Here is a 56,406-nt window from a genome sequence, read left to right on the forward strand (position 1 = left end):
TCAGGCCAGACGACGTGGAGGTCGACAGGCTGCTGATACCGCTCGAGGTGGACGTCGACAAGCTGCTGATGCTGCTGGTCGCCGTGCTCAGACCAGACGACGTCGAGGTCGACAGGCTGCTGATGCCGCTCGAAGTAGACGTCGACAAGCTGCTGATGCTGCTGGTCGCCGTGCTCAGGCCGGACGACGTCGAGGTCGACAAGCTGCCGATGCTGCTCGTCGCGGTGCTCAAACCAGATGACGTCGAGGTCGACAAGCTGCGAATGCTGCTGGTCGCAGTGCTCAGGCCGGAAGATGTCGAAGTCGACAGGCTGCTGATGCCGCTCGAGGTAGACGTCGACAGGCTGCCAATGCTGCTCGTCGCGGTGCTCAGACCAGAGGAGGTCGAAGTCGACAAGCTGCCGATGCTGCTCGTGGCAGTGCTCAACCCGCTCGACGTGGAAGTCGACAGGCTGCTGATGCTGCTGCTCGTCGTGCTCAGCGTGGAAAATAGCTGGCTGCCATTGATTGCATCGGTCGAAGTTGCCGTCACGCGGCCCGCAGCCACATTGGTGACCTGGCGCTCGGCACCTGCTGCGCCCACGCTCACCACGCCAACAGGTGCGGCGCCCGCAAAACCACCGTAAGTGATGCCGCCCACCGTTGCACTAGGGACGCTGGTCGCCGCTGCGGTAGAAGCCCCATCACCCAACGCCACACTGCGCGCAGTGCTTGAGACCGCACCGCGGCCGATGGCGATGCCGGAGGTTGCCGCCGCAGTAACGCTGGACTGTCCGCCAATGGCGATCGAGTCGGTCGCAAAGGTCGACGCCCCAGCAACGGAATTGGAACCGATCGCGGTAGATCCGTCTGCGAACGAGTTCGCCGTCCGGCCAAGGGCAACGGAAAAGGCACCTACGGCTTGAGCCCCAGAGCCGATGGCGGCGCTGCGGTCTCCAATGGAGAGTGCATTGGTCCCCACCGCCAGGCCATTCACCGCATTGACTCCGGTTGACGCGGCGTAGCCGACCGCGAGAGAGTTCGCACCTGCGGCATTCGAAATGGCCCCGAACGCCGCGGAAGCGCTCCCCACGGCATTTGCACCGCTGCCGAGAGCCATGGAGGGTGCACTCCCACCGCCACCTATGGCCGTCGAATTCGCACCAATGGCCATGTCACCGCCATTGACAGCATTGGCACCCAGGCCGATGGCCACGGTGTTCCCGCCCGTCGCCCGGCTCAATCCGCCCAGCGCGATACTGTTCTGCCCCGAGGCCAACGCCCCGGCATTCGCTACAGACCCGGTCGCGATTGCATTGGCCAAGCCGCCGATGGCGATTGCACCGGCACCACTCGCGGTGGTGCCCGTACCGATGGCCACCGTATTCGCGGCGCTGGCCCCCGAATTGCGCCCCATGGCAATGGAGCGGTCCCCCGACGCAACAGCGGACCTGTTGTTTGCGCTGTTGCCACCGTTGTTACCGCCGCCGATCGCCACGGACGATTCGCCAGTAGCCGTCGAGTCATTGCCAAATGCCGATGCCCCTTGACCAACCGTTGCCGACACCCCTGCTGTAGAGCCCGAACCGAAGGCCGTCGCGCCTGCACTCAGCGCGTTGGTGGCATTTCCCACAGCAACAGAAAAGTTGCCTGAAGCAGTCGTCTGTTGTCCCCCGGTAGACGCGCCAACAGCAATGGAGTTGCTCCCCGACGCCGTCGCATTCACGCCGTTTGTGTATGACGCTCCGGCCGACAAGGGCACCAACGCCATTGCACCCGTCAGGATCGCCGCCGAAATCGGGGTCAGTTTCGACTTGCTTCGCTTGCCCCGTGCCGAGGTGAGTTCGGAAGCAGCCACCCACGCGCCAAGGGCTTCGTTCCAGATACTTCTGTATGACTTGTTCATTGAATTCGAGCTCGGTTCTTAGAAGGGCGAGGCAGATCGACACCTGAGTGACGGCTGTCAGTGGCTCGTCACCTGATGTCAGGCGCAGGCGCGCCAATGTTTACGGGAATGCCGCAATGTACGCAGACATTTACATTCCTGATGCAATGCAGCAAGTGAAAAATCACGACCGATGATTTAGTTCACAAAAATTAGCGAATCGTGCTCTCCGGAGGAAAGCACGCGTTGCAGGCAGGCGACGGGCGTTGGGTGCCGCCTAAAATCGCGGCCCCACTGTCACACTGGCTTTCGCCACCAAAGGACGCTCCGATGAAGCAGTTTTTCTTTCGTCTTCTGACTGTTTTTGCACTGACTGCGGCAGCTTCCTGCGCCGTTGCACAGGAAGGCACATCGGCAGACGAACTGATCCAAGCGGGCCTCGCCGGCTTGCAGCAGATCGATGAAGATCGCTCGGGAGATTTGTGGGATGTCGCCTCTGCCTTTGTGAAGACCAAGCTCTCGAAAGCAGAATTCGTGGGCAATGTGCAACGCGCGCGTCAAACGGTCAGCGCAGCCGGCACTGTTGCGCGCCGCGATTGGGCGAGCGTTGTGCGTATCCGCTATCTGGACGAAAGCGCCGGGGTTCCACCTGGGCAGTATGCGAACGTCGATTTCGCCACTCATCTGACCAACAACAAGACCGTCTTCGAAATGGTCAGCTTCCGCCTCGAACCCAGCGGCTGGAAACTCACCGGCTACGTCCCCCGAGAAAAGCAATGACCCCCGGCGCCGGCCTGCGCATCGGCATCACCATCGGCCTGCACCACGAAGCCGAAACCCTCTGGAACAACGGCATCAAGCAGAACGCCGTGTTCCTGGCCGAAGCGCTCAAGCATTGCCCGAGCGTCGCCTCGGTCGTGCTGGTCAACACCACAGCCATTCCCATCACCCCCGCCCTGCCCTGGGACCAGTCGCGCTGGCCCACTGTGACCTTCGAGGCGGCCAAGGACAGCGTGGACGTGCTGATCGAGCTCGGTGGCCAGATCGACGGCGCGCAGACCGACTACCTCAAGCAGCGCGGCGCACGCCTCGTGTCGTACTGCTGCGGCTTCGAGTACGTCCACGCCATGGAGTCGATGCTGTTCAACAAGCCGCTCTGGGGCCAGAACCTGTACATCAACCAGCGCTACGACGACATCTGGATGGTTCCGCAGGTCGCCAACATCAGCCAGCCGTTTTTCGAGGTGCTGCGCCGCACCGAGGCACGCCCCGTGCCTTTCGTCTGGAGCCCGGTGTTCCTCGACGAGCGCACCCGCGCCCTGCCCGATGCCGGCGTGTACCAGCCGCGCGGCGGGCCGCGGCGGCTCAGCGTGATGGAGCCGAACATCAACGTGGTGAAGTTCTGCCTCTATCCGATCCTGATTGCCGAACTGTCCTACCGCGCCCGGCCCGACGCCATCGCCCTGCTGCAGGTCGCCAATTCCGAACGGATGGCCAAGGAGAACATGGAATTCATCACGCTGATGAACCAGCTCGACCTGGTCCGCCAGCACAAGGCGGTGTTCCTGGGCCGGCATGAAACGCCCGTGTTCCTCGCGCAGAACACCGACATCGTGGTGTCCCACCAGTGGGAGAACCCGCTCAACTACATCTACCTGGAAACCTGCTGGCAGGGTTACCCGCTGGTGCACAACGCCCACCTGTGCGCGGACCTCGGCTACTACTACCAGGGCAACGACGTGGCCGGCGGCAGCGCCCGCGTGCTCGAAGCCATCGATACCCACGATGCACGGGCCACCGCCTACCGCGAGCGCCAGCGCGGCCTGATCGACCGTTACCTTCCCGGCAACGCAGCGGCCACCGAGGTCTACAACCAGTTGCTGCTCGGCCTGATGCAGCGTCCTGCCCGATGAACGGAACCCTCCTCCATGCTTGACCCTTCCGAACTCCGGCAGTTCTTTCCGGTGGTCGTGTCACCCAGCCACGACGGCAAGTACTTCCAGAACTACGTGACGTCGCTCCTGAACTTCGCCATCGAAGCCGAGCGCACGGGCATGCGGATGCAGGTGCTGTTCCACCAGGGCGAGAGCCTGGTGACGCGCGCGCGAAACAACTGCGTGGCCCAGTTCCTGGCCAATCCGAACTGGACGCACCTGTTCTGGATCGATGCCGACATCGGCTTCTCGGCGCAGGCCGCCTTCCGGCTGCTGCTGTCGGGCTACGACATCGCGGCCGGCGTCTATCCGCTCAAGCGCGAGAACTGGCCCGCCGAGGGCGTGCCGGCGGGCACGACGCAGCAGCAGTTCGAAGCCACCTTCACCCGCTACACGGTCAACGCGAAGGCGTCCGAGATCACCTCGCAGGTCGAGCTCGAAGTGCAGCCCGACGGCTTCATGAAGATGACCGAAGCACCGACCGGCTTCATGGTGATCAAGCGTGCCGTATTCGAGCGCCTCATCGCGAGCTACCCCGAGCTGAACTACGTGCCCGACAGCATCGGCGAGACCGACCAGGGCCTGCACTACCGCTTCTTCGACGTGATGGTCGATCCCGAGACGCGCCGCTACCTGTCGGAAGACTACGGCTTCTGCCGGTTGTGGTCGGGGCTGGGCGAATCGGTCTACATCGACGCGAACTCCAACCTGAGCCACCAGGGCGCCAAGATGTACCGCGGCGATTTCGCCAACTCGCTGGTGACCTCCCTGGCACATGCGGTGGGCGGCCCTGCCGGCGCTCCGATGGTGCTCAAGGGCCGGGAGTATCTGCAGCCGAACCTGCCGGGATAGCCGCGCGAGCGCAACGCCCACGAAAAAGCCCCGTCGAAACGGGGCTTTTTCAATGGCTCGCCCTGGAAGGGGCGAATCGACCGGATCAGGCCGTAGCCGCGTCCGCCACCTTGTAGTCGTCGATCTTGTCGAAGTTCAGGTATTGGTAGATCTGGCTGCTCGATGCATCGAGCACGCCCGTCGCGGCCATGTACTCCTCGCGCGTCGGGATGCGGCCCAGGCGCGAGCAGATCGCGGCCAGTTCGGCCGAGCCGAGGTACACATTCGTGTTCTTGCCCAGGCGGTTGGGGAAGTTTCGGGTGCTGGTCGACATCACCGTGGCGCCTTCGCGCACCTGTGCCTGGTTGCCCATGCACAGCGAGCAGCCCGGCATCTCGGTGCGGGCGCCGGCATTGCCGAAAACGCCGTAGTGGCCTTCTTCGGTGAGCTGCTGCGCGTCCATCTTGGTCGGCGGTGCGATCCACAGCTTGACCGGAATGTCGCGCTTGCCTTCGAGCAGCTTCGATGCGGCGCGGAAGTGGCCGATGTTGGTCATGCACGAGCCGATGAACACTTCGTCGATCACGGCACCGGCCACGTCGCTCAGCGTCTTCACGTCGTCCGGATCGTTCGGGCAGGCCACGATGGGTTCGTGGATCTCGGCCAGGTCGATCTCGATGACAGCGGCGTAGTCCGCGTCGGCATCGCCCTTGAGCAGTTGCGGGTCCGCAAGCCAGGCTTCCTGGGCGGCGATGCGGCGCGTGAGCGTGCGGGCATCGGCATAACCTTCGGCAATCATCCACTTCATCAGCGTGATGTTGCTGTTGATGTACTCCTGGATCGGTTCCTTGTTCAGGTGGACCGTGCAGCCGGCGGCCGAGCGTTCGGCCGAGGCGTCGCTCAGCTCGAAGGCTTGCTCCACCTTCAGGTCGGGCAGGCCTTCGATTTCCAGGATGCGGCCCGAGAAGATGTTCTTCTTGCCCTGCTTGGCGACGGTCAGCAGGCCCGACTTGATCGCGTACAGCGGAATCGCGTTGACCAGGTCACGCAGCGTGACGCCCGGCTGCATCTTGCCCTTGAAGCGCACGAGCACCGATTCGGGCATGTCCAGCGGCATCACGCCGGTGGCGGCCGCGAAGGCCACGAGGCCGGAGCCCGCGGGGAAGCTGATGCCGATCGGGAAACGGGTGTGGCTGTCGCCGCCAGTGCCGACGGTGTCGGGCGTCAGCAAACGGTTGAGCCAGGAATGGATCACGCCGTCGCCCGGACGCAGCGAAACGCCGCCGCGGTTGGCCATGAAGTCGGGCAGTTCGTGGTGCATCTTGACGTCGACCTTCTTCGGGTACGCCGCCGTGTGGCAGAACGACTGCATCACGAGGTCGGCCGAGAAGCCGAGACAGGCCAGGTCCTTGAGCTCGTCGCGCGTCATCGGGCCGGTGGTGTCCTGCGAGCCGACCGAGGTCATCTTGGGTTCGCAGTAGGTGCCTGGGCGCACGCCGGTGCCTTCGGGCAAGCCACATGCGCGGCCGACCATCTTCTGGGCGAGCGAGAAGCCCTTCTTGGTGTCGACCGGGCTGGTCGGCAGACGGAACAGCGTGGAGACCGGCAGGCCCAGCGCTTCGCGCGCCTTGGTCGTGAGGCCGCGGCCGATGATCAGCGGAATGCGGCCGCCGGCGCGCACTTCGTCGAACAGCACGTCGCTCTTGACCTGGAATTCGGCGATGACCTTGCCGTCTTTCAGCGCCTTGCCTTCGTAGGGACGCAGCTCGACCACGTCGCCCATGTTCATCTGCGCCACGTCGAGCTCGATGGGCAGTGCGCCCGAGTCTTCCATGGTGTTGTAGAAGATCGGCGCGATCTTGCCGCCGAGGCAGACGCCGCCGAAACGCTTGTTCGGCACGAAGGGAATGTCTTCGCCGGTGAACCACAGCACCGAGTTGGTGGCGCTCTTGCGCGACGAACCCGTGCCGACCACGTCGCCGGCGTAGGCCACGAGGTGGCCGCGCGCGCGCAGGTCTTCGATGAACTTCACCGGGCCGCGCTTGCCGTCCTCTTCGGGAACGATGCCGGGGCGCGCGTTCTTGTGCATCGCCAGGGCGTGCATCGGAATGTCGGGACGCGTCGTCGCATCGGGTGCGGGCGACAGGTCGTCGGTGTTGATTTCGCCAGCCACCTTGAAGATGCTGACGGTGATGCTCTCGGGCACTTCGGGGCGGCTGGTGAACCACTCGGCATCGGCCCAGCTTTGCAGCACGCCCTTGGCGTTGGCGTTGCCCTTGTCGGCCTTTTCCTTGACGTCGTGGAACTGGTCGAACATCAACAGGGTTTTCTTCAGGCCCTCGGCCGCCACGGCGCCGACTTCGGCATCGTCCAGCAGGTCGATCATCGGGCTGATGTTGTAGCCGCCGAGCATGGTGCCGAGCAGTTCGGTGGCACGGGCGCGCGAGAGGAACGCGCTCTTCTCGGTGCCATGCGCCACGGCTGCGAGGTAGCTCGCCTTGACCTTGGCCGCGTCGTCCACGCCGGCGGGCACGCGATAGGTGAGCAGGTCCAGCAGGAAGGCGCCGTCCTTTTCGTTCGCGCTCTTGAGGAGCTCGATCGCTTCAGAGGTCTGCTTCGCGCTCAGGGGCAGCGGCGGGATACCGAGCGCGGCGCGTTCGGCAACATGGTCAACGTAGGCTTGCAACATCTTCTTTTCTCCGGAAACTGGGCTGGCGGGTATGCAGCGCGGCAAGCAAGAGCCGCGCCGCATCCCTTGTGGGGGCTCTTACTTCTTGGCCGGGTCGGCGCCTTCGAAAAGGCTCTTCGGCGGGTTCTTCTTCATTTCTTCGGCAAAGGCGACCTGGGCGGTCGTCTGGCATTCGTCGGCGATGCGCAGACCGGCCTTCTGGTTCATCAGCATCGACTTGTTGCCCAGCTGCAGCCACATGGCGCCGGCACGCGGGTCTTCGAGGCGGATGGCGCCGGTGCGGCTTTCGACCGGGTGCATGCGGTACTTCAGGCCCTTGGTGGCCACGTTGAAGAAGCCGGGCTTCTTCTCGTCTTCGGTCACGGTCACGTCGGCGCCGAGCTCGCACTGGGCCTTGCCGGTGGACACGCGCTTGGCGACTTCCAGGTCGGCATCGGTGAGCACGATGTTGGTCTCGTCGCTGATCGGCGTGACTTCCTCGACGGCCTTGGCCGCCTTGCGGGTGACCTGGCGCTTGGGCGGGGCCTTCTTGGCTTCGGTGGACTTCGCGGCCGGCTTGGCGGGCGCTGCACTCTGCGCCATGGCACCGAACGGCAGAGCCAGGGCCACTGCGGCGATCAGGGCAATTTTCTTCATGTGTGGGTTTCCTTGAGGCTGGGTTCGAAGGTTTCGTTTCAGGAGGCCGCGAATGCAAACCAGGCTTTCGCCTCGGAGGGCAACGCGCGCCCTGTTGCGTGGGCGCGCGTCAGAACCTGCCAGAAGTGGCGGTAGCTCGCGCGGTCGTGCAATGTGCCATCAATTTGTGTCGGCGCCCAATCGGCAGCTGCGGCTTTTGCAATGATTTGTGTAGCAATCTGGATTTGCGCCTCGTCAGGCGCAAAGGCCTCGAGGATCGGCCGGATCTGGTTCGGATGAATGCTCCACATGCGCGTGTAGCCGAACTCGGCGGCCGCCTTGCGGGCCGCGACGCGCATCGCGTCGGTGTCGTTGAACTCGGTCACCACGCAGTGCGAGGGCACCTTGCCGTAGGCGTGCGCCGCGGAGGCGATGGCCAGCTTGGCGCGCACCACCAGCGGATGCGTGAACTGCCCGGCCGCGCCCATGCCGTCGGCGGGAATGGCGCCGGCATGCGCCGACACGAAATCCATCAGGCCGAAGCTGAGCGACTGCACGCGCGGATGCGCAGCGATTTCAAAAGCGTTGTGCACCGCCAGGGGCGATTCGATCAGCACGTGCAGCGGCAGCGCGTCGGCATCGGCCGCTTCGAGCGCGGCAACGGCCTGCAACACATCGGCCACCGATTCGACCTTGGGCACCATGAGGTGACTCAGCCGTTGACCGGCGCGTCCGGCGATGGTGATCACGTCGCCCGCGAAGGCCGGGTGGTCGACCGGGTGCACGCGCACGCCGACGCGCATGCCGGGCTTGGCAGCCAGCGCCAGCTCGGTGACGAGCGCGGCATGCTCGGCCTCGCCGCCCACCGGGGCGCCGTCTTCGCAGTCGAGGGTGACGTCGAACACGCAGGCGCCGAACTCCTCAGCCATCTCGGCCTGGAGCGCGAGGCTCTTCTTCATGCGCGCTTCGACGCCGCTGTAGTGGTCGCACACAGGCAGCGTCACGGCGCCGGCTTGTGCGCCGAGCAGCACTTCACCCGGGTGGACAGCCTTGGTCATGCTTTTTTCTGCGCCACGATGAACATGCGCGGAAACGCGAGCAACCGCTTGCCGTCGGTGCGCGCCGGATAGGCCTCGTTCACGCGGCGCTCATATTCGGCGAGATAGCTCGCCTGCAGATCGGGCGGGAGCCGATCGACGAAGGGCTTCAAGCCCGTGCCGCGCACCCATTCGACGATGGAAGCAGCGTCGGCCATGCGGTGCTGGTAGATCGTGTGCCAGACATCGACGTTGGCGGCATGCGGCGCCAGCAGGTCGTAATAACCGCCGAGCGGCAGCAGCTTGGTGCGCAGCTTGTCGGCGTCGCCGATGGGCTCGGCCCAGGGCGCTTCGGCGGCCAGCGCGCGCATCAGGCGGTGCGTGGGCTCCTGGCGGTTGTCGGGCATCTGGACGGCAAGCACGCCGCCCGGGGCCAGCGCGTCGAACAGGCGCGGGATCAGCGTTTCGTGATCCGGCACCCATTGCAGGGACGCGTTGGCATAAATGAGATTGGGCGCTTCTTGCGGCGCCCAGGTCGCGATGTCGCTCAACTCGAATCGCGCACCGGGCAGGCGCTCGCGCGCGCTGACCAGCATGGCTTCGGAGTTGTCGGTCCCGAGGGCTTGCGCCTTCGGGAACCGGTTGACCAGCAGCTCGGTGGAGTTGCCCGGCCCGCAACCGAGGTCGACCACGCGGTCGGCTTCGGCCAATGGCACCCGCGCCAGGAGTTCCTGTGCGGGTCTTGTGCGCTCGTCCTCGTAGCGACGGTAGAGCGCGGGGTTCCAGTCGAGCATGCTGGCTGGCCTTGCTTGCTTACAGCAGGTGGGCCACGCCGGCGCGTTCGCCTTCGAGTTCTTCGAGGGTCTTGTTGATGCGTTCCTGGCTGAATGCATCGATCTCCAAGCCTTCGACCAGCTTGTACTCACCGTTTTCACAGGTGACCGGGAAGCCGAACATCACGTCCTTCGGAATGCCGTACTGGCCGTCCGACGGAATGCCCATCGTGACCCACTTGCCGTTGGTGCCCAGGGCCCAGTCGCGCATGTGGTCGATGGCGGCGTTGGCGGCCGAGGCAGCCGACGACAGGCCGCGTGCTTCGATGATCGCCGCGCCGCGCTTGCCGACGGTCGGAAGGAAGGTGTTGGCGTTCCATTCCTGGTCGTTGATCATCTTGGCGACGCTTTCGCCGTTGATGGTGGCGAAGCGGTAGTCGGCGTACATCGTGGGCGAGTGGTTGCCCCAGACGGTGAGCTTCTCGATGTCGGCCACGGCCTTGCCGGTCTTGGCGGCGATCTGGCTGGCGGCGCGGTTGTGGTCCAGGCGCAGCATGGCGGTGAAGTTCTTGCGCGGCAGGTCGGGCGCGCTCTTCATGGCGATGTAGGCGTTGGTGTTGGCCGGGTTGCCGACCACGAGCACCTTGACGTTGCGGCTGGCGACGGCATTGAGGGCCTTGCCTTGCGCGGTGAAGATGGCGCCGTTGACGGCCAGCAGTTCGGCACGTTCCATGCCGGGGCCGCGGGGACGCGAGCCGACCAGCAGGGCGTAGTCGGCGTCCTTGAAGGCGGTCATCGGATCGCCATGGGCTTCCATGCCGGCCAAGAGCGGGAAGGCGCAGTCGTCCAGTTCCATCATCACGCCCTTGAGCGCCTTCTGGGCCTTCTCGTCGGGGATTTCGAGCAGTTGCAGGATGACCGGCTGGTCTTTGCCGAGCATTTCGCCGGACGCGATACGGAACAACAGGGCGTAACCGATTTGACCGGCGGCACCGGTAACGGCAACGCGGACAGGCTTTTTGCTCATGGGAAGACTCCAGAAGGTAATGAAACGGTGTCGGCGCTCTCGTGGGGCGCCAAGGTCCGACGGGGGAAACAACGTCCCGCGGCGCGAGACCGGCCCGCATTTTAAGCCGATTCAATGAGCCTCGTCTTATGTCTTATATAAGATATCCTCGGGGGCGACGCCACGGCGCACCCCACCGCTGCCATGAACACCCCCACCGCCCTCGACGAGCCCGCGACGCCGTCCTTCAGTCCGCTCTACCAGCAGATCAAGACCTTGATCCTGCAGAGCCTGCAGGCGGGCGAGTGGAAGCCGGGCGAACCGATCCCCAGCGAGATGGACCTGGCCGTACGCTTTCGCGTGAGCCAGGGCACGGTGCGCAAGGCCATCGACGAACTCTCGGCCGAAAACCTGGTGGTGCGCCGACAGGGCAAGGGCACCTTCGTCGCCACGCATGCCGAGCAGCATGTGCAGTACCGCTTCCTCAAGCTGGTGCCCGATGCCGGCGATCCGAACATCGAAGGCCCCGCCGAACGCACCATCGTCGACTGCAAGCGCCAGCGCGCATCGGCCGATGTGGCGCGTGCCCTGGGCCTGCGCACCGGGGATGCGGTGCTGCAGGTGCGGCGCGTGCTCGCCTACGCGGGCGTGCCGACCATCCTCGAAGACCTCTGGCTCCCCGGCACGCCCTTCAAGGGGCTCACGGCCGAGCGCCTGCGCGCATGGCCCGGCCCGATGTATGCGCTCTTCGAAACCGAGTTCGGCGTGCGCATGGTGCGTGCCGAAGAAAAAATCCGTGCGGTGCTGCCCGATGCGGAGCAAGCTGCACTGCTTGCGGTGACGCTGCAGATGCCGTTGCTCAGCGTGGAGCGCGTGGCGCACACGTACCACGACATGCCGATGGAGCTGCGCCGCGGGCTCTATCGCACCGACACGCACCACTATCGCAATCAGCTCGGCTGACAGCGCATCGTCATGGAACATCGATTCAATCGCCCTGCATGGCCCGCACGCCGCGCGCAACATGCTACGAAGTCAATAGCAACCCACTGCCGCAGTGCGCCGACTCGGGCGCCACGGATGCGCGATGGTGCATTGCAATAGAATTTTGCGTTGTTTGCATTTCCGCAGAAGAAACAAAAGCGTTCGCTCTCAGAACAAGCCAACAAGTCACAAAGCCACGAAAGCATCCCCTCAATGACAGAGCTTGCAACTCCCCCCCGGCCACCGCGTCGCGAATTCCGAAACATCAATGCGTTCACCGATCTCACGACCTATCGGCTCCCGCCGGCCGGCATCGTGTCGATCCTGCACCGCGTCAGCGGCGTGCTGATGTTCCTGCTGCTGCCGTTCATCATCTGGATGTTCGACACCTCGCTCTCGTCGGACTATTCGTTCGCCAAATTCAAGGCCGTCTTCAACAGCGGCCTTGGTTTCGTTCCGGGATGGTTTTTCAAGCTCGTCGCACTCGCGCTGATCTGGGCCTACCTGCACCACTTCATCGCGGGCCTGCGTCACCTCTGGATGGACGTGAGCCATGCGGCCGTGACCAAGGAATTCGGCCACACCTCGGCCGTCGTCACGCTGGCACTGAGCGTCTTGCTCACCCTGGTGCTCGGCGCCAAGCTGTTCGGCCTGTACTGAGAAGGAGCCACCCATGTCTGTGAATTACGGCTCCAAGCGCATCGTCGTCGGCGCTCATTACGGTTTGCGCGACTGGCTCAGCCAGCGCATCACGGGCGGCCTGATGGCGCTCTTCACGGTCATCCTGCTCGCGCAGGTGATCTTCTCGCGCGGCCCCATCGGCTACGACCTGTGGGCCGGCATCTTCGCCGCGCAGTGGATGAAGGTGCTGACCTTCTCCGTGATCGTTGCCCTGCTCTATCACGTGTGGGTCGGCATGCGCGACGTGTGGATGGACTACGTCCAGCCCGTCGGCATTCGTCTCGTGCTGCAAATTTTCACCATCGTCTGGCTTGTCGGTTGTGCGGGTTGGGCCATTCAAGTGCTTTGGAAGATCTGACCTGACATCCCCACCATGACCTACACAAAAGAACAAATCACCAAGCGCAAGTTCGACGTCGTGATCGTCGGCGCCGGCGGCTCCGGCATGCGCGCCTCGCTGCAACTGGCACGCGCCGGCCTCAACGTGGCCGTGCTCTCCAAGGTGTTCCCGACCCGTTCGCACACCGTCGCTGCGCAAGGCGGCGTGGGCGCATCGCTCGGCAACATGAGCGAGGACAACTGGCACTACCACTTCTACGACACGATCAAGGGCTCCGACTGGCTCGGCGACCAGGACGCGATCGAGTTCATGTGCCGCGAAGCACCGAAGGTCGTGTACGAGCTCGAACACTTCGGCATGCCCTTCGACCGCAACCCCGACGGCACGATCTACCAGCGCCCGTTCGGCGGCCACACGGCCAACTACGGCGAGAAGCCCGTGCAGCGCGCCTGCGCCGCGGCCGACCGCACCGGCCACGCGATGCTGCACACGCTCTATCAAAAGAACGTCGAAGCCCGCACCCAGTTCTTCGTCGAATGGATGGCGCTCGATCTCATCCGTGACGACGAAGGCGACGTGGTCGGCGTGACCGCGCTCGAAATGGAAACCGGCGACCTGCACATCCTGCAGGCCAAGACCGTGCTGCTGGCCACCGGCGGCGCGGGCCGCATCTTCCAGGCCTCGACCAACGCCTTCATCAACACTGGCGACGGCCTCGGCATGGCCGCGCGCTCGGGCATCCCGCTGCAGGACATGGAGTTCTGGCAGTTCCACCCGACCGGCGTGGCCGGCGCGGGCGTGCTGCTGACCGAAGGCTGCCGCGGCGAAGGTGCGATCCTGCTGAACAGCAACGGCGAACGCTTCATGGAGCGCTATGCGCCCACGCTGAAGGACCTGGCGCCGCGCGACTTCGTTTCGCGCTCGATGGACCAGGAAATCAAGGAAGGCCGAGGCTGCGGTCCCAACAAGGACTACGTGCTGCTCAAGCTCGACCACCTCGGCGCCGAGACCATCCACAAGCGCCTGCCTTCGGTGTACGAAATCGGCGTCAACTTCGCCAACGTCGACATCACGAAGGAGCCGATTCCTGTCGTGCCGACCATCCACTACCAGATGGGCGGCATCCCGACCAACATCAACGGCCAGGTCGTCATCCAGAAGGGTGAAGAGAACAGCGCCGTGGTGAACGGCCTCTACGCCGTGGGCGAATGCTCCTGCGTGAGCGTGCACGGCGCGAACCGCCTGGGCACGAACTCGCTGCTCGACTTGCTGGTGTTCGGCCGCGCGGCCGGCAACCACATCGTCGAATTCAACGACAAGCTGAAGGAACACAAGGACCTGCCCAAGGATGCGGCCGACCGCACACTGGAGCGCCTGAACCGCCTCGAATCGACCACCACCGGCGAATACGCGCAGGACGTGGCCGGCGAGATCCGCGCCGTCATGCAACAGCACGCCGCCGTGTTCCGCAAGCAGGCCTCGATGGACGAAGGCGTGGTCAAGATCGCCGCGGTGCGCGAGCGCGTCAACGCCATCGGCCTGAAGGACAAGTCCAAGGTGTTCAACACCGCCCGCATCGAAGCGCTGGAAGTCGACAACCTGATCGAAGTGGCACAGGCCACGATGGTCTCGGCCGCCGCCCGCCGCGAATGCCGCGGCGCCCACACGGTCGAAGACTACGAACGCCCGGCGGATGATCCGGTTTCGCCGCTCGGCCGCGACGACGTCAACTGGATGAAGCACACGCTCTGGTACAGCCAGGACAACCGCCTCTCGTACAAGCCGGTCAAGCTGCAGCCGCTCACGGTGGCCTCGGTTCCGCCGAAGGTCCGCACGTTCTAAGTCACGGCTAACAGTCAGCCAAGTAAAAGCACTCACAAGGTCACTACGATGAAGCGCACATTCCAGATCTACCGCTACGACCCGGACAAGGACGCCAAGCCCTACATGCAGACGGTCGAGATCGAACTCGACGGCCACGAACGCATGCTGCTGGACGCCCTGATGAAGCTCAAGGCGCAAGACCCGACGCTGTCGTTCCGCCGCTCGTGCCGCGAAGGCGTCTGCGGTTCCGACGCGATGAACATCAATGGCAAGAACGGCCTCGCCTGCCTGACCAACATGCTCACGCTCAAGGGCACGATCGTGTTGAAGCCGCTACCGGGCCTGCCGGTGATCCGCGACCTGATCGTGGACATGACGCAGTTCTTCAAGCAGTACAACTCGATCAAGCCGTACCTGCAGAACGACAACGTGCCGCCCGAGAAGGAACGCCTGCAATCGCCTGAAGAGCGCGAAGAGCTCAACGGCCTGTACGAGTGCATCCTGTGCGCGAGCTGCTCCACGAGCTGCCCGAGCTTCTGGTGGAACCCCGACAAGTTCGTGGGCCCGGCCGGCCTCCTGCAGGCCTACCGCTTCATCGCCGACAGCCGCGACGAAGCCACCGCCGAGCGCCTGGACAACCTGGAAGACCCGTATCGCCTCTTCCGCTGCCACACGATCATGAATTGCGTGGACGTGTGCCCGAAGAGCCTGAACCCCACCAAGGCCATCGGCAAGATCAAGGAATTGATGGTGCGTCGCGCCATCTGATCCTTCTTCAAGAAGCAATCACCATGCAAACCGCCGACGAACTCCAGCAGCCGCTCAGCGAACGCGCGCTGAGCAAGCTGAAATGGCGTTGCCGGCGCGGCCTGCTCGAAAACGACCTGTTCATCGCCCGCTTCTTCGAGCGGCACGAATCCCACATGACCAACGGTCAGGCGGGAGCGATGGAGACATTGATGGACCTGTCGGACAACGACCTCCTCGACCTTTTGCTGCGCAGGAAGGAGCCCGAGCCCGAATGGGCCGGTGCCGAGGTGGTCGCATTGCTGCATTTGATGCGCACCGACGGCGCCCAGCGCCCCGCAATCTCTCCTTCGTCCTGAATCCTCCTTCTGAAAGTAAATCGAAATGAAAGCATCCGATACCAAGGCCACGCTGTCGTTCAGCAACGGCGGCGACAGCGTCGAACTGCCGATCTACAAGGGCACCGTCGGTCCCGACGTGATCGACATCCGCAAGCTGTACGCACAGACCGGCATGTTCACCTATGACCCGGGCTTCATGTCGACCGCCGCCTGCCAGTCGGCCATCACGTACATCGATGGCGACAAGGGCGAGCTGCTGTACCGCGGCTACCCGATCGAGCAGCTCGCGACCAACTGCGACTTCATGGAAACCTGCCACCTGCTGCTGTACGGCGAACTGCCGGACGCACCCAAGAAGGCCAACTTCACCAAGCTCGTGACGAACCACACGATGGTGAACGAGCAGATGCAGTTCTTCCTGCGCGGCTTTCGCCGTGATGCCCATCCGATGGCCATCATGACCGGCCTGGTGGGCGCTCTGTCGGCCTTCTATCACGACAGCACGGACATCAATAATCCCGAGCACCGCGAGATCGCCGCGATCCGCCTGATCGCGAAGATGCCCACGCTCGTGGCCATGGCCTACAAGTACACGATCGGCCAGCCGTACATGTACCCGAAGAACGACCTGAGCTATGCCGGCAACTTCCTGCACATGATGTTCGCCACGCCGTGCGAGGAGTACAAGGTGAACCCGGTGCTCGAGCGCGCGCTCGACCGCATCTTCATCCTGCACGCGGACCACGAGCAGAACGCCTCGACCTCGACCGTGCGCCTGTGCGGCTCGTCGGGCACGAACCCCTTCGCGGCCATTGCGGCCGGCGTGGCCTGCCTCTGGGGCCCCGCCCACGGCGGCGCCAACGAAGCGGCGCTCAACATGCTCTACGACATCCAGAAGGAAGGCGGCGTGGAGAAGATCGGCGAGTTCATCAAGAAGGTCAAGGACAAGAACTCGAACGTCAAGCTCATGGGTTTCGGCCACCGCGTGTACAAGAACTACGACCCGCGCGCCAAGCTGATGCAGGAAACCTGCAACGAAGTGCTGACCGAGCTGGGCCTGGAACAAGACCCGCTGTTCAAGCTGGCCAAGGAACTGGAAAAGATCGCACTCGAAGACGAATACTTCGTCTCGCGCAAGCTCTACCCGAACGTGGACTTCTACTCGGGCATCGTGCAGCGCGCCATCGGCATCCCGGTGCCGCTGTTCACCGCGATCTTCGCGCTGGCCCGCACGGTCGGCTGGATCGCCCAGCTGAACGAAATGATCGGCGACCCCGAGTACAAGATCGGCCGCCCGCGCCAGCTGTTCGAAGGTTCGCCCAAGCGCGACGTGAAGCCGATTTCGGCGCGCTGAGCACCGGTCTTCCTGCAATCCTGAAAACAAAAAGCTGCCTTCGGGCAGCTTTTTTTTGGGCCGCAGAATGAGGCTGCATCCGGCGCTCGCCGGATGTCCCACCCACCTCGATTGAAGGAGAAATGGAATGCCTCGTTTTCGCCCCCCGACCCGATGGCTTGCCAGTGCGTTGACCGGCGCCGCCGCGTCTCTCCTGTTCGGCTGCGCGCAAGCAGACACCCTCTCGGTGTCCTCCGATTCGACGGAGGCGCTGGTATCGACCTCGCACCGCCAGATCGCGCCCAAGGTGCTGATCATCAGCATGTTCGTGCCCGAAGCCCAGGTGTGGTGGGAGCCGCTGAAGCTCACGCGCGAGATCAAGGTGCCGGGCCTGTCGGCCGAGAATCCGCTGGTCCGTTGCAACGCCGATTCGGTGTGCCAGGTGACAACCGGCATGGGCCACACGAACGCCGCAGCCTCGATCACGGCGCTGATCTTCAGCGGCAAGTTCGATCTCTCGCGGACCTACTTCCTGGTCGCCGGCATAGCGGGTGTCGACCCCAACGTCTCGACCATCGGCTCCGCCACCTGGGCGCGGTACCTGGTCGACTTCGGCATCGCGCACGAGATCGATGCGCGCGAAATGCCGTCGGGCTGGCGCTCCGGCTATTTCGGCATCGGTGCCAAGGACCCGGACTCGAAGCCCACGTTCGAATACCGGACCGAAGTCTTCCGACTGAACGAGAAACTGCTGCAGAAAGCCCTGAAGCTGTCCGCCAGTGCGCCACTGATCGACAACGACAAGGCACGCGCCTACCGCGCGCAGTACCACGAGCCGGCCGCCAGGGCTCGCCCGTCGGTGCTGCAATGCGACACCGCCGCCGGGGACACCTACTGGCACGGCAAGTACCTGGGCGAAACCGCCACCCATTGGGTTTCGCTCGTGACCGATGGGCAGGGCAAGTACTGCACCACCCAGCAGGAGGACAACGCGACCTACGAGTCACTGAAGCGCGGCTCCGCGGCCGGACTGCTCGACCTGCAGCGCGTGGCGGTCCTGCGCACCGCCTCCAATTTCGACCGCCCTTTCCGGGGGCAAACCGCGTACGCCTCGCTGCAGGCCGAATCGGGCGGGTTTCCGCTGGCGACCGGCAACCTCCTGATTGCAGGCCGTCCTCTGGTCGACGCGATCGTCGACAACTGGCCGGCCTGGAGGGCGGGGATTCCCACCGACTGACCGCCGAAACCGGCTCGTCGCAAGACGGCAGCAAGGCCATCGCATATCGCGATGGCCTTGCCCCTGAAACAAGGAGAAAATAGCCCACTCATCGCCAGACGCGATGCCCAAGCCCCATGAGCACGTCCGAACGCAACTTTGCCCGCCGCATCGACCTCACGTCGTTGCAACTGTTCGTGGCCGTGTGCGAACTGGGCAGCATCGGGCGCGCGGCGGAGCGCGAATTCATCGCGGCTTCGGCCATCAGCAAACGGCTGTCGGACCTCGAGGCCACGCTCGGCACCACCCTGCTCTACCGCCACGCGCGCGGCGTCGACCTCACGCCGGCCGGCGAGAGCCTCTTGCACCACGCCCGCTCGGTGCTCTACAGCCTCGAGAAGATGCAGGGCGAGCTCAGCGAATACGCCGACGGCGTGCGCGGCCATGTGCGGGTGCACGCCAACATCTCGGCCATCGTGCAGTTCCTGCCTGAGGACCTGGGCGTGTTCACCCGGGCGCACGAGGCCATCAAGATCGACCTGGAGGAGCACCTGAGCAGCGAAGTGATCCGCGCGGTGCAGGAAGGCGCGGCCGACCTGGGCGTGTGCCATGTGGCGGGCGGCGCGGGTGAATTGCAGAGCCTCTCGTACCGGCACGACCGCCTCGCGCTGATCGTGCCCACGGGGCATGCGCTGGCGTCGCAAGGCGCCGTCGACTTCATCGACTCGCTGGACTTCGACCACGTCGGCCTGCACACCAACAGCTCGATCTACGTCGCGATGCACGAGGCGGCACTGGGCGCCGGGCGCAGCGTCAAGCTGCGCATCCACGTCACCGGCCTGGATGCCATGTGCCGGATGATCGAAAACGGCCTGGGCATCGGCGTGATGCCGCATCGCGCCTTCGAACTCATGCAGAACGGCATCGGCCGCGGCCTCGTGAGCGTGATGCTCAACGACGCCTGGGCGGCACGCGAGATCCGCCTGGTGGCGCGCGACTTCTCCACGCTGCCGGTGGCGGCGCGCACGCTGGTGAACCACCTGCACGCGGCGGCTGATTCGGCCGACGCCACCGAACCGCTCGCGGCCCGGGCCGCATAGACAGACAATCCATTTCCCCACGAAAGAAGAGACCGACATGGCACGCACGCTCTACGACAAGATCTGGGACGAACACGTCGTCCACACCGAGGAAGACGGCACCGCGATCCTCTACATCGACCGCCACCTGGTGCACGAAGTCACCAGCCCGCAAGCCTTCGAAGGCCTGCGCGAAGCGGGCCGCAAGCTCTGGCGCATCAGCTCGGTGGTGGCCACGGCCGACCACAACACGCCCACCACCGGCTGGGAGCGCGGCTACGAAGGCATCGCCGACCCGACCAGCAAGGAGCAGGTCACCACGCTGGACAAGAACATCGCCGAATTCGGCGCCGCCGCGTTCTTTCCGTTCCTGAGCAAGCGCCAGGGCATCGTGCACGTGATCGGCCCCGAATCGGGCGCGACGCTGCCGGGCATGACCGTGGTCTGCGGCGACTCGCACACCTCCACGCACGGCGCGTTCGGCGCGCTCGCGCACGGCATCGGCACCAGCGAGGTCGAACACGTGATGGCCACGCAGACGCTGCTGGGCAAGAAGGCGAAGAACATGCTGGTGAAGGTCGAAGGCAAGCTGCCTCTGGGCTGCACCGCCAAGGACATCGTGCTGGCCATCATCGGCAAGATCGGCACCGCCGGCGGCACGGGCTACACCATCGAGTTCGCGGGCTCTGCCATTCGCGATCTGAGCATGGAAGGCCGCATGACGGTCTGCAACATGGCCATCGAGGCTGGCGCACGCGCCGGGCTGGTGGCGGTCGACGAAAAGACCATCGGCTACATCAAGGGCCGTCCGCTCGCGCCCAGCGGCGTGGAATGGGACCAGGCCGTGACCTACTGGCGCACGCTGCAGTCCGACCCCGGTGCGGCCTTCGACGCCGTGGTCGAGCTCGACGCCGCGCAGATCCCGCCGCAGGTCACCTGGGGCACCTCGCCCGAGATGGTGGTCGACATCAACGGTCGTGTGCCCGATCCCGACAAGGAAAAGGACGCCAGCAAGCGCGGCGCCATCGAACGGGCGCTGGTCTACATGGGCCTGGAGCCGAACAAGGCGATGAACGACATCTTCATCGACAAGGTGTTCATCGGCTCGTGCACCAACAGCCGCATCGAGGACATGCGCGAAGCCGCCGCGGTCGTGAAGAAGCTCGGCCAGAAGGTCGCCAAGAACGTGAAGCTCGCGATGGTCGTGCCCGGCTCGGGCGTGGTGAAGGAACAGGCCGAGCGCGAAGGCCTCGACCTGATCTTCAAGGCCGCCGGTTTCGAATGGCGCGAGCCCGGCTGCTCGATGTGCCTTGCGATGAACGCCGACCGGCTGGAGCCCGGCGAGCGCTGCGCATCGACCTCGAACCGCAACTTCGAAGGCCGCCAGGGCGCCGGTGGCCGCACCCACCTCGTGAGCCCGGCCATGGCTGCCGCCGCCGCGGTGCACGGCCACTTCGTCGACGTGCGCACGTTTGCCTGATCTGGCCTGACCTGGAGACATCACATGCAGAAATTCACCGTACACAAGGGCCTCGTGGCCCCCATGGACCGCGAGAACGTCGACACCGACGCGATCATTCCGAAGCAGTTCCTCAAGTCGATCAAGAAGACCGGCTTCGGCGTGAACCTGTTCGACGAATGGCGCTACCTGGACGCCGGCTTTCCGGGCCAAGACCCGGCCAGCCGCAAGCCGAACCCCGACTTCGTGCTGAACCAGCCGCGCTACGCGGGCGCCTCGGTGCTGCTCGCGCGCAAGAACTTCGGCTGCGGCTCGTCGCGCGAACACGCGCCGTGGGCGCTGGACCAGTACGGCTTTCGCGCGATCATCGCGCCGAGCTATGCGGACATCTTCTTCAACAACAGCTTCAAGAACGGCCTGCTGCCGATCGTGCTGAGCGAAGCGCAAGTGGCGCAGCTGTTCGACGAGGCCCTCGCCTTCCCCGGCTACTCGCTGACCATCGACCTGGAGCGCCAGGTGGTCGTGAAGCCGGACGGCAGCGAGCTCGCGTTCGACGTGCAGGCCTTCCGCAAGTACTGCCTGATCAACGGACTGGACGACATCGGCCTCACGCTGCGCCACAAGGACAAGATCAAGGCCTTCGAGACCGAGCGCCTGGCGCAGAAGCCCTGGCTCGCGCACACGATGATCTCGTGATCGTTCACCGTATTTCTTCCGCATTCAAACCTCAGACCAACTTATGAAAATCGCAGTTCTCCCGGGTGACGGCATCGGCACCGAAATCGTGGCGGAAGCCGTCAAGGTGCTCGACGTGCTCGAGCTGAAGTTCGAGATGGAGTCGGCGCTCGTCGGCGGCGCGGCCTACGAGGCGCACGGCCACCCGCTGCCCGAAGCTACGCTCAAGCTCGCGAAGGAATCCGACGCGGTGCTGTTCGGCGCAGTCGGCGACTGGAAGTACGACAAGCTCGACCGGCCGCTGCGCCCCGAGCAGGCGATCCTGGGGCTGCGCAAGAACCTGGGTCTGTTCGCGAATTTCCGCCCGGCCATCTGCTACGAGCAACTGGTGGATGCCTCGAGCCTGAAGCCCGAGCTGATCGCGGGGTTGGACATCCTCATCATTCGCGAGCTGACCGGCGACATCTACTTTGGCCAGCCGCGCGGTCGCCGCACCGCGGTGGACGGGCATTTCCCGGGCGCGGAGGAAGCCTTCGACACGATGCGCTACTCGCGCCCCGAGGTCGAGCGCATCGCCCGCGTCGCCTTCGAAGCGGCCCGCAAGCGCAGCAAGCGCGTGACCAGCGTGGACAAGGCCAACGTGCTGGAGACCTTCCAGTTCTGGAAGGACATCGTGACCGAGGTCGGCAAGGAATACCCGGACGTCGAGCTCGACCACATGTACGTCGACAACGCGGCCATGCAGCTCGTGAAGGCGCCCAAGAAGTTCGACGTGGTCGTCACCGGCAACATGTTCGGCGACATCCTCTCGGACGAGGCCGCGATGCTCACCGGCTCCATCGGCATGCTGCCCTCGGCATCGCTCAATTCGAGCAACCAGGGCCTGTACGAGCCGAGCCACGGCAGCGCGCCTGACATTGCCGGTAAAGGGGTTGCCAATCCTTTGGCTACAATCCTGTCCGCTGCCATGATGCTCCGCTTTTCACTCAACCAACCCGAAGCTGCCGACCGTATCGAGTCGGCGGTCAAGGATGTGCTCGCCTCCGGCCTGCGCACGGGTGACATCTGGTCAGAAGGTACGAAGCGCGTCGGCACCCGCGAAATGGGCGACGCGGTCGTTGCAGCAATCACCAAAAAGACGATTACCGGCTAACCGCAGCCCGCTTCGTCACGCCCCTCCCCGGCTCGACGAGTCGGGGGCAAGAAAAGACAACTTCTTTCTTTTTCATAAGGGCAAACTGAAATGGCGAACGCATCTCAACCTCTGGTCGGCCTCGTAGGCTGGCGCGGCATGGTCGGCTCGGTCCTGATGGACCGCATGCAGGCCGAAGGCGACTTCGGTCTCATCGAGCCGGTCTTCTTCTCGACGTCCAACGCCGGCGGCAAGGCCCCGGCGATGGCCAAGAACGAAACCGCGCTGAAGGATGCGAACGACATCGACGCCCTGAAGAAGTGCGACATCGTCATCACCTGCCAGGGCGGCGACTACACCAGCGAAGTCTTCCCCAAGCTGCGCGCCGCCGGCTGGACCGGCCACTGGATCGACGCCGCCTCGACCCTGCGCATGCAGGACGACGCGGTCATCGTGCTGGACCCGGTCAACCTGCCGGTGATCCAGAACGCGCTCACCAATGGCGGCAAGAACTGGATCGGCGGCAACTGCACCGTGAGCTGCATGCTCATGGGCGTGGGCGCCCTCTACAAGGCCGGCCTGGTCGAGTGGATGACCAGCATGACCTACCAGGCAGCCTCGGGCGGCGGCGCGCAGCACATGCGCGAGCTGCTGACCCAGTTCGGCACCCTCAACACCGAAGTGCGCGCCCTGCTGGACGACCCAAAGTCGGCCATTCTCGAGATCGACCGCAAGGTGCTGCACAAGCAGCAGAACCTGAGCGCGGCCGAGACGGCCAACTTCGGCGCCCCGCTCGGTGGCTCGCTGATCCCCTGGATCGACAAGGACCTGGGCGACGGCATGTCGAAGGAAGAGTGGAAGGCCGGCGCCGAGACCAACAAGATCCTCGGCCAGGGCACGGGCTTCGGCACTGCCGCCGTGCCGGTCGACGGTTTCTGCGTGCGCATCGGCGCCATGCGCTGCCACAGCCAGGCGCTGACCTTCAAGCTCAAGAAGGACGTGCCCGTGGCCGACATCGAAGCGCTGATCGCCGCCGACAACCCCTGGGCCAGCGTGGTGCCCAACACCCGCGAAGCCACCCTGAAGGATCTGACGCCAGTGGCCGTGACCGGCACCATGAACATCCCGGTCGGCCGCATCCGCAAGCTGGCGATGGGACCCGAGTACGTCGGCGCCTTCACCATCGGCGACCAGTTGCTGTGGGGTGCCGCGGAACCGTTGCGCCGCATGCTGCGCATCCTGCTCGAAGCCTGATGCGGGTCGCTCAGGCCCTTGAATCCCGGATTGTTGCAATTTGGCAACGAAAAGTGTGTTCGTAAGTATGCGCGCACTGGGTAGAACAGGCGCATTGCCTTGTCAGCCCGGGGTGATGATGCTAACGTCCTCTTACAAATTCTGGGCCTGAGCCGCCCCTATCAGCATGACAAGACATCTGTTGCCCGCGGCCCGCCCATCGGCCGTTCGCCCCTCCCCGTCGTCCAGCGGTTGGCGCCTTTCCATCCTGGGTGCGGCCGCCGCCGTGGCCCTGGGAATGGCCGGCACCGATGCCAGCGCCTTCACGCTGGGACAACTGAAGGTGCAATCGGCGCTGGGCGAACCGCTGCGTGCCGAGATCGACGTGACCGAAATTGCCGCTGCCGAAGCGGACGGCCTGAAGATCAACATCGCCACCGCCGAAGCCTTCAAGAACGCAGGCATTCCCTACAACTCGGCATTGGGCGACGTCAAGGCGACGCTGCAACGCCGTGCGGGCGGCCAGTACGTGGTGCGCCTGAGCGGCAGCCGCCCGCTCAGCGACCCCTTCATCGACCTGCTGCTCGAAGCCAATGGCTCCTCGGGCCGCATCGTCCGCGACTACACCGTGCTGCTCGATCCGCCAGTCACGCGGCAGGCAGCGGCTCCGGTCGTGCCGATCGCCCCCCAGATCAGCACCCCGGTCGAGCGCCCTGCCGTTGCGGCAGCCCGCGCACGTCGCGAGCGTGCTGCGGCCGCCGCGTCTGCAGCGCCGCCGGTCGCCGCTGCGACTGCACCCGCAGCCCCGGCCCCAGCCCCCGAAGCGACAGCGGCAGCAACCGCCCCCCGCGCAGGCGGCGAACAAGTCACCGTGCAGCGCGGCGATACCGCCGGCAAGATTGCCGGTGCCCACAAGCCGGCCGACGTGTCCCTCGACCAGATGCTGGTCGCCCTGCTGCTCGCCAACCCCGATGCGTTCATCGGCGGCAACGTCAACCGCATCAAGGCAGGCGCCGTGCTCGAACTGCCGGGCGCCACCGAGGCGAGCGCCGTTCCCGCCGCCGAGGCACGCCGCACGGTCACCGCGCAGAGCCGCGACTTCGGCAACTACCGCCAGCGCCTTGCAGAAAATGTGCCGACGTCGAACGTCGCCGCCGCCAGCCGCAAGGCCTCGGGCAAGCTGCAAGCGAACGTCGAGGACCGCAATGCAGCGGCCAGCGCCCCCGACAAGCTCACGATTTCCCAAGGCAGTGCCTCCACCCGCGCAGCCGACGAAAAGGTCGCGCAGGCCCGCCAGGCACAGGAAAGCAGCAACCGCGTGGCGGAGCTGTCCAAGAACATCAACGAGCTGAACAAGCTCAAGGCGGGCACCGGCTCGTCGGCACCCGCCGCAGCGCCAGCGCCTGCCGCACCGGGCATCCCCGTTCCGACGCCTTCCACCAGCGCCACGACGTCGCCGCCGGTCGCCGCCAACCCGGCACCTGCGGTCGTTGTTCCTGCACCTGTGGCGGCACCCGCTCCCGCAGTGGCCGCCGCCGCACCGGCTGCTGCACCAACGCCTGAAGCGACGGCCGCACCCACGCCTGCGCCGGCAGCAGAACCCGCCGTCACGCCTCCGACCACCGAAGCCGCCGCAGTGCCCGCGGCAGCCGCCAGCGCCGCAGTCGCAGCGTCGACTCCCGCTCCGAAGCCGGTGGTCAAGGCCGCTCCGCCCCCGCCGCCGGAACGCGGCTTCTTCGAAGAACTGCTCGACAACCCGCTGATGCTCGGCGGCGCCGCGCTGATCGCGCTCCTGATCGGCTTCCTGCTGTACCGCGTGCTGGGCCGCCGGCGCGAGGAAATGAGCGAGAGCGTGTTCCTCGAGAGCCGCATCCCGAAGGACTCGTTCTTCGGCGCCAGCGGCGGCGAATCGGTCGACACCAAGCACCGCGGCGACTCCAGCGTTTCGTCGCTGTCTTACTCGCCGAGCCAGCTCGATGCGGGCGATGTCGACCCGGTCGCCGAGGCCGACGTCTACCTGGCCTACGGCCGCGACCTGCAGGCCGAGGAAATCCTGCGCGAAGCGCTGCGCCTGAACCCGGACCGCACCGCCATCCACCTCAAGCTGCTCGAGATCCACGCCAAGCGTCGCGACGTGCGTGCCTACGAAGGTCTGGCCACCGAAGTGCACAAGCTGACCGGCGGCTCGGGTTCCGACTGGAGCCGTGTGGTCGACATGGGCAAGGACCTGGATCCGGGCAACCCGCTGTACGAATCGGGCGCGCCGCGCAGCGCAAGCCAGGCCGAAACCGCCGCCTTCGCGGGCGCCCTGGCCTCCGCCGCCAAGCCGCCGGTCGCCGCAGTGCCGACGCCCGTTGCACCGCCGCCGATCGCCTCGGCCCCGCCGCCGGCCTTCGTGCCCTCGGTGGCACCGCTGGACTTCGACCTGGACCTGAGCCAACCGGTGCCGCTGGCACCGGCGCCAAGCCACGCACCGGTCGGCGCGAGCCTGCCGAAGTCGGCCTACGCACCCGCGCCGACGACGGCACGCCCCGCAGCGCCGCTGTCCAATGGCCATGCGACGCCGCCCGTCGATCTCGAAAACGATTTCGACACGGCGCCCGGTGCCCTGACGCCCAATACGCGCCCCTTGAACCTGAACGATGCGGACAACACGCGTCCGGCCATGCTGCGCAATGCGCTGCCTGCCGATTCGGGCTTCATCGAGTTCGACATGAGCGCACTGGCAGGCCTGCCGGCCCGCTCCAACGGTGCGTCCGAACCGGCACGCGCCACGAGCGCGCTCGACGACGAAGGCGAAGACAGCCCCCACGCCGTCAAGCTCTCGCTCGCACGCGAACTGCAAGCCATCGGCGACGTCGAAGGCGCCCGCTCGCTGGTCGAGGAAGTCGAAGCCGAAAGCGCCGGCGACCTCAAGTCGCAAGCCAAGCAACTGCTCGCGGAACTGCGCTGAGCCCTTGCTGTTGTTCCCGTTCCTGAATTCGTGAGGCTGGCGCTCGGCATCCGCTACAACGGCCAGGCGTACGAGGGCTGGCAGAGCCAGCGCTCGGGCCGCACGGTGCAGGACAAGCTCGAAGCGGCCCTCGCGAAATTCACCGCCAACCCGTCTGGTCGCATCGGCACGCTGTGCGCCGGCCGCACCGATGCCGGCGTGCACGCGCTGATGCAGGTGGTGCACCTCGACACCGAGGTAGAGCGCGAACCCTTCTCCTGGATGCGCGGCACCAACCGCTTCCTGCCCGACGACATCGCCGTGCAGTGGGCGCAGCCAGTGCCCGACGAATTCCATTGCCGTGCCAGTGCGCTGGCGCGCCGCTATCTCTACGTGTTGTCGCAATCGCCGGTGCGGCCGAGCCTCGATTCAGGCCGCGTCGGTTGGTCGATGCATCCGCTCGATGGCGATGCGATGCGCAAAGCCGCCGCGGTGCTCATCGGCACGCATGACTTCAGTTCGTTCCGCGCCTCGGCCTGCCAGGCCAAGTCGCCCGTGAAGAACCTGCGCCGCATCGAGATCACGCGGGTCGGTGAAGGCGAGCGCTGCCGCTGGCATTTCGAGTTCGAGGCCGACGCCTTCCTGCACCACATGATCCGCAACCTGATGGGCTGCCTCGTACGCATCGGCCGTGGTGACGAGCGGCCCGAATGGATCGCCGAGGTGCTCGAGGCCCGCAGCCGCAAAGTGGCGGCGCCCACCTTCTCCGCGGACGGCCTGTACTTCCTCGGCCCGTTGTACGACGCCAAGTGGGGTCTGCCGGCCGAAGCCACGCTGCAGGCCGGCGGTGCTCCTTATGATGGCCCGCCATGACGTCATCGCTTCCCCGCACCCGCATCAAGATCTGTGGCCTCACGCGTGAGGCCGACGTGGATGCGGCGGTCGAGGCCGGGGCCGATGCGATCGGCTTCGTGCTCTACGCAAAAAGCCCCCGTGCGATAGCGGTCGAACGCGCCGCCGAACTCGCCTCCCGCCTTCCCCCCTTCGTCACGCCAGTGCTCCTCTTCGTGAACGAGGATGCTCCCAAAGTCATAGCATCGCTCGCCCGTGTGAAGGGCGCCATCGCGCAGTTCCACGGCGAAGAGACGCCCGAACAGTGCGAGGAAGCCAGCGGCCCGGGGCGCTTTCGCTACATGCGCGCCGCCCGGATTCCGCTGGGGGCTGCCGGCGCCAGCTTCGACCTCGTAAAATACGCGTCCGATTACTCCCACGCCCAGGCCATCCTGCTCGACGCGCATGTCGAAGGTTATGGCGGTGGCGGCAAGGCTTTCGATTGGTCACTTCTTCCACCCGCCGTCGACGCTCACCTCGTCTTGAGTGGTGGGCTCACACCTGCAAACGTGAGCGATGGCATTCGCATCCTGCGGACGCGCTGCAAGACGCTGTCCGTTGATGTGAGCTCGGGCGTCGAAATCGACGGCCCGGGGAACAAGGGCCTGAAGGACGCCGGAAAGATCCGGCAATTCGTCGCAGCCGTCAGAGCGGCAGACGCCTCGTCCTTCTCCAGTTAGCCGCCGCACCCGATCGTCATTCGGGCTGCGGCCCAACGATCGAGAACCATGCAAAGCAAATTCCAGGATTACCAGCAACCCGACGCCACCGGCCACTTCGGCAACTACGGTGGCACCTTCGCGAGCGAAACGCTCACCCACGCCATCAACGAGCTGCGCGACGCGTACGCGAAGTACAAGGAAGACCCGGCGTTCCTCGCCGAATTCCACTACGAGCTCAAGCACTTCGTGGGCCGGCCCTCGCCGATCTACCACGCCGCACGCACCAGCCGCGAGATGGGCGGCGCGCAGATCTACCTCAAGCGCGAAGACCTCAACCACACCGGCGCCCACAAGATCAACAACGTGATCGGCCAGGCGATGCTCGCGCGACGCATGGGCAAGCCCCGCGTGATCGCCGAGACCGGCGCCGGCCAGCACGGCGTGGCCACCGCCACCATTTGCGCGCGCTACGGCCTCGAATGCGTGGTCTACATGGGCAGCCAGGACGTGAAGCGCCAGAGCCCCAACGTCTACCGCATGAACCTGCTCGGCGCGACCGTGGTGCCGGTCGAATCGGGCAGCAAGACGCTGAAGGACGCGCTCAACGAGGCGATGCGCGACTGGGTCACGAACGTGGAAAACACCTTCTACATCATCGGCACCGTGGCCGGCCCGCACCCTTATCCGACGATGGTGCGCGACTTCCAGAGCGTGATCGGCACCGAGTGCATCGACCAGATGCCCGCCATGCTCGCGGCCGACGGCATCACGGGCGAAGCGGAGGGCAAGCAGCCCGACGTGGTGGTCGCCTGCGTGGGCGGCGGCAGCAATGCGATCGGCATCTTCCACCCCTACATTCCGTTCGCCAACACCCGGCTCATCGGCGTGGAAGCGGCGGGCGAAGGCCTGGACAGCGGCAAGCACGCGGCCTCGATCCTGCGCGGCAGCCCCGGCGTGCTGCACGGCAACCGCACCTACCTGCTGCAGAACGAGGACGGCCAGATCACCGAGACCCACAGCATCAGCGCCGGCCTCGACTACCCCGGCGTCGGCCCCGAGCATGCGTACCTGGCCGACATCGGCCGTGCCGAGTACGTCGGCATCACCGACATCGAGGCGCTCGAAGCCTTCCACTACCTGTGTCGAACGGAGGGCATCATTCCCGCGCTCGAATCCAGCCATGCCGTGGCCTACGCACTGAAGCTTGTGAAAACCATGCGCCCGGACCAGTCGATCCTGGTGAATCTCTCGGGCCGCGGCGACAAGGACATCGGCACCGTGGCCGATCTGTCGGGTGTCGATTTCTACGACCGGCCCTCGATGCGCGGCCTGAGCGTGAAGGGAGGCAAGTGATGAGCCGCATTGCCGCCACCTTCAAGACGCTTCAATCGCAGGGCCGCAAGGCGCTGATTCCCTACGTCACCGCCGGCTTCCCCTTCGCCGACATCACGCCCGAGCTGATGCACGGCATGGTCGAGGCGGGCGCCGACGTGATCGAGTTGGGCGTGCCCTTCTCCGACCCGATGGCCGACGGTCCCGTGATCCAGAAGGCCGGCGAAGCCGCGCTGGCACTAGGCATCGGCATGAAGCAGGTGCTCGCCATCGTGGCCGCGTTCCGCCAGAAGGACACGACCACGCCGGTGGTGCTGATGGGTTATGCGAACCCGGTCGAGCGCTATGACCTCGTGCACGGCAAGCAGGCCTTCATCCGCGATGCGTCGGCAGCCGGCGTCGATGGCCTGCTGGTGGTCGACTACCCGCCCGAGGAATGCGAGGCCTTCGCCGCCGACCTGAAGGCCGCGAACATCGACCTGATCTTCCTGCTGGCGCCCACGAGCACCGACGAGCGCATGGCGCAGGTCGCGCGCATCGCGAGCGGCTACGTCTACTACGTGTCGCTCAAGGGCGTGACCGGCGCGGGCCACCTGGACACCGAAGCGGTCGGCCAGATGATCCCGCGCATCCGCCAGCATGTGAGCATCCCGGTCGGCGTGGGCTTCGGCATCCGCGACGCACGCACGGCGCAGGCGGTCGGTTCGGCGGCAGACGCCGTGGTCATCGGCACCAAGATCATCCAGCTGATCGACGGGCAACCGCGCGAGAAGGTGGTGCCCGCGGTGCGCGAATTCCTCGCCGGCATCCGCGAGGCGCTGGACGCCCTGCCGGCGGCTACCCCCAAGAATGCGGCTGGCCGATAATCTCGGTTGCCCTCACCCCAGCCCCTCTCCCCAAAGGAGAGGGGAGCTAATTCCGGAGTCCTATGAGCTGGCTTGAAAAACTGCTACCCGCCAAGATCGCACAAACCGACCCTGCCGAGCGCCGCCAGGTGCCCGAGGGCCTGTGGATCAAATGCCCGGCCTGCGAGACGGTGCTCTACAAGACCGACCTGGAGCACAACCAGAACGTCTGCCCGAGCTGCAGCCACCACCACCGCATCGGCGCCCGCGCGCGCCTGGACGCGTTCCTCGACGCCGAAGGCCGCTACGAAGTCGGCCAGGAAGTGCTCCCGGTCGACGCCCTGAAGTTCAAGGACAGCCGCAAGTACCCCGAGCGGCTGAAGGAAGCGTTGGAAAACACCGGCGAGACGGACGCGCTGGTCGTCATCGGCGGTTCGGTCCACAGCATCAACGTGGTCGTGGCCTGCTTCGAATTCGAGTTCATGGGCGGCAGCATGGGCAGCGTGGTCGGCGAGCGCTTCGTACGCGGCGTCGAGACCGCCATCGAGCAGAAGGTGCCCTTCATCTGCTTCACCGCCACCGGCGGCGCGCGCATGCAGGAAGGCCTGCTCTCGCTGATGCAGATGGCCAAGACCAATGCCGCGCTCACGCGCCTGGCGAAGAAGGGCCTGCCCTACATCAGCGTGCTGACCGACCCGACCATGGGTGGGGTGAGCGCCGGCTTCGCCTTCGTGGGCGATGTGGTCATTGCCGAACCCAAGGCGCTGATCGGCTTTGCCGGCCCGCGCGTGATCGAATCGACCGTGCGCGTGACGCTGCCCGAAGGCTTCCAGCGTGCGGAGTTCCTGCAGACCAAGGGCGCGATCGACTTCATCAGCGATCGCCGCGAACTGCGCAAGACGATTGCGAGCACGCTCGCAATGCTGCTGCGCCAGCCGGCCGACGCGGTGAGCTGAACGAGCAGCGAAACGCGACAAGCCAAAGCAAAAGGGCCCGGGTGCAATGTGCACCCGGGCCTTTTTTGTTTGTTTGCTGACTGGCTGCGACTCAGAAAGTCAGTTGGTAGGCAAACACCAGCAGATTGCTCAGCACGATCGCAATCACCTGCAGCACCACGATGGCGGCGAGGGGCGACAGGTCCACGCCGCCGATCAGCGGGATGAAGCGGCGAAACGGTCGGACCAGCGGTTCAGCCAGTCGGGAAATCAGATCGAGCAGCATCGGCGACGCGCCCGGCACCCACGAAAGCACGGCATAGACCACCAGGAGCGCAGTCAGCCCCGAGATCGCAAGCTGCAGCAGCCCCACGAGCGACACCAGCGGCAAGGTGGCGATGCGTCCGAGATTGCCGACCAGCAGCCACAGCAGCAGGAACTTCAGCAGCACCAGCAGCCAGGCGGCGATCAGGCTCGCGAGGTCCCAGCGCTTGACCGAAGGCACGATGCGCCGCAGCGGCAGCACGATCCAGTCGGTGATCGCGAACACGAAGCGCCCCAGCGGATTGCCGAACGGCACCCGGTGGTACTGCATGTAGAGGCGCAGCAGGCAGGCGCCGCCGAGCAGGCCGACGATCACGTCGAGAAGGAACGAAGGAATCTGGTAGAGCATGGGGCGCGGTCGTGAGCGGAATGCGATGATAGCCATGCAAGGTTTTTCGATGACGACACAGCCCCTTCTGCATTCACTGCCATTGTTCCCGCTCGGTACGGTCCTGTTCCCGGGCGGCCTGCTTCCCTTGCGCATCTTCGAGGTGCGTTATCTCGACATGATCGGCAAATGCCGCAAGGCCGATGCGCCGTTCGGCGTGGTCAGCCTCACGAGCGGCAGCGAGGTCCGCAAGGCCGGCGCCGATGCGGAAAGCTTTGCAGCCATCGGCACGCTGGCCGTCATCCGCGAATTCGAATCGCCGCAAAGCGGCCTGCTTCAGATCGAATGCATCGGTACGCAGCGCTTTCGCGTTCGCAGCACCGAGCTGCAGAAGCACGGCCTGTGGGTTGCCGAGGTGGAAGCGGTGATCGACGACGTCGCGCTCGAAATCCCCGATGACCTCCTGCACACGGCTACCGCGCTGCGGCGCCTGGTCGATACGCTCGAAGAACGCCGCCGTGCACAAGATTCGCAAGGTGCGCGGACCGTGCGGCTGCCCATCGGCGAGCCCTACCGGTTCGACGACTGCGGCTGGGTGGCGAACCGCTGGTGCGAGCTGGTGCCGATGCAGCTCGAATTGCGGCAGCGGCTGATGGAGCTCGACAGTCCGTTGATGCGGCTGGAGCTGGTCAGCGATTTGTTGGCACGAACGGGGATTTCCAGCTGACCTCCCGCGCCGGGGAGCGCGCCGCGCAGCGTTAAGCTCAAGAGCCCGGTGCACGATGCGCCGTCCGACGAACCGTGACTATGAATATTCGCCATGCCAGGGCCTGATTATTTCTTTTGCATCGCACATGAACCGCCATGGTTCGAACTGCCGGACCACGTAGAAGTCGTCGCCACGGGCAAGCACCAGGCCGACGGTCGCCTGAACATCCGCGATTCGCTCCGCACCATCGGCACGGGCAGCCTGAGCGGCGACAACTTCTATCCCTATCTCACCGGCACCGCGGGTTCGCTGTACATCAGCGAGTTGCTCCAGAGCCGCCCGACGGAGGGTCGATCGGTCTGTGTCTTTCAATACCGCAAGCTCATCTCGCCGACCCCCATCGGCGAGCCCTCGACCAACTACCCGTTCATGCGCATGCTGGGCATGCCCTTCGGCAAGGATCAGGTGTCCGAGATTTTCGCGAGCTACGCGACGGACCTGCTGATGCCGCACCCCTTCATCATGGGCACCGGCATGCTGGCCCAATACGCCGCCTGCCACCACATCGGGGATTTTCTCCTGCTGACCCGCATCGCCATGGACCGGCAGGTGCTGCACGCGGCCGAAATCACGACCTTCTTCGGCACACGACTCTTCGTTCCGGGCGGGGTCGAATTCGGCATTTTTCCCTGCCATCTCTATATCGGCATCCTGGAGCGCGTGCGTCCGGTTCTCGACGAATTCCTGACCCGGCACGCTCCGGTCGAACCGCATCACGAGTATCAGCGGCGCGCACTTTCTTTTTTCACGGAGCGCCTCACCAGCTACCTGCTGCTCAAGGAGCTCGGATGGCCCGTTTCGGGCGCCCACCCCGACGGCACGGCCTGTGAATTGCCTGCGCAGAACATCGGCTACATGTGCACGCTGAGCGAAAACGGCCAGTACCGCGTGTTCGGCCATCCCGACTAGGCGTGCGAAATCAAAGGTGCGGATGTGCCCGGCGGGGCATGTCGGCACGCGACTTCTCGCTCTGTTTTTCATAGCACATTGCGCAGAACCAGCGGGCGCTGAGCCCCAGTTTCATTTGAATTCGATCAGCTAAAATGCTGGGCCGCGCACGCTCCTGTTGCGCCTCATTTGCTCCCCATGTCCGATCAACTGCCCCCTTCTTCGCCTCCCCCTTCTCCCGTCGACGACAACAAGCTCATCGCCGAACGCCGCGAAAAGCTCAAGCTGCTGCGCACCGCGCAGGTCGAGGGCAAGGGCGTCGCGTTCCCCAATGACTTCAAGCCGGGCCACCGCGCCGCGGCGCTTGTCGCGGCGCACGATGCGGTCGAAGCCGAAGCCCTCGAGGCGCAGGCCATTCCCGTCAGCGTGGCGGGCCGCATGATGCTCAAGCGCGTGATGGGCAAGGCCAGCTTCGCGACCTTGCAGGATGCCACGGGCCGCATCCAGCTCTACGTGACGCGCGATGCCGTCGGCGAAGAAGCGTACGCAGAATTCAAGCGCTGGGACCTCGGCGACATCCTGGGTGCCGAAGGCACGCTGATGAAGACCAAGACCGGTGAGCTCTCGGTCAAGGTGACGAAGCTGCGCCTGCTCACCAAGAGCCTGCGCCCGCTGCCCGGCGACTTCTACGGCATGGCCGACCAGGAGCAGAAGTACCGCCAGCGCTATGTCGACCTGATCACCGACGAAGCGGCCCGCGTGCGCTTCACCGCACGCAGCAAGGCCGTGAGCGCGCTGCGCGAATTCATGGTGGCCAACGACTTCCTCGAAGTCGAGACGCCCATGCTGCACCCCATTCCGGGCGGCGCGAATGCCAAGCCGTTCAAGACGCATCACAACGCGCTCGATCAGGAGATGTTCCTGCGCATCGCGCCCGAGCTGTACTTGAAGCGCCTGATCGTCGGCGGTTTCGAGCGCGTGTTCGAAATCAACCGGAGCTACCGCAACGAGGGCATCTCGGTGCGGCACAACCCCGAGTTCACGATGATGGAGTTCTATGCGGCCTACTGGAACTACCGTGACCTGATGGATTTCACCGAGACGCTCATCCGCACCATCGCCGACAAGGCCGTGGGCTCGCAGCAGCTCACGTACGGCGGCAAGCCCGTCGACCTGACCCAGCCTTTCGAACGCCTGACGATCCGCGAAGCGATCCTGAAGCACACCGACGCAGGCGATGGGGTCGACGACACCGCCTGGCTCATCAACGGCCTGCGCAAGCTCGGGCTGAGCGAAGAGAAGGACAAGCTTTCGCAGCGCAGCCTCGCGAGCCTGCAGGTGATGTACTTCGAGGAGACCGTCGAAGAGAAGCTCTGGCAGCCGACCTTCATCATGGAACACCCGACCGAGATCTCGCCGCTGGCACGCGCCAACGACGAGCGCCCCGAGGTCACCGAGCGCTTCGAGCTCTACATCACGGGCCGCGAATTCGGCAACGGCTTCAGCGAACTGAACGACGCCGAAGACCAGGCCGCCCGCTTCAACGCGCAGGTGGCCGCCAAGGACAGTGGCGACGACGAAGCGATGTACTACGACCACGACTTCGTGCGCGCGCTCGAATACGGCATGCCACCCACTGGTGGCTGCGGCATCGGCATCGACCGGCTGATGATGCTGCTGACCGATTCACCAAGCATCCGCGACGTGATCCTGTTTCCGGCGCTGCGCAGGGAGCTTTGAGTGCACGGGGTCCCGCACCGTCCGCCCTTGTTCGATACCCCCTCTCTGCGGCATGGCATAACCACACATGTCGAGCCGGTCGAAATGGCGGCTGACCACCACCTTCGCCTACCGCTCGCTACCGCGCAACCACGACAACCAGGGGCCGGACGCCGATCAACCCGGAGACGGTCCCATTCGAGCTGCCGTCGCCTCGGCGTCTGATTGTCAAAGGCAACGTCACCGAGTCCATCGTTTATTTGCCGGACAGCGGATCGCAGAAGTTTCCACTAAGTGATAGCAGCCTCGGCCTGTGGCTGATGAACGACGCGCAAGAAATGTTGCTCAGGCAGGCCCCTCAGCAACCGCACCCAGGCGTCGTACCTGCCTCAGCGAATCCGCTGCGACGCAGCATCCACGTCAGCCATGTAGACCGAGCGATACGGCTCGCCGAGGCTCATGAAGTGGACCATCAGGCTGTCGCTGGTGGCCAGGTGCGGTGGCGTATTGAGGCTCAGGTAGTCGAGGATGTTGTTCTCGCTGGCCAATCCTTCTTCGCGGATCACTTCGTTTGTATGAAACTGGTCGCCCTGGCTGCTGTACACACTCGATTTGTCTTCGACCCCTGTGATTCGCGCCCATATGCGCGCGAGCAGTTCTGCATTGTGTGCAGTGTTCCTGAATCCCATGACTCCGGAGTTGAAGGTCCATCCGCCCACGTCCTTGGCGAAGAGGAGATCGCGCCCCTCGAGCAATGGCTCGAAGCGCTTCGCCTGGTTGACGAAAAGAATATCGGCATCGACCCACACCACCCACTGGTGCTGCTCCAGGTGCCGCGCAAGCAGCCAGGCCTTGATCCACGCGCCATTGATCTCGGGATCCAGTTCGCCCGGAATGCCCCGGTACACGTGATAGCCGTATCCATGGCGCTCGCAATAGCGCCGCACATTGTGCTCGGACACGCGCGCATAGGTGCTGATGTGGTGCGTGTAGAGCGTCACAAAGCCGATTTGCGCATCGACATTGACACTCGACACGAGCTCCTCCGAAAGCACCGGGTACGTCGGCTGCTGCAGCATCGGCAACCCCTCCAATAGCGCTGCATTCACTTGTCGCACCAGCAGGCGCTGCAGATTGCGGTCATGGAGCATGTCTTCGTGCACCTGCCCATCCTGTTCCAGCTTCGGCACGGAAGCGAGGTTCACGACGAAGACGGGCGCATTGAACCACTCGGTGATACGCCAGCTCACGTTGACATGGCGATCAGCCAGGAAGGCATTGAATCCGAGCATGCCGGCAGGGCGAAACAGTGCGGCTTCGTCGAGCCGCGAAGTCAAGCCGATTTGCCGATCCGCTTCGCTGAGCCGCGACACCGAACGTGCCACCGCCGCGCCCGCCGCCGCGAGCATCTGGTTCAGCAGGTTGCGGTTAGCCGTGGTGTTGCGCAAGATCATCATGTTCGTGAGCGCCAGGCCACTGGGGCCATCTACCACAAGCACATCCCGCCCCTCCATCAACTGCTCCACTGCGACAGGACGGAAAACCACGGAGTCTCCATCGAGGAACAGCAGCCAGTCGCCTTCTGCCAGTGTGCGCAGATGGCGCAGGATCTCCGAGTACTTGACCCCATTGCGCAGGGATGCGTCCCCGACATGCGAGGACTCGACCCATTGGTGCGGGTAGCCGTAAATGCGGCAATAGTGCGCATGGTTGCGCAGGACCTGCTCGTCGACCCGCTCGAAAAATGTCATGCACAACGGCATCGAAAACTCCCGCTATATCCCCGAACCGGGCCGCAGTCTATCTCGCACCGCGCTGACCTTTACACTCGACGCCCCGCTTCGGATGCAGTCGCCGCGCCGGACAAGCCCCGTCGCCCCCACCAGAACACGAAAGGCCGCGCATTTGAGCGCGCAAAGCATTGATTGCATGAAGCAACGATCCATCTCGACACTCGGCATCGACTTCGGAACCTCGAATTCAGCCATCGCCTGCGCCCCAAGCGGTGAAGCCCCCCGTCTGCTGCCGGTCGAAGGCAGCGCCACCACGCTGCCGACCGCGATCTTCTTCAACGCCGAAGACCGCACGACCCATTTCGGCCGCGAGGCTGTCGCCCTCTACCTCTCGGGCGTCGAGGGTCGGCTGATGCGATCGCTCAAGAGCCTGCTCGGCAGCGCGCTGATGCAGGAGAAGACGGCCGTCTACGACGGGCTCGTGAGCTTCGAGGACATCATCGCGCGCTTCCTGCGCGAACTGGCGGTGCGCGCCGGGCGCGAGCTCGGCCAAATCCCCGAACAGGTCGTGATCGGGCGGCCCGTGCATTTCGTGGACGACGATTCCAAGCGCGACGAACGCGCCGAAGAGAGCCTGCGCCATGCAGCCCGCGCCGCGGGGTTTCGCGACGTGGCGTTTCAGCTCGAACCGATCGCGGCCGCCTTCGACTACGAGCAACGCATCACGAAGGAATCGGTGGTGCTGATCGTCGATATCGGCGGCGGCACCTCGGACTTCACCGTCGTGCGCGTGGGTCCGGACCGGGCTGCGCGCACCGACCGCAGCGACGACGTGCTGGCCACCAGCGGCGTGCACATCGGCGGCACCGACTTCGACCAGCGCCTGAACCTCGAACGCGTGATGCCGGAGTTCGGCTTTCGCCACCACGGACCCCAGGGCCGCGAGGTACCGAGCAAGGTGTTCTTCGAGTTGTCGTCGTGGCACCTGATCAACTGGCTCTATGCCGCCAAGGCGGTTCGCCAGGCGAAGGAACTGCGCACCAACTATGCCGACACGCAGCTGCACGACCGGCTGATGACGGTGCTGGAAGAGCGCCACGGCCACCGCATTGCCAGCGCCGTCGAGCAGGCCAAGATCGATGCCTCCGTGACCGATGCGCAGACCTCGATCGACCTCGCATGCGCGGAAGCGGGGCTGACGGCCACGCTCTCGCCTGTCGACATGGCGCAGCAGCTTTCCGCACAGCTCGAGAACGTGATCGCCTGTGCGCATGCCTGCGTCAAGCGCGCGGGCCTGCGCAGCGGCGACCTCGATGCGATCTACTTGACGGGCGGCTCGTCGGCCCTGCGCCCGTTCCAGCATGCGCTGCGCAAGAGTTTTGCCGGCGTGAACCTCGTCGAGGGCGACCTGTTCGGCGGCGTGGCCACCGGGTTGGCCTGCGCGACGCCACAACGGCGCCGGACATGAAATACCTTGCGGGCTATCCGGCGAGCCTGCAAGAACAGGTCGCGCAGCTGATCGCGCAAGACAAGCTCGGGGCATTGCTGAGCCAGCGCCATCCCGGCGGCACGCACGACATCCAGTCGGACCGGGCGCTCTACGACTACGTGGGCGGACTCAAGAACGAGTTCATGCGCAAGGCAGAGCCGCTGGCCAAGGTGATGTTCGACAACAAGCTGCACGTGATCCGCAATGCGCTGGGCACGCACACCACGGTCTCGCGCGTCCAGGGTGGCAAGCTCAAGGCCAAGCGGGAGATTCGGGTGGCCAGCCTGTTCAAGGAGGTGCCTCTCGATCTGCTGCGCATGATCGTCGTGCACGAGTTGGCGCATACCAAGGAAAAGGCCCACGACAAGGCCTTCTACGCGCTATGCACGTACATGGAGCGGGACTATCATCGATTCGAGTTCGATCTCAGGCTGTACCTGACGCATCTGAACCTCGGCGGAAAACGCCTCTGGTCGCACGAGGCCCCCATCACCCCCCCATGACGCTGCCCAGACTCAACTTCACCTCGCTGTCCCAGGAGGAAGTCTGTGGCGACATCGTCAAAGCCTTCAGGTTGGCGGTCGAGAGGCTCGGCTATCCAACCAGCTATACCCCTTGCTACATCGAACCGGGTGCCATCAACATCCTGTTCTTTTTCTGGGACATACCGTGGAGTGAAATCCAGGCGCACCACCCCGATTGCATCATCGTCAACTTCGAACCGATGGTGCCCGGAACGCACGCGTGGTCCGAGAAGTACCTCGATGTACTGAAACGCGCCTATGTCTGGGAGTACAGCAAGTCGAACTTCCAGAGAAATCTCGAACTGGGCTACCGCAACGCGGACTATGTCGCCCTGGGCTGGGAGCCCGATGCGGCGCAGGTCGTGCCCCTCGCGGACATCCTGCCGGAGGAACAGCAGGACATCGACGTCGTGTTCTTCGGCTCGCTCACGCGCCGCAGGATCGTCCTTCTGGAGACGCTGATCGCGCGTGGCCTGCGCGTCGAACTCACCCGTGGCCGCCACTGGACGCTGGAAGAGCGCAACGACTACGTGCGCCGCGCCAAGTTGGTCCTCAATTTTCACAACTGGGAAGATTCGCGCATCGTCGAAGTCCCGCGGCTGTCCATCCTGATGCGGCACCGCAAGGCGGTGGTCTGCGAGCTCTACCCCGACAGCGAAATCGAGCCATGGATGCGCGAAGCCGTCGTCGGGGCGCCCTACGAGCGGCTGGTCGAAGCCGTGGAAGAACTGCTGGCGGACGCCCCTCGCCGCGCCGTCCTGGAGCGGGAAGGACTCGACAGATTCACCCGCCCGTGGGCGCCGCCGCTCGTCGGCCCCGCGATCGAGCGCTTCCTCGACTGGCGCGCCCAACAGGCCAACCGGTTCGTGGCGACCGAACTGCCGCGCGTGAGCGTCTGCCTTGCCCTGGGCGCATCGCCCGAAGCCTTGTCACGCAGCCTGCAAAGCCTGGCCCAACAGCGCGATATCAAGCTGGAGGTCGTGCTCATCGCCCCCACCGACTCGAAGGAGCTCGATGCCGCCCTCGCAACCCCGCCCTTCCCCAATCTCCACCTAATCCAGCTGCCCGTGGCGTTCGACCGGGCCACCGCCCGCAACATGGCGCTGGCGCAGTCCACGGGCGACTACCTCGTGTTCCTCGACGCCGGTGATGTCGCGGCTTCCGAGCGCCTGCAGCGCCAGGTCGCGCTGCTGGAAACCCGCCCCACGATCGACATCGTGGGCTGCTGGTGCGAGACGGACGACGGTCCGCTGCGCTTTGCGGAAAGGCATCAGGACATCGTCGCGGAATACCTCGGGCCCCAGCCCCTGTTGCTGTCGGCGTGCATGGTTCGCCGGGCTTTTCTGGAGCGCAGCGGTGTCCGGCACGACCCGGAGTTCACCATTCACGACGACCTGCACCTGCTTTGCAAGAGCGCCGCGGCCGGCGCGCGTTTCGCGGTCATTCCAGAGGTGCTTCATACCCCTGCTGCGCCGCCCGCACCCGCGGATCCCGCTCGGGCGGCAACGCTCGCCATGCGCGCCCGTGCATTGGTGCTGGCCTACCTGCTGCCCCAATGCAGCGGCGAGGACGTGAACGAGATCGCCCAGCTCTATGCGCACCTGTGGCCGCCGACGCTCGAATTTGCCGAACACCTTCTCGGCACGCTGGCCAGCGCCTGCTTGAAGCCTTCCAGAGCGCCCGGCCTGCAACCGGTGGAACACGAGACGCTGACGCGCGCGTTACGGCACGAAGCCCTGAGGCTGCTGCAAGTGTTCTTCAATGCGGGCCTGGCGGACAAAGCCTGGCTCGAGCGCCAGTTCGCGCTCGACGCGGTGGCCGCCTTCCTGGCACCCGCCGCCAATCAGCTGCCCGTGCGGGTCTTCAGGAACTGAGAAGGTGTGAACGAATCCGCCATGCCCGCTCATCCCACCCAGACACACCCGGTCGGCGTTGCAAACGCTCGCCATAGCCAGAGCTATGGCTGCGCTTTGCGCCTTGATCGGGCGCGCCTAGGCGGGCTGCTCGGGCACGCCGAATTCATTCACACCTTCTGACCCGGCAGGAGATTGCCGTCGTCAGCGAAGGCGCTGCGAGGCTGCGTCGCGCGCGGCCATGTAGGCGGAGCGGTAGGGCTCGCCGAGATTGATGAAGTGCACGAGCAGCGTCTCTTCGGTCGCCAGGTGCGGCGGCGTGTTGATGCTCAGGTTGTCGAGCACGCTGTCCGAGTCGACCAGCCCCTCGGCCGACAGCACCTCGTTGGTGTAGTACTGGTCGCCCTGGCTGGCGTAGACGGTGGACTTGTCGTCGACGCTGCCGATCCGCGCCCAAATGCGTGCCAGCAGTTCGGCGTTGCGGGCCGTGTTCCGGAACCCCATCACGCCCGAGTTGAACGACCAGGCCCCCACGTCCTTGCCCAGCAGCAGATCGCGGCCGTGCAACAGCTCATCGATGCGCCGGGTCTGGTTGAAGAACAGGGTGTCCGCGTCGATCCAGATGATCCAGTCGTGCTGTGCGAGGTGCTGCTGCAGCAGCCATGTACGGACCCACGAACCGTTGATGCCCGGCCCGATCTCCTCCGGAACGGCTCGGTACACGTGATAGGTATATCCGTGCCTGTCGCAATAGCGCTTCGCGTTGTGCTCGGAAACGCGCGCATAGCTGTTGATGTGATGGGTGTACAGCGTCAGGAACGCAATGCGCGCGCCCGGGTTGTAGGTGGTGAGGGGCTCGCTGGAAAGCTCTGGATAAGCCGCTTGCTGCAGCACGGGGCGCCCGTGCATCAGGGCGTCATTGACCTGGTCGACCAGCAGGCGCTGCAGGTTGAGGTCGTGCAGCATGTCTTCGCGCAGCCCGCCGCCCGGCGCGACGATGGGCAACGGACCCATGTTCACCACGAAGATGCGGGCGTGGAACCACTGGCTGATGCGCCAGGAGACGTTCACGTAGATGTCCCCGACCGTGGCATTGCATCCCAGCATTCCCGCAGGGCGCAGCCGTGCGGCTTCGTCGAGCCGGTCGGTCACCAGCGCGATCACCTGGCCGCAGTCCTCAAGCAGCCGATGCAGCAGGGCCCTGTTGGCGGGCGTGTTACGCAGCGCCATCATGTTGGTCATCGCGAGGCCGGCATGCTCGCCGACGGCCGGGCTCTCGAGCACCAGCAGATCGCGGCCTTCCATCAGGGTCTCGATGGCAACGGGGTGAAAAACCACCGAATTGCCATCGAGGAACAGCAACCAATCGCCCTCGGCCAGCCCGCGCAGACGGCGAAGCATCTCGCTGTACCTGGCACCGGCACGCAACGCGGGATGAATGATGTGATCGCTGTCCACCCACTGGTGGTCATACCCGAACGAGCGGCAATAGTGCGCATGGTTGCGCAGTACCGCGTCATCCTTGCGCTGGAAGAAGCTGAGGCACAAAGGCATGGTCTATCTCCTCAGGACGGAGCGCTTTCCTCGATGCCGACAAGGGAAAGCCGTCGTTTGGCGCCGCGATACGCCGACGACTCTGTCATCGACTGCCAGCTCGGTGCGGGCGCCTGGGGCAGCAGCGACTGCCGGCGCGCTTCGCTGGTGGCGTTGGCTTGCCAGCGCCCTGACGCCGCGGCGGCGCCGAAGCCTTCAAGAAATTCGTCCAGCAGTGCGCCATCGCCCACGCTCTGGTTGCAGACCATGGGCAGGTCGCATCCCGCCTCGAGCGCCGCCAACGCCGCGTCGGTAAAGCTCAACAACTCGCCATCGATGTACCGCCCGGCTTCCATGCTCAGGTCGTCGCTGAAGATCGCGCCATCGAACGCGAGCCGGGTCCGCAGCACATCCTGAAGCCACTTCGATGAAAAGCCCGCAGGCCGCGCATCGACCTTGGGATAGATGACGTGCGCGGGCATCACGGCCGCGAGCGTGCCGGCGAGCCATTCGTAAGGCCTGGCATCGTCGGCCAGGATTGCTTTGAGGCTGCGCTTGTCGACCGGAATCTCCACATGCGAGTCGGCATTCACGAACCCATGCCCCGGGAAATGCTTCCCACAGTTGCGCATCCCCATCTGCAGCATGCCGTGCATCACGCTCTTGGCCAACAGCGCCACCACGCGCGGGTCGCGGTGGAAGCTGCGGTCGCCGATCACGCTGCTGCCGCCGTAGTCGAGATCAAGCACCGGTGCAAAGCTGAAGTCGACGCCGCAGGCACGCAACTCGCCGGCAAGCACCAGCCCCGCCGCCGTCGCGACCTGCGTGGCGCGCATCGCATCGCGCATCCACAGCTCGCCCAGCGAACGCATCGAAGGCAGGCGCGTGAAGCCATCGGTGCGAAAGCGCTGCACACGCCCGCCTTCGTGATCGACGCAGATCAGCAGGTCGGGGCGGATCGCCTTGATCCCGGCATTGAGCGCCGTCATCTGCGCGCGGTCCTGCCAGTTGCGGGTGAAATGGATCACGCCGCCGACCAGCGGGTTGGCGAGACGCCTGCGGTCGGCGTCATTGAGTTCGGTGCCCGCCACATCGATGATGAGCGGCGCGTGGGTGCTTGTCGTTGTCACGGTCATGCTTCGTTTTGGATGTCTTTCTGCTCCACCACGACGAAGCTCGCGGCGTATTCGGTTTCGTCGGTCACCGTGACGTGGGCGGTCAGGCCCCTGGCCTCGAACCAGTCCTTGAGCTCGCCGTGCAGCACGATGACCGGCTTGCCGCTGCGCAGGTTGGCGATCTCGCACAGGCGCCAGGTCATCGGCATGCGCATGCCCAGGCCAATGGCCTTGCTGAAGGCTTCCTTGGCGGAAAAGCGGGTCGCGAGGTAGCTGAGGCCGCGCTTGGGCCATCGCGCGCTGCGGGCCTGCCAGACCGCGAATTCGGCGTCGCTCAACACCTTGCGGGCGAAGCGCTCGCCCTGGCGCTCGAAGGTCGCGGCGATGCGACGCAAATCGCAGATGTCGGTGCCGATGCCGTAGATCATGCAGGCCGAGCCTGTTGCGCCTCGGTGATGCAGCGCAGGTATTCGCGCGTCGTGGCGGCGTATCCGAGTTCGAGCGCATCGGCGACGAAGGCGTGGCCGATCGAGACCTCGTGGACACCACGCACCGCGCCCAGGAACGCGGTCAGGTTGTCGCGGCTCAGGTCGTGGCCGGCATTGACGCCGAGGCCGGCAGCTTGCGCCGCGCGTGCCGATTCGACGTAGCGTGCAAGCACGGCCTCTTCGTCGGCTGTGCCGCGCGATGCGGCATAGCCTTCGGTGTAGAGCTCGACGCGGTCCGCGCCCACGGCCTTGGCCGCGGCCATCATCTCGGGAATCGGGTCCATGAACAGGCTGACACGCACGCCCAGCGCCTTGGCTTCGGCGATCAGCGGGCGCAGACGCTCGGCGTCGTCGGGGAAGCTCCAGCCGTGGTCGCTGGTCGACTGGGATTCGCTGTCGGGCACGAAGGTGGCCTGGTGCGGGCGCAGTTCGCGCACGAAGTCCATCAGGTTGTGGAAGGGATTGCCTTCGATGTTGAACTCGATGCCCGGCCAGTCCTTGGCGAGCAGCGCGGACAGGTCGCTCACGTCATGTGCGCGAATGTGGCGCGCGTCGGGCCGTGGATGCACGGTAATGCCCTGGGCGCCGGCGGTGAGGCAGGCATTGGCGGCCGTCAGAACGCTGGGAATGCCCAGATGGCGCGTGTTGCGGACCAAAGCCACCTTGTTGAGGTTGACTGACAAGGAGGTGGTGGTGCCGGCGTTGCCTGAAGTGCTCATAGTGCTTGCAGATCTCTCATCATTTGCCGCGTGCGCAGCGTGGACACGCCGCAATGGTAGTTGAGCAGGGCGCGCAGCTGGTTTCTGAGGGCGCTGTTGCTGCCGGCATTCATGGTGGCGATCTCGCGCAGGGTCGCGGTGAAGGGGGCGCGGTCGTCCAGCACGGCCTGCAGGGCTTGCCAGTCGGTACCGGCCAGGCCGGCCTCGCCATCCGTCGCCGTCCGGAGCCCCGCCTCGGGCACGAGGCTGTAGCGCACGCTGGCGTCGAGCGGCTCCAGGGTCAGCGTCTGTACGTCGAGCGAGGGCAGCAGGCCGACTTCGCGCAGCAGGATCAGCTCGAAAGCGCGCAGCGCGGCGGCCTGGGTTGCTGCCTGGGCGCCGGCGTGGTCGCCCGCGAGCACCTGCACCACTCCGGCATAGGCGTCGAAAAGCGCCTCGTGCGCATCGTCCCGTGCCAGCAGGCGCAGCAGCAGTTCATTGACGTAGTAACCCGAGAGCAGCGCTTCGCCGGTCGGCATGACATGGCCGCCCATCCATTCGGCGCCCTTGAGCGTGCGGATCTCGGCATCGCCACCGTAGTTGAGCTGCAGCGGCTGCAACGGCAGCAGCACCGGCCGGAAATTGGAACTCGGCCGCTTCGCCCCCTTGGCCACCAACGCGATGCGCCCGTGGTGGCGGGTGAAGACCTCCAGGATCAGGCTCGATTCGCTCCAGTCGTAGCGATGGAGCACGTACGCCGGTTCGTGCGAAACGCGGTGGGCAGTGGCCACTTCATTCGTAGCCGAACGAGCGGACCCGGGCTTCGTCGTCGGCCCAGCCGGAACGCACCTTGACCCACAGTTCGAGGAACACCTTGGCGTCGGCCAGCTTCTCGAGCTCGACGCGCGTTTCCATGCCGATGCGCTTGATGCGCTCGCCCTTGTCGCCGATCACCATGGCCTTGTGACCATCGCGCTCGACCACGATGGTGGCGGCGATGCGCAGCAGGCGCTTCTGGCCCTTTTTCTGCGGCGGCTCTTCCTCGAACTTGTCGATGATGACGGTCGAGGTGTAGGGCAGTTCGTCGCCGGTGAGGCGGAACAGCTTCTCGCGCACCAACTCGCCAGCCAGGAATTTCTCGCTGCGGTCGGTGAGCTCGTCTTCGGCGTAGAACCAGGGCTGCTCGGGCAGGTATTTTTCGCAGATACCGAAGAGCCGCTCAACGTCCTTGGCATTCTTGGCCGACATCGGCACGAACTCGGCGAAGGCGTGCTTCGCCTGCATGGTCTGCAGCCAGGGCGCGATGTCGCCGCGGCGGTGCACGTTGTCCAGCTTGTTGGCGAGCAGTACGGTCGGAATGCCCTTGCCCAGGAGCTTGAGCACGCGCTCGTCGGCGGGTGTGAAACTGCCGGCCTCGACCACGAACAGGATCAGGTCCACGTCACCCACCGCGCCCTGCACGGTCTTGTTGAGCGATTTGTTCAGCGCGTTGGCGTGCAGGGTCTGGAAGCCCGGCGTATCGACGAACACGAACTGCGTCGCACCCAGCGTGCGCATGCCGGTGATGCGATGGCGCGTGGTCTGCGCCTTGCGCGAGGTGATGCTGATCTTCTGGCCGACCAGCGCATTGAGGAGCGTCGACTTGCCCACGTTGGGCTTGCCGACGATGGCGATGAGGCCGCAGTGTTGGGGAGCGCCTGCGCCCGCAGTGTCGCCTGTGGTGTCTTCAGGTCCGGCTTCTGGATTGGTAACGTCGTTCATTGTGATTTCACGCGGCTCCGCGTGCCTTGAGCCGGATCAGCATGGCAGCCGCGGCAGCCTGCTCGCCGGCGCGGCGCGAGCCGCCGATGCCGCGTTCGCGAAGACCCAACTCGGGCACCTCGCACTCGACATCGAAAGTCTGTTTGTGCGCTGCACCCAGGGTTGCCGCCACGCGGTACAGCGGCAGCTTCATTTTGTGGCCCTGCAGCCATTCCTGCAATTCGGTTTTCGGGTCCTTGGCGGCCGCTTCCATGCGCGGGTTGATCTCGACCGATTCGTACAGGCGGCGCACCAGCGCTTCGGCGGCTGCAAAGCCTGCGTCAAGGTAGACAGCGCCGATCAACGCCTCGAGCGCGTCAGCCAGGATCGAAGGCCGGCTGGGGCCGCCCGAGCGGGCTTCGCCCTCGCCGAGCCGCAGCAGCGGCGACAGCTGGAGTTCGAGCGCCAGCCGATGCAGGGTGTCCTGCTTGACCAGGTTGGCCCGCACCCGCGACAGGTCGCCTTCGGGCAGGGCCGAAAGGCGCGTGTACAGCAGATGCGATACCGCCAGGTTGAGCACCGAGTCGCCGAGGAACTCGAGGCGCTCGTTGTGGTCGGCCGAGAAGCTGCGGTGCGTGAGCGCGAGCTGGAGCAGCCGCGTGTCGGAGAACGAATGCTTGAGGCGCGCCTGCAGCGCGACGAGGCTGCCGTCCACCTTTTTCAGCGCCGCGTTCAGCGGGTCTCGCCCTTGTACTTGAGCGTCAGGTAGGCCGGACCGAACAAGGGGATCTCGCGTTCGTAGGCATACGAGACGACGACCTTGTCGCCGACCTTCTTGATGTCGAGATCCTTGCCCATGACCGACTTGAAGTCGTCAATGGCCTGAGCGCGATCGAAGATGGCTCGCACTTCGGGCACGGTCGTGCCCTCCTTGGCCTTGTTGGCGGCCTTGTCGATGGCCTGCCATTCGATCAATGTCGGAATGACCTGCGCGACGACCACGCCCAGACAGCCGAGTACTGCCGCGACGAACAGCAGGCCGATGAACGAGATGCCGCGCTGGTGCGCGGCCCTGCTGCGGATGGACCGGTTTGCTCTCATGCCCTCTTACCCCTCGAACAGTGTTGAATGACTGCTTATTGAAATGGACCGATGCGACCGAAATCGCCGAAGTTCATCCAGACGAAGAACGCCCTGCCCACGATGTTCTTGTCCGGAACGAAGCCCCAGAAGCGCGAATCCGCCGAATTATCGCGGTTGTCGCCCATCATGAAGTACTGGCCGGCAGGCACCTTGCAGACCACGCCTTCGACGGAGTAGCGGCAGTTCTCGCGGAACGGGAAGTCGCTGGCGCCCGGCACGAAGGAAGGCGCACCTTCGTCGTTGAGGATCTTGTGCTGCTTGCCGGCGAGATCCTCGTCGAACTGCTTGAGCAGGCGCATCGATTCGCCGTCGAGATAGTCGGGGGCCGCTGTCTTCGACACCGGCTGCCCGTTGATCGTGAGCTTCTTGTTCAGGTAAGCCACTTCGTCGCCCGGGATGCCGACCACGCGCTTGATGTAGTCCATGCTGGGCTTGGGCGGATAGCGGAACACCACGACGTCGCCGCGCGCAAGCGGCGTGCCATCGGTGATCTTGGTGTTGATGACCGGCAGGCGCAGGCCGTAGGTGAACTTGTTGACCAGGATCAGGTCGCCGGTCAGCAGCGTGGGCATCATCGAACCCGAAGGGATCTTGAACGGCTCGTAGAGGAACGAGCGCAGCAGGAACACCACCAGAATCACCGGGAAGAGGCCCGCCGTCCAGTCGAGCCACCAAGGCTGCATGAGCAGGCGCTCGCTGGCCTTGGTGTCGGCGGTGTCGACCTGGGTAATGCCCTGCCCGGCCAGCCGCGCGTTGCGCTCTGCCATCGAGGCCTCGAGCTTGGCGGCGGCCGCTTCGCGCCTCGGCAGGAAATAGAAGCGCTCGGCCAGCCAGTAGAGGCCGGTAACCACCGTGGCCACGAACAGCAGCAATGCGAAGTTGCCTTCGATCGCGCCGAAATACCAGGCGCCGACATAGCTGGCGAACGCCGCAAGGACCAGGGAAGTGATGAGTGCCATTTTTTTGATCAGTCTTCGACTTGCAGAATCGCCAGGAAGGCCTCTTGCGGGACCTCGACGGAACCGATCTGCTTCATTCTTTTCTTGCCCGCCTTCTGCTTCTCGAGCAGCTTCTTCTTGCGGGTGATGTCGCCGCCGTAGCACTTGGCCAGCACGTTCTTGCGGAGGGCCTTGATTGTCTCACGCGCAATGATGTTGACCCCGATGGCGGCCTGGATCGCCACGTCGAACATCTGGCGCGAAATGATCTCGCGCATCTTCGAGACCACCGCCCGGCCGCGGTACTGCGACTGGGTGCGGTGCACGATGATCGAAAGCGCATCGACTTTCTCGCCGTTCAGGAGGATGTCGACCTTGACCACGTCGGACGCGCGGTACTCCTTGAACTCGTAGTCCATGGAGGCATAGCCCCGGCTGACCGATTTCAGCTTGTCGAAGAAGTCGAGCACGATCTCACCGAGCGGCATCTCGTAGGTCAGCATGACCTGGCGGCCGTGGTAGGCCATGTTCATCTGCACGCCGCGCTTCTGGTTGGCCAGCGTCATGACGGCGCCGACGTATTCCTGCGGCATGTAGAGATGCACGGTCACGATCGGCTCGCGGATCTCGCTCATCTTGCCGACATCGGGCATCTTGGACGGGTTCTCCACCATGATGACTTCGCCGTCGTTGCGCACCACCTGGTAGACCACGCTGGGCGCGGTCGTGATCAGGTCCTGGTCGAACTCGCGCTCCAGCCGCTCCTGCACGATCTCCATGTGCAGCAGGCCGAGGAAGCCGCAGCGGAAACCGAAGCCGAGCGCCTGGCTCACTTCAGGTTCGTAGCGCAGCGACGAATCGTTGAGCTTGAGCTTTTCGAGCGCGTCGCGCAGCGAGTCGTACTCGCTGGCTTCGGTCGGGTAGAGCCCGGCAAACACCTGCGGCTGGATTTCCTTGAAGCCCGGCAGCGCCTCGGTGGCCGTCGCTGCCGCGCCGCCCGTGCCCGCCTTGATCAGCGTGACGGTGTCGCCGACCTTGGCCGCCTGCAGCTCCTTGATGCCCGCGATGATGAAGCCCACCTCGCCCGCCTCGAGTGAAGCGCGCGCTTCGGTGGCCGGCGTGAAGACGCCGATGTTGTCGGCGTTGTACATGGCGCCGGACGCCATCATCTTGATGCGCTCGCCCTTCGCCAGCCGGCCATCGACCACGCGCACCAGCATGACGACGCCGACGTAGGCGTCGAACCAGCTGTCGACGATCATCGCGCGCAGCGGGCCGTCGGGATTGCCGCGCGGTGCCGGCATCTTGTGCACGATCGCTTCGAGGATCTCGTCGATGCCCAGGCCGGTCTTGGCGGAACACGGAATCGCATCGGTCGCGTCGATGCCGATCACATCTTCGATTTCGGTGCGTGCGTTGTCGGGATCGGCGTTCGGCAAATCCATCTTGTTGAGCACCGGCACCACTTCGACGCCGAGGTCGAGCGCGGTGTAGCAGTTGGCCACCGTCTGCGCTTCGACGCCTTGCGATGCATCGACGACGAGCAGCGCGCCTTCGCATGCCGACAGCGAACGGCTCACTTCATAAGAGAAGTCGACGTGGCCCGGCGTGTCGATCAGATTGAGGTTGTAGACCTGTCCATCGAGTGCCTTGTAGTGCAGCGCGGCGGTCTGCGCCTTGATGGTTATCCCACGCTCTTTTTCGATGTCCATCGAGTCGAGCACCTGCGCTTCCATCTCGCGTTCTGCGAGGCCGCCGCAACGCTGGATCAAACGGTCTGCGAGTGTCGACTTGCCGTGATCGATGTGCGCAATGATCGAAAAATTTCTGATGTGATTCATCAACGGGAACGCTTAAGTACTTGAATTGGCTCGTGCCCAGCAGTGAGCGGGCAAGAAAAAAGGGCGCGTCTTCTGGAGACGCGCCCTGAACCAACAAGCAATGGCAACTGCAGTAGTTGGAACTTCATTGTAGGCAAAAAGGGAGGCACGTACATCCGGGAACGGGGTCCAAAGGGCTCGTTGCAGGTCCACAACATCAAAGATATAAACAGGTTATCAACAGGATCGGTGGAGCAGTCTATGAACAACTTGTGGGCGATCTGTGGAGCACCGGTGGACTGCTGTCTGACATCTCGCATCGTGAAGGTCGTTGCACTCCTTATGCGCTGACCGGCCGCCGCGAGTGCTCTATTCTACCGAAAACCGTCCTTAGCCTTCAAATAAGTTAGTGATTACAAACAAATCTCGGTGCTTTTGGCGCTCCAGATTTTTTTAGAGCCCGGCGCCCGAACGTCGTAAACACCTCAAAAAAACGGCCCCAAACCCGACTGCCGGGTGGGGCCACTTGACGGCAGCGCCAGATCAGCGTGAGGGGCGGATCAGGGCGTACTGGGCCCATTCCCCACGGCGGAACAGCACGCTGAGCGCCTTGCTCTTGTCGGCCTTGGCGATCGCGGCCTCGAACTCCTTGACGCTCGAGACTTCGATGTTGCCGATCGACAGGATCACATCTCCTTCCCGCAGGCCGGCCCTCGCAGCGGCATCGCTCGCTGCGTCGATGCGCACTCCGCGCACCTTGAGTTCCTTCTTCTGGGCGTCGGTCAGATCACTGACCGCCAGACCGAGCGATTTGCCTGCAGCCGATGGCTTGGCCTGCGGCTCTTCGCGATCAGGCTGGCGCTTGGACGGCTTGGCCTCCGGATCGCCCTCGGCAACGGTGATCGAGAGTTCACGCGTACTGCCGTTGCGGAACACGGTCAGCGTGCTCTTGACCCCTGGCTTGGTGCTGGCCACCGAGCGCGAGAGATCGCTCGGCGTCTCGATGACCTTGTCGCCGTACTTGGTGATGATGTCGCCCTCGCGCACGCCGGCCTTGTCGGCCGCCGAACCCGGCACCACGCTGCTCACGAGCGCGCCGCGCGCCTTGCCCAGGCCGATGGACTCGGCCACATCCTTCGAGACCGAGCCGATGGCAACGCCGATCAGCCCGCGCGAAACGCGGCCGGTCGCGCGCAGCTGGTCGCTGACGCGAATCGCTTCGTCGATCGGGATCGAGAACGAAATGCCCATGTAGCCGCCCGAGCGCGAGTAGATCTGGCTGTTGATACCGACCACCTCGCCACGCAGGTTGATCAGCGGACCACCCGAGTTGCCCGGGTTGATCGCAACGTCTGTCTGGATCAGGGGCACCAGCTCGCCCGTGTCGCGCTGCTTTGCGCTCACGATGCCGGCGGTCACGGTGTTCTCGAGACCGAAGGGTGAGCCGATGGCCATCACCCATTCGCCGACGCGCAGCTTCGAGATGTCGCCGACCTTCACCACCGGCAGGCCCGTCGCCTCGATCTTGACGACGGCGACGTCACTGCGCTTGTCCGCACCGATCAGCTTGGCCTTGAACTCGCGCTTGTCGGTCAACGTGACGATGATTTCAGACGCATCCTCGATCACGTGGGCATTGGTCATGACGTAGCCGTCGGCAGTCAGGATGAAGCCCGAGCCCACGCCGCGCGGACGCTCTTCTTCCTGGGGCTGTTGCGGGCGGTTCGGGCGCGGACCCGGGCGCGGATTGCCCGGTGCGGGTTGCCCGAAGAAACGCCGGAAGAACTCCTGCATCTCCTCGTCCATTTCCCCGCTGCCGCTGCCACCCCCACGCGTGGAGACTTTCTCGACGGTGCGGATCCCGACGACCGCGGGGCCCACCTGCTCCACGAGATCGGCGAAATCGGGCAATCCACGCGTCTGCGCAATGACCGGCGTGGCCGGCAAGAAACCCACGGCCGCCGTGCAGGCCAGGCCGAATGCGAAGAGATAGGAACGGAGCTTGTGTCCCTCGACTTTGAACATCATCGGTTTTCTTTCAAAAGAACAGAGAGAGCGGCGAAAACAACAAAGGCTATGAGTCGGCGTCAACGGCTTGGTTCAGCGCAATCCGCGCCACCGGCAATCAGCGTGTGCGTGCGAGGCTCTGGGCAAAGGCGTTGAGCGTCTGCTGCGGCACTTCGCCCACCGCGGTCAGCCACCAGTCGCTCGCAGGCTCGGGCAATCGCCGACGGATCGCATTGGTGGCCCCGATGGTCAGCACGCCGTCCCGCGGCGCACGCGCGGCATCGTAGCGCTCGATGAAAAGCGACACCGAGGCCAGGCCATCCGAGAAAGTCCACTGGACCGTTGCGGCGTCCTGCTTCGACTTGTCGCCGCCGGCGGTCGGCCGGCGGAAGAAGCTTCGGGGCTTGAAGCCGGCCACAGGCGCGCTGAGCGTCCAGCCTTCGTCCTGCGCCGTGGTGCGCTCGAGTTCCAGCTTCTCGATGCGGTAGCCCGAGGTGTTGGTCATCATCTGCGCCAGGGCCTGCGCCTTCACCGGCGCATCGAGCTGCAGCTCGGAGAACGCCGATTGCTCCACCACCCGCGATTCGCTGTCGATGGTCTGCAGCTTCACCACCAGGCCCGAGCGGCGCTCGCTCCAGATGCGATAGCCGAAACGCAGTCCGTCGTGCGGCAACAACTGCACCACGTCGGCGTCGAAGCCGGCCACACGGTCCTTGCCGATCGCGCGCACGTCGTAGAAGTCGCCGATCGACGAATCGGTCTTGTCCGGCAGATTGGGAAAGAGATCGAGGTTCTCGCGCTTCTCGACCTTCACGACCTTCGCCTCGGGCAGGAAGGTCATGACATTGCGATTGCGCCGGAAGGTCGAGCGCGGCGGTCCCGACAGGGCCTCGATGCGCTCGATCTGGTGGTCGCCGTCGCGCACATGCCAGATGCGCGCGCTCGACAAGTCGCCGCCCGGCGCCGACACCACGAAGGTGCCCACGTAATTCCGTTGCCGCGCGCCGGTGTGCATGCGCTGCAGCCAGTCGGCCACGCTCATCGCCGGCGGCTCGTCCGTCTGCGCCGAAGCCGCACCCTTGGCGGTCGCCGGGCCGGAGCGGTTTTGTGCGGTGGCAACCTGCACGAAGCAGAAGGCTGCAAACACAAGCACGAACGCGCGTGCGGAGATCGGCATCTGAACGGTCATTGCGGGCAGTTACGGACGCGCCATCAGCGCGTAGGTCCCTCGAAGGTGGCGTTGCGCAGGAAACCGGAAGGCATTTGCGAAGCGCCGCCAGCCTGCTGGTGCGCTTCGAGCAATTGATCGAGGCGCGGATCGCGCAGCATGACTTGCGGATTGCCGTTGCCCACCATCACGCGCGTGGGCGTCAGCGTGGTGCTGGAGGGCTGCTGGCTGTTGACGGCGGCCGCCGCCAGAACCGAATTCACCGCAGGCTGTTGCTGGGCCGCGATCTGCGCGCCGGCCTGCGAACCGGCCGTGCCGTTGCCGATCAGCGTCCAGCTGATGGCCGCCACGGCGACCATCGAAGCGGCACCCGCCACCAGCTTCCAGCGGAAGACCGGTTCGTTGGCCGCATCGGCCCTGCGCTGGATCTGGACCGCGGCCGGTGCGGCAATGGGCACCAGCGCCGGCATCGCGATCACGGGCTCCGCAGCAAGCCGCTGCTGGAAACGCGCGAGGAACGCCGAGCTGTCGCTGCACGCCGAATGGGAGCCCGAACGCAACACGTCGCCCACCACGTGGTAGGTGTGCCATGCCGCGCGCGAATCGCCCTCGGTGCAGACCGCGTCGATCGCCTGCGCGAACGCCTCACCCTGCAAATGACCATCCGCAAGTGCGGACACCTGTTCCCGAACCGTCATCGTCTGATTCATTTCATTCACCTGCTTACTTACCAACGCTTGCCGGACTGGTTGTCCAGAAGCGGTTTGACCCTGGCCGAAATGGCTTCGCGCGCCCGGAAAATACGTGAGCGCACCGTGCCGATAGGGCAATTCATGACCTCGGCAATCTCTTCGTAACTCATCCCCTCGATCTCGCGCAGCGTGACCGCCTGGCGCAGTTCGGCCGGAAGCGCTTCCATGGCAGCCTCGACGGCATTGGCGATTTCCTTCGCCGCCAGGACCGATTCGGGGGTTTCGTCGCTGATTGGTTCGTTTCCGGGACGGTAAGTTTCATCGTCGTCGTCGGAAGACGGTCGCAGCGCGCTTTCGGAGATGGTCGGATCGCGCTTCATGTCCACCAGCGCCTTCTTGGCGGTGTTGACCGCGATCCGGTAGAGCCAGGTGTAGAACTGCGCCTCGCCGCGGAACTGGTGCAGCGCGCGGTAGGCGCGAATGAAGGTTTCCTGGGCAATGTCCTCGACCAGGTCGACATCGCGCACCATGCGGCCGATCAGGCGCTCGATACGGCGCTGGTACTTGATGACCAGGAGTTCGAAGGCCTTCTGGTCGCCCGCGACCGTGCGCTGGACCAACTGGAAATCGACCTCGCCCGGGCGCGGTGCTTCGGCCGACGCGTCGGTCAGGCCGGACTCCGGTGGTACGGGCGGGGGAGACGTTGTCATCGACGGGGTTTCAGGGCGCGTCGGCGGGTGCCGTCGCGCGCCACGGATCGCCCGCGGGCTCGGCGGCCGGCGCACGCGAATAGACCGCCCGGCGCACGTCGCGCCAGCGTTCCGGCATGGTCCGCTGCTCGAGCCAGACCCAGCGCGAGGCGCGGCCCGGCTCCGAGAGCCTGACCAGCATCAGCGACTGGAAATCGAGCGCGACCGTGGCCCGCGCCGCACGAACGCCGCGGGTCGGATCGGCCCCCGTCAGGGACCAATAGAGTCCGTCGAAATGCAGCGTGGCGGCGCCATCGCGCCGCAAGCCAAAGCCCGCGGCCACGCCAGAGAAGACGACGCTGAGAACCAGCAGCAGCTGGCGCCATCCAGCGCTATCGAAGAGATAGCAGGATGCGCCCGCGCAGCAGGCGCCCAGGGCCCAGAGAACGACAAGAATCCGGGTTGCGCCACGTGAGCGCCCCACCGGATAGGTCACCGACGGCGCGCTGTGCATGGGAGAGCAATGCTCAAGCGCGCTTGAACACCAGCGTACCGTTGGTGCCGCCGAAGCCGAAGTTGTTCTTGACCGCGACGTCGATCTTCAGATCGCGCGCCTCGTTGGCGCAGTAGTCGAGATCGCACTCCGGATCCTGGTTGAAGATGTTGATGGTCGGCGGGCTCTTCTGCTCGTGCAGTGCAAGCACCGTGAACACAGATTCGATGCCGCCCGCGCCGCCCAGCAGGTGGCCGGTCATGGACTTGGTCGAATTCACGACGAGCTTCTTCGCGTGATCGCCGAAGGCGAGCTTGACCGCGTTGGTCTCGTTCAGATCGCCGATCTGCGTCGAGGTGCCGTGCGCGTTCAGGTACTGGACCTGATCGGCATTGACACCCGCATTGGCCAGCGCCATCGCCATCGAACGGCGGGGGCCATCGACGTCGGGCGCGGTCATGTGGTACGCGTCGCCGGTCAGGCCGAAGCCCGCGACTTCCGCGTAAATCTTGGCACCGCGCGCCTTGGCATGCTCGTACTCCTCGAGCACCAGCACGCCGGCGCCCTCGCCCAGCACGAAGCCGTCGCGATCCTTGTCCCACGGGCGCGAGGCCGTGGCGGGATCGTCGTTGCGTGTGCTCAGCGCGCGAGGCGCGGTGAAGCCACCAATGCCGAGCGGGGAAATGGTCGACTCGGCGCCGCCGGCGATCATGACGTCGGCATCGCCGTACTCGATCATGCGTGCCGACGTGCCGATGGCATGCAGACCCGTGGTGCAGGCAGTGACGACGGCGATGTTCGGGCCCTTGAAGCCGTACTTGATCGACACGTGGCCCGAGATCATGTTGATGATCGACGCCGGCAC

Annotated in this window: 51 protein-coding genes and 2 pseudogenes (1 of these 53 only partly in view); 28 read left to right on the forward strand and 25 right to left on the reverse strand. The window is 65.0% G+C overall.

What is annotated here, in order from left to right; translation table 11 throughout:
- Nucleotides 1-1,396: pseudogene (locus NU688_RS34075) on the reverse strand (hemagglutinin); the annotation flags it as partial.
- A 96-nt stretch (nucleotides 1,397-1,492) separates the two neighbouring features.
- Nucleotides 1,493-1,825 (reverse strand): annotated as a pseudogene (locus tag NU688_RS34080) (hypothetical protein); the annotation flags it as partial.
- Between the two features lie 369 nt (nucleotides 1,826-2,194).
- Between NU688_RS34080 and NU688_RS23875 the strand changes: the two are divergent.
- The 3 genes from NU688_RS23875 to NU688_RS23885 are packed head-to-tail and all read left to right on the forward strand — an operon-like array spanning nucleotide 2,195 to nucleotide 4,650.
- Nucleotides 2,195-2,644, forward strand: coding sequence for a DUF4019 domain-containing protein (locus tag NU688_RS23875; RefSeq protein WP_257863303.1), 450 nt, complete (start codon nucleotides 2,195-2,197; stop codon nucleotides 2,642-2,644).
- The gene (locus tag NU688_RS23880) at nucleotides 2,641-3,777 is read left to right on the forward strand and encodes a DUF2827 domain-containing protein (protein ID WP_257863305.1); all 1,137 of its coding nucleotides are present in this window, start codon (nucleotides 2,641-2,643) and stop codon (nucleotides 3,775-3,777) included. The genes NU688_RS23875 and NU688_RS23880 overlap by 4 nt, the downstream gene beginning before the upstream one ends.
- Before the next feature lie 15 nt (nucleotides 3,778-3,792).
- Complete coding sequence (locus NU688_RS23885; RefSeq protein ID WP_257863307.1) at nucleotides 3,793-4,650, forward strand: hypothetical protein; 858 nt, start codon at nucleotides 3,793-3,795, stop codon at nucleotides 4,648-4,650.
- An 85-nt stretch (nucleotides 4,651-4,735) separates the two neighbouring features.
- On the opposite strand, the gene NU688_RS23890 is transcribed toward NU688_RS23885, so the two are convergent.
- From NU688_RS23890 to NU688_RS23910, 5 genes are all read right to left on the reverse strand, one after another.
- The gene (locus NU688_RS23890) at nucleotides 4,736-7,318 is read right to left on the reverse strand and encodes a bifunctional aconitate hydratase 2/2-methylisocitrate dehydratase (protein ID WP_257863308.1); all 2,583 of its coding nucleotides are present in this window, start codon (nucleotides 7,316-7,318) and stop codon (nucleotides 4,736-4,738) included.
- A gap of 78 nt (nucleotides 7,319-7,396) precedes the next feature.
- Nucleotides 7,397-7,954, reverse strand: coding sequence for a hypothetical protein (locus NU688_RS23895; protein ID WP_257863310.1), 558 nt, complete (start codon nucleotides 7,952-7,954; stop codon nucleotides 7,397-7,399).
- A 38-nt stretch (nucleotides 7,955-7,992) separates the two neighbouring features.
- A complete protein-coding gene (locus NU688_RS23900; protein ID WP_257863311.1) occupies nucleotides 7,993-8,991 on the reverse strand; it encodes a CoA ester lyase in 999 nt (332 codons plus the stop codon).
- Nucleotides 8,988-9,764, reverse strand: a complete 777-nt coding sequence (gene tam, locus NU688_RS23905; protein WP_257863312.1) for a trans-aconitate 2-methyltransferase — start codon at nucleotides 9,762-9,764, stop codon at nucleotides 8,988-8,990. The genes NU688_RS23900 and tam overlap by 4 nt, the downstream gene beginning before the upstream one ends.
- Nucleotides 9,765-9,783: 19 nt before the next feature.
- Nucleotides 9,784-10,770 (reverse strand): malate dehydrogenase, encoded by a 987-nt coding sequence (locus NU688_RS23910; protein WP_042578072.1) that lies wholly within the window; start codon nucleotides 10,768-10,770, stop codon nucleotides 9,784-9,786.
- A 183-nt stretch (nucleotides 10,771-10,953) separates the two neighbouring features.
- Here NU688_RS23910 and NU688_RS23915 point away from each other — a divergent pair, with 183 nt between their 5' ends.
- From NU688_RS23915 to accD, 19 genes are all read left to right on the forward strand, one after another.
- On the forward strand, nucleotides 10,954-11,712 hold the full coding sequence (locus NU688_RS23915; RefSeq protein WP_257863313.1) for a GntR family transcriptional regulator: 759 nt from the start codon (nucleotides 10,954-10,956) through the stop codon (nucleotides 11,710-11,712).
- Nucleotides 11,713-11,946: 234 nt separating this feature from the next.
- Nucleotides 11,947-12,393 carry a succinate dehydrogenase, cytochrome b556 subunit gene (gene sdhC, locus NU688_RS23920; RefSeq protein ID WP_257863314.1) on the forward strand — a complete coding sequence of 149 codons (447 nt, stop codon included), beginning with the start codon at nucleotides 11,947-11,949 and terminating at the stop codon, nucleotides 12,391-12,393.
- A gap of 13 nt (nucleotides 12,394-12,406) precedes the next feature.
- Nucleotides 12,407-12,772 (forward strand): succinate dehydrogenase, hydrophobic membrane anchor protein, encoded by a 366-nt coding sequence (sdhD, locus tag NU688_RS23925; RefSeq protein ID WP_257863315.1) that lies wholly within the window; start codon nucleotides 12,407-12,409, stop codon nucleotides 12,770-12,772.
- Nucleotides 12,773-12,787: 15 nt separating this feature from the next.
- A complete protein-coding gene (gene sdhA / locus NU688_RS23930; RefSeq protein ID WP_257863316.1) occupies nucleotides 12,788-14,596 on the forward strand; it encodes a succinate dehydrogenase flavoprotein subunit in 1,809 nt (602 codons plus the stop codon).
- A 48-nt stretch (nucleotides 14,597-14,644) separates the two neighbouring features.
- The gene (locus tag NU688_RS23935) at nucleotides 14,645-15,346 is read left to right on the forward strand and encodes a succinate dehydrogenase iron-sulfur subunit (RefSeq protein ID WP_042578077.1); all 702 of its coding nucleotides are present in this window, start codon (nucleotides 14,645-14,647) and stop codon (nucleotides 15,344-15,346) included.
- Nucleotides 15,347-15,369: 23 nt separating this feature from the next.
- The gene (locus tag NU688_RS23940; protein WP_099795593.1) at nucleotides 15,370-15,684 is read left to right on the forward strand and encodes a succinate dehydrogenase assembly factor 2; all 315 of its coding nucleotides are present in this window, start codon (nucleotides 15,370-15,372) and stop codon (nucleotides 15,682-15,684) included.
- Between the two features lie 25 nt (nucleotides 15,685-15,709).
- Nucleotides 15,710-17,020 carry a citrate synthase gene (gene gltA / locus NU688_RS23945; RefSeq protein ID WP_093434816.1) on the forward strand — a complete coding sequence of 437 codons (1,311 nt, stop codon included), beginning with the start codon at nucleotides 15,710-15,712 and terminating at the stop codon, nucleotides 17,018-17,020.
- A gap of 127 nt (nucleotides 17,021-17,147) precedes the next feature.
- The gene (locus tag NU688_RS23950; protein ID WP_257863317.1) at nucleotides 17,148-18,236 is read left to right on the forward strand and encodes a purine nucleoside permease; all 1,089 of its coding nucleotides are present in this window, start codon (nucleotides 17,148-17,150) and stop codon (nucleotides 18,234-18,236) included.
- 116 nt (nucleotides 18,237-18,352) lie between these two features.
- A complete protein-coding gene (locus NU688_RS23955; protein ID WP_257863318.1) occupies nucleotides 18,353-19,315 on the forward strand; it encodes a LysR substrate-binding domain-containing protein in 963 nt (320 codons plus the stop codon).
- Nucleotides 19,316-19,352: 37 nt separating this feature from the next.
- Entirely contained in the window at nucleotides 19,353-20,774 is a 1,422-nt protein-coding gene (gene leuC / locus NU688_RS23960) for a 3-isopropylmalate dehydratase large subunit (RefSeq protein ID WP_257863319.1), read from the forward strand.
- A 24-nt stretch (nucleotides 20,775-20,798) separates the two neighbouring features.
- The gene (gene leuD, locus NU688_RS23965) at nucleotides 20,799-21,449 is read left to right on the forward strand and encodes a 3-isopropylmalate dehydratase small subunit (protein ID WP_257863320.1); all 651 of its coding nucleotides are present in this window, start codon (nucleotides 20,799-20,801) and stop codon (nucleotides 21,447-21,449) included.
- 43 nt (nucleotides 21,450-21,492) lie between these two features.
- Entirely contained in the window at nucleotides 21,493-22,581 is a 1,089-nt protein-coding gene (gene leuB / locus NU688_RS23970) for a 3-isopropylmalate dehydrogenase (RefSeq protein WP_257863321.1), read from the forward strand.
- Between the two features lie 90 nt (nucleotides 22,582-22,671).
- On the forward strand, nucleotides 22,672-23,814 hold the full coding sequence (gene asd, locus NU688_RS23975; protein ID WP_257863322.1) for an aspartate-semialdehyde dehydrogenase: 1,143 nt from the start codon (nucleotides 22,672-22,674) through the stop codon (nucleotides 23,812-23,814).
- Nucleotides 23,815-23,980: 166 nt separating this feature from the next.
- Nucleotides 23,981-26,746 carry a FimV/HubP family polar landmark protein gene (locus NU688_RS23980; protein WP_257863323.1) on the forward strand — a complete coding sequence of 922 codons (2,766 nt, stop codon included), beginning with the start codon at nucleotides 23,981-23,983 and terminating at the stop codon, nucleotides 26,744-26,746.
- Nucleotides 26,747-26,776: 30 nt separating this feature from the next.
- Nucleotides 26,777-27,598: a tRNA pseudouridine(38-40) synthase TruA gene (gene truA, locus NU688_RS23985; protein ID WP_257863324.1), complete on the forward strand. Its 822-nt coding sequence runs from the start codon at nucleotides 26,777-26,779 to the stop codon at nucleotides 27,596-27,598.
- The gene (locus NU688_RS23990; protein WP_257863325.1) at nucleotides 27,595-28,296 is read left to right on the forward strand and encodes a phosphoribosylanthranilate isomerase; all 702 of its coding nucleotides are present in this window, start codon (nucleotides 27,595-27,597) and stop codon (nucleotides 28,294-28,296) included. Before truA ends, NU688_RS23990 begins: the two co-directional genes overlap by 4 nt.
- Before the next feature lie 48 nt (nucleotides 28,297-28,344).
- Nucleotides 28,345-29,631, forward strand: a complete 1,287-nt coding sequence (gene trpB, locus NU688_RS23995; RefSeq protein WP_257863326.1) for a tryptophan synthase subunit beta — start codon at nucleotides 28,345-28,347, stop codon at nucleotides 29,629-29,631.
- On the forward strand, nucleotides 29,631-30,476 hold the full coding sequence (gene trpA, locus NU688_RS24000; RefSeq protein WP_257863327.1) for a tryptophan synthase subunit alpha: 846 nt from the start codon (nucleotides 29,631-29,633) through the stop codon (nucleotides 30,474-30,476). The genes trpB and trpA overlap by 1 nt, the downstream gene beginning before the upstream one ends.
- 62 nt (nucleotides 30,477-30,538) lie before the next feature.
- A complete protein-coding gene (gene accD, locus NU688_RS24005; RefSeq protein ID WP_013540010.1) occupies nucleotides 30,539-31,411 on the forward strand; it encodes an acetyl-CoA carboxylase, carboxyltransferase subunit beta in 873 nt (290 codons plus the stop codon).
- Nucleotides 31,412-31,502: 91 nt separating this feature from the next.
- Here accD and NU688_RS24010 read toward each other — a convergent pair whose 3' ends face one another.
- Nucleotides 31,503-32,063 (reverse strand): YggT family protein, encoded by a 561-nt coding sequence (locus NU688_RS24010; protein WP_257863328.1) that lies wholly within the window; start codon nucleotides 32,061-32,063, stop codon nucleotides 31,503-31,505.
- A 25-nt stretch (nucleotides 32,064-32,088) separates the two neighbouring features.
- Between NU688_RS24010 and NU688_RS24015 the strand changes: the two genes are divergently transcribed.
- The 3 genes from NU688_RS24015 (at nucleotide 32,089) to lysS (ending at nucleotide 35,439) form a co-directional block, all read left to right on the forward strand.
- Nucleotides 32,089-32,769, forward strand: a complete 681-nt coding sequence (locus tag NU688_RS24015) for an LON peptidase substrate-binding domain-containing protein (RefSeq protein WP_257863609.1) — start codon at nucleotides 32,089-32,091, stop codon at nucleotides 32,767-32,769.
- A 93-nt stretch (nucleotides 32,770-32,862) separates the two neighbouring features.
- Nucleotides 32,863-33,720: a hypothetical protein gene (locus tag NU688_RS24020; RefSeq protein ID WP_257863329.1), complete on the forward strand. Its 858-nt coding sequence runs from the start codon at nucleotides 32,863-32,865 to the stop codon at nucleotides 33,718-33,720.
- Between the two features lie 177 nt (nucleotides 33,721-33,897).
- Nucleotides 33,898-35,439 carry a lysine--tRNA ligase gene (lysS, locus tag NU688_RS24025; RefSeq protein WP_257863330.1) on the forward strand — a complete coding sequence of 514 codons (1,542 nt, stop codon included), beginning with the start codon at nucleotides 33,898-33,900 and terminating at the stop codon, nucleotides 35,437-35,439.
- 368 nt (nucleotides 35,440-35,807) lie between these two features.
- On the opposite strand, the gene NU688_RS24030 is transcribed toward lysS, so the two are convergent.
- A complete protein-coding gene (locus NU688_RS24030; protein ID WP_257863331.1) occupies nucleotides 35,808-37,169 on the reverse strand; it encodes a galactosyl transferase GMA12/MNN10 family protein in 1,362 nt (453 codons plus the stop codon).
- 178 nt (nucleotides 37,170-37,347) lie between these two features.
- Between NU688_RS24030 and NU688_RS24035 the strand changes: the two genes are divergently transcribed.
- Genes NU688_RS24035 through NU688_RS24045 form a run of 3 tightly spaced genes read left to right on the forward strand, consistent with a single transcriptional unit; the run spans nucleotide 37,348 to nucleotide 41,038 of the window.
- Entirely contained in the window at nucleotides 37,348-38,619 is a 1,272-nt protein-coding gene (locus NU688_RS24035; protein WP_257863332.1) for an Hsp70 family protein, read from the forward strand.
- On the forward strand, nucleotides 38,616-39,143 hold the full coding sequence (locus tag NU688_RS24040; protein ID WP_257863333.1) for a YgjP-like metallopeptidase domain-containing protein: 528 nt from the start codon (nucleotides 38,616-38,618) through the stop codon (nucleotides 39,141-39,143). The genes NU688_RS24035 and NU688_RS24040 overlap by 4 nt, the downstream gene beginning before the upstream one ends.
- The gene (locus NU688_RS24045) at nucleotides 39,140-41,038 is read left to right on the forward strand and encodes a glycosyltransferase family A protein (protein ID WP_257863334.1); all 1,899 of its coding nucleotides are present in this window, start codon (nucleotides 39,140-39,142) and stop codon (nucleotides 41,036-41,038) included. The genes NU688_RS24040 and NU688_RS24045 overlap by 4 nt, the downstream gene beginning before the upstream one ends.
- A gap of 183 nt (nucleotides 41,039-41,221) precedes the next feature.
- Here NU688_RS24045 and NU688_RS24050 read toward each other — a convergent pair whose 3' ends face one another.
- The 16 genes from NU688_RS24050 to fabF form a co-directional block, all read right to left on the reverse strand.
- A complete protein-coding gene (locus NU688_RS24050) occupies nucleotides 41,222-42,571 on the reverse strand; it encodes a galactosyl transferase GMA12/MNN10 family protein (protein WP_257863335.1) in 1,350 nt (449 codons plus the stop codon).
- Between the two features lie 11 nt (nucleotides 42,572-42,582).
- Nucleotides 42,583-43,686 carry a beta-N-acetylhexosaminidase gene (gene nagZ, locus NU688_RS24055; RefSeq protein ID WP_257863336.1) on the reverse strand — a complete coding sequence of 368 codons (1,104 nt, stop codon included), beginning with the start codon at nucleotides 43,684-43,686 and terminating at the stop codon, nucleotides 42,583-42,585.
- On the reverse strand, nucleotides 43,683-44,093 hold the full coding sequence (gene acpS / locus NU688_RS24060) for a holo-ACP synthase (protein WP_257863337.1): 411 nt from the start codon (nucleotides 44,091-44,093) through the stop codon (nucleotides 43,683-43,685). Before acpS ends, nagZ begins: the two co-directional genes overlap by 4 nt.
- The gene (locus NU688_RS24065; RefSeq protein WP_257863338.1) at nucleotides 44,090-44,872 is read right to left on the reverse strand and encodes a pyridoxine 5'-phosphate synthase; all 783 of its coding nucleotides are present in this window, start codon (nucleotides 44,870-44,872) and stop codon (nucleotides 44,090-44,092) included. The genes acpS and NU688_RS24065 overlap by 4 nt, the downstream gene beginning before the upstream one ends.
- Nucleotides 44,869-45,642, reverse strand: a complete 774-nt coding sequence (recO, locus tag NU688_RS24070) for a DNA repair protein RecO (RefSeq protein ID WP_257863339.1) — start codon at nucleotides 45,640-45,642, stop codon at nucleotides 44,869-44,871. Before recO ends, NU688_RS24065 begins: the two co-directional genes overlap by 4 nt.
- A gap of 1 nt (nucleotide 45,643) precedes the next feature.
- Nucleotides 45,644-46,612 (reverse strand): GTPase Era, encoded by a 969-nt coding sequence (gene era / locus NU688_RS24075; protein WP_257863340.1) that lies wholly within the window; start codon nucleotides 46,610-46,612, stop codon nucleotides 45,644-45,646.
- A 7-nt stretch (nucleotides 46,613-46,619) separates the two neighbouring features.
- Nucleotides 46,620-47,306 (reverse strand): ribonuclease III, encoded by a 687-nt coding sequence (gene rnc / locus NU688_RS24080; protein ID WP_257863341.1) that lies wholly within the window; start codon nucleotides 47,304-47,306, stop codon nucleotides 46,620-46,622.
- A 17-nt stretch (nucleotides 47,307-47,323) separates the two neighbouring features.
- On the reverse strand, nucleotides 47,324-47,692 hold the full coding sequence (locus NU688_RS24085; protein ID WP_257863342.1) for a DUF4845 domain-containing protein: 369 nt from the start codon (nucleotides 47,690-47,692) through the stop codon (nucleotides 47,324-47,326).
- 35 nt (nucleotides 47,693-47,727) lie between these two features.
- Nucleotides 47,728-48,693, reverse strand: a complete 966-nt coding sequence (gene lepB, locus NU688_RS24090; RefSeq protein ID WP_257863343.1) for a signal peptidase I — start codon at nucleotides 48,691-48,693, stop codon at nucleotides 47,728-47,730.
- 8 nt (nucleotides 48,694-48,701) lie between these two features.
- The gene (gene lepA, locus NU688_RS24095; protein ID WP_257863344.1) at nucleotides 48,702-50,513 is read right to left on the reverse strand and encodes a translation elongation factor 4; all 1,812 of its coding nucleotides are present in this window, start codon (nucleotides 50,511-50,513) and stop codon (nucleotides 48,702-48,704) included.
- A 522-nt stretch (nucleotides 50,514-51,035) separates the two neighbouring features.
- The gene (locus tag NU688_RS24100) at nucleotides 51,036-52,520 is read right to left on the reverse strand and encodes a DegQ family serine endoprotease (protein ID WP_257863345.1); all 1,485 of its coding nucleotides are present in this window, start codon (nucleotides 52,518-52,520) and stop codon (nucleotides 51,036-51,038) included.
- A 97-nt stretch (nucleotides 52,521-52,617) separates the two neighbouring features.
- Nucleotides 52,618-53,688, reverse strand: a complete 1,071-nt coding sequence (locus tag NU688_RS24105; protein ID WP_257863346.1) for a MucB/RseB C-terminal domain-containing protein — start codon at nucleotides 53,686-53,688, stop codon at nucleotides 52,618-52,620.
- Nucleotides 53,689-53,711: 23 nt separating this feature from the next.
- Nucleotides 53,712-54,377, reverse strand: a complete 666-nt coding sequence (locus tag NU688_RS24110) for a sigma-E factor negative regulatory protein (RefSeq protein WP_257863347.1) — start codon at nucleotides 54,375-54,377, stop codon at nucleotides 53,712-53,714.
- Between the two features lie 17 nt (nucleotides 54,378-54,394).
- The gene (rpoE, locus tag NU688_RS24115; protein WP_257863348.1) at nucleotides 54,395-55,069 is read right to left on the reverse strand and encodes an RNA polymerase sigma factor RpoE; all 675 of its coding nucleotides are present in this window, start codon (nucleotides 55,067-55,069) and stop codon (nucleotides 54,395-54,397) included.
- A gap of 10 nt (nucleotides 55,070-55,079) precedes the next feature.
- Entirely contained in the window at nucleotides 55,080-55,562 is a 483-nt protein-coding gene (locus tag NU688_RS24120; protein ID WP_257863349.1) for a hypothetical protein, read from the reverse strand.
- A 13-nt stretch (nucleotides 55,563-55,575) separates the two neighbouring features.
- A protein-coding gene (gene fabF / locus NU688_RS24125; RefSeq protein WP_257863350.1) for a beta-ketoacyl-ACP synthase II crosses the window boundary here: on the reverse strand, nucleotides 55,576-56,406 show its 3' portion. Its footprint extends 414 nt past the window's final position; the window shows 831 of its 1,245 coding nt (coding positions 415-1,245); its start codon lies beyond the right edge, outside the window; it ends in the stop codon at nucleotides 55,576-55,578.

Origin of the sequence: Variovorax sp. ZS18.2.2 (assembly GCF_024701975.1) — a bacterium.
Lineage (GTDB): Bacteria > Pseudomonadota > Gammaproteobacteria > Burkholderiales > Burkholderiaceae_C > Variovorax.

What these genes read in the sequence shown, in the direction of transcription:
- trpA (WP_257863327.1), top strand. Translation starts at nt 29,631, where the DNA reads ATGAGCCGCATTGCCGCCACCTTCAAGACGCTTCAATCGCAGGGCCGC.
- NU688_RS23940 (WP_099795593.1), top strand. Translation starts at nt 15,370, where the DNA reads ATGCAAACCGCCGACGAACTCCAGCAGCCGCTCAGCGAACGCGCGCTG.
- sdhA (WP_257863316.1), top strand. Translation starts at nt 12,788, where the DNA reads ATGACCTACACAAAAGAACAAATCACCAAGCGCAAGTTCGACGTCGTG.
- NU688_RS24120 (WP_257863349.1), bottom strand. Translation starts at nt 55,562, where the DNA reads ATGCACAGCGCGCCGTCGGTGACCTATCCGGTGGGGCGCTCACGTGGC.
- NU688_RS24065 (WP_257863338.1), bottom strand. Translation starts at nt 44,872, where the DNA reads ATGAGCACTTCAGGCAACGCCGGCACCACCACCTCCTTGTCAGTCAAC.
- NU688_RS24105 (WP_257863346.1), bottom strand. Translation starts at nt 53,688, where the DNA reads ATGACCGTTCAGATGCCGATCTCCGCACGCGCGTTCGTGCTTGTGTTT.
- NU688_RS24010 (WP_257863328.1), bottom strand. Translation starts at nt 32,063, where the DNA reads ATGCTCTACCAGATTCCTTCGTTCCTTCTCGACGTGATCGTCGGCCTG.
- leuD (WP_257863320.1), top strand. Translation starts at nt 20,799, where the DNA reads ATGCAGAAATTCACCGTACACAAGGGCCTCGTGGCCCCCATGGACCGC.
- lysS (WP_257863330.1), top strand. Translation starts at nt 33,898, where the DNA reads ATGTCCGATCAACTGCCCCCTTCTTCGCCTCCCCCTTCTCCCGTCGAC.
- NU688_RS23885 (WP_257863307.1), top strand. Translation starts at nt 3,793, where the DNA reads ATGCTTGACCCTTCCGAACTCCGGCAGTTCTTTCCGGTGGTCGTGTCA.
- gltA (WP_093434816.1), top strand. Translation starts at nt 15,710, where the DNA reads ATGAAAGCATCCGATACCAAGGCCACGCTGTCGTTCAGCAACGGCGGC.
- NU688_RS23915 (WP_257863313.1), top strand. Translation starts at nt 10,954, where the DNA reads ATGAACACCCCCACCGCCCTCGACGAGCCCGCGACGCCGTCCTTCAGT.
- NU688_RS24030 (WP_257863331.1), bottom strand. Translation starts at nt 37,169, where the DNA reads ATGACATTTTTCGAGCGGGTCGACGAGCAGGTCCTGCGCAACCATGCG.
- era (WP_257863340.1), bottom strand. Translation starts at nt 46,612, where the DNA reads ATGAACGACGTTACCAATCCAGAAGCCGGACCTGAAGACACCACAGGC.
- lepA (WP_257863344.1), bottom strand. Translation starts at nt 50,513, where the DNA reads ATGAATCACATCAGAAATTTTTCGATCATTGCGCACATCGATCACGGC.
- NU688_RS23980 (WP_257863323.1), top strand. Translation starts at nt 23,981, where the DNA reads ATGACAAGACATCTGTTGCCCGCGGCCCGCCCATCGGCCGTTCGCCCC.
- nagZ (WP_257863336.1), bottom strand. Translation starts at nt 43,686, where the DNA reads ATGACCGTGACAACGACAAGCACCCACGCGCCGCTCATCATCGATGTG.
- NU688_RS23990 (WP_257863325.1), top strand. Translation starts at nt 27,595, where the DNA reads ATGACGTCATCGCTTCCCCGCACCCGCATCAAGATCTGTGGCCTCACG.
- NU688_RS23895 (WP_257863310.1), bottom strand. Translation starts at nt 7,954, where the DNA reads ATGAAGAAAATTGCCCTGATCGCCGCAGTGGCCCTGGCTCTGCCGTTC.
- sdhC (WP_257863314.1), top strand. Translation starts at nt 11,947, where the DNA reads ATGACAGAGCTTGCAACTCCCCCCCGGCCACCGCGTCGCGAATTCCGA.
- asd (WP_257863322.1), top strand. Translation starts at nt 22,672, where the DNA reads ATGGCGAACGCATCTCAACCTCTGGTCGGCCTCGTAGGCTGGCGCGGC.
- NU688_RS24110 (WP_257863347.1), bottom strand. Translation starts at nt 54,377, where the DNA reads ATGAATCAGACGATGACGGTTCGGGAACAGGTGTCCGCACTTGCGGAT.
- NU688_RS23880 (WP_257863305.1), top strand. Translation starts at nt 2,641, where the DNA reads ATGACCCCCGGCGCCGGCCTGCGCATCGGCATCACCATCGGCCTGCAC.
- NU688_RS24050 (WP_257863335.1), bottom strand. Translation starts at nt 42,571, where the DNA reads ATGCCTTTGTGCCTCAGCTTCTTCCAGCGCAAGGATGACGCGGTACTG.
- lepB (WP_257863343.1), bottom strand. Translation starts at nt 48,693, where the DNA reads ATGGCACTCATCACTTCCCTGGTCCTTGCGGCGTTCGCCAGCTATGTC.
- leuB (WP_257863321.1), top strand. Translation starts at nt 21,493, where the DNA reads ATGAAAATCGCAGTTCTCCCGGGTGACGGCATCGGCACCGAAATCGTG.
- NU688_RS24020 (WP_257863329.1), top strand. Translation starts at nt 32,863, where the DNA reads ATGCCAGGGCCTGATTATTTCTTTTGCATCGCACATGAACCGCCATGG.
- NU688_RS23890 (WP_257863308.1), bottom strand. Translation starts at nt 7,318, where the DNA reads ATGTTGCAAGCCTACGTTGACCATGTTGCCGAACGCGCCGCGCTCGGT.
- NU688_RS24100 (WP_257863345.1), bottom strand. Translation starts at nt 52,520, where the DNA reads ATGATGTTCAAAGTCGAGGGACACAAGCTCCGTTCCTATCTCTTCGCA.
- acpS (WP_257863337.1), bottom strand. Translation starts at nt 44,093, where the DNA reads ATGATCTACGGCATCGGCACCGACATCTGCGATTTGCGTCGCATCGCC.
- trpB (WP_257863326.1), top strand. Translation starts at nt 28,345, where the DNA reads ATGCAAAGCAAATTCCAGGATTACCAGCAACCCGACGCCACCGGCCAC.
- leuC (WP_257863319.1), top strand. Translation starts at nt 19,353, where the DNA reads ATGGCACGCACGCTCTACGACAAGATCTGGGACGAACACGTCGTCCAC.
- NU688_RS23955 (WP_257863318.1), top strand. Translation starts at nt 18,353, where the DNA reads ATGAGCACGTCCGAACGCAACTTTGCCCGCCGCATCGACCTCACGTCG.
- NU688_RS24040 (WP_257863333.1), top strand. Translation starts at nt 38,616, where the DNA reads ATGAAATACCTTGCGGGCTATCCGGCGAGCCTGCAAGAACAGGTCGCG.
- NU688_RS23900 (WP_257863311.1), bottom strand. Translation starts at nt 8,991, where the DNA reads ATGACCAAGGCTGTCCACCCGGGTGAAGTGCTGCTCGGCGCACAAGCC.
- NU688_RS23910 (WP_042578072.1), bottom strand. Translation starts at nt 10,770, where the DNA reads ATGAGCAAAAAGCCTGTCCGCGTTGCCGTTACCGGTGCCGCCGGTCAA.
- NU688_RS24035 (WP_257863332.1), top strand. Translation starts at nt 37,348, where the DNA reads ATGAAGCAACGATCCATCTCGACACTCGGCATCGACTTCGGAACCTCG.
- NU688_RS23935 (WP_042578077.1), top strand. Translation starts at nt 14,645, where the DNA reads ATGAAGCGCACATTCCAGATCTACCGCTACGACCCGGACAAGGACGCC.
- NU688_RS23950 (WP_257863317.1), top strand. Translation starts at nt 17,148, where the DNA reads ATGCCTCGTTTTCGCCCCCCGACCCGATGGCTTGCCAGTGCGTTGACC.
- tam (WP_257863312.1), bottom strand. Translation starts at nt 9,764, where the DNA reads ATGCTCGACTGGAACCCCGCGCTCTACCGTCGCTACGAGGACGAGCGC.
- rpoE (WP_257863348.1), bottom strand. Translation starts at nt 55,069, where the DNA reads ATGACAACGTCTCCCCCGCCCGTACCACCGGAGTCCGGCCTGACCGAC.
- NU688_RS23875 (WP_257863303.1), top strand. Translation starts at nt 2,195, where the DNA reads ATGAAGCAGTTTTTCTTTCGTCTTCTGACTGTTTTTGCACTGACTGCG.
- NU688_RS24045 (WP_257863334.1), top strand. Translation starts at nt 39,140, where the DNA reads ATGACGCTGCCCAGACTCAACTTCACCTCGCTGTCCCAGGAGGAAGTC.
- NU688_RS24085 (WP_257863342.1), bottom strand. Translation starts at nt 47,692, where the DNA reads ATGAGAGCAAACCGGTCCATCCGCAGCAGGGCCGCGCACCAGCGCGGC.
- accD (WP_013540010.1), top strand. Translation starts at nt 30,539, where the DNA reads ATGAGCTGGCTTGAAAAACTGCTACCCGCCAAGATCGCACAAACCGAC.
- NU688_RS24015 (WP_257863609.1), top strand. Translation starts at nt 32,089, where the DNA reads ATGATAGCCATGCAAGGTTTTTCGATGACGACACAGCCCCTTCTGCAT.
- sdhD (WP_257863315.1), top strand. Translation starts at nt 12,407, where the DNA reads ATGTCTGTGAATTACGGCTCCAAGCGCATCGTCGTCGGCGCTCATTAC.